Origin of the sequence: Sphingorhabdus sp., from assembly GCF_041737645.1 — a bacterium.
GTDB lineage: Bacteria > Pseudomonadota > Alphaproteobacteria > Sphingomonadales > Sphingomonadaceae > Sphingorhabdus_B.
In genome coordinates this window covers 1-50,984 of the sequence record NZ_JBGSRI010000045.1, presented here as the reverse complement: position 1 = coordinate 50,984, position 50,984 = coordinate 1, and the positions used below count along the sequence as shown (strand labels likewise).

The 50,984-nt window shown below is 55.9% G+C and carries 51 protein-coding genes, 2 tRNA genes and 1 riboswitch; of the genes, 25 read left to right on the top strand and 28 right to left on the bottom strand.

Annotated features, from left to right (window positions below; all coding sequences use genetic code 11):
- Nucleotides 1-57: 57 nt before the first annotated feature.
- From ACEW72_RS07355 to ACEW72_RS07330, 6 genes are all read right to left on the bottom strand, one after another.
- A tRNA-Lys gene (locus ACEW72_RS07355) sits at nucleotides 58-133 on the bottom strand.
- An 89-nt stretch (nucleotides 134-222) separates the two neighbouring features.
- Nucleotides 223-1,335 (bottom strand): rod shape-determining protein RodA, encoded by a 1,113-nt coding sequence (rodA, locus tag ACEW72_RS07350; RefSeq protein WP_373475732.1) that lies wholly within the window; start codon nucleotides 1,333-1,335, stop codon nucleotides 223-225.
- On the bottom strand, nucleotides 1,332-3,239 hold the full coding sequence (gene mrdA / locus ACEW72_RS07345; RefSeq protein WP_373475731.1) for a penicillin-binding protein 2: 1,908 nt from the start codon (nucleotides 3,237-3,239) through the stop codon (nucleotides 1,332-1,334). Before mrdA ends, rodA begins: the two co-directional genes overlap by 4 nt.
- Nucleotides 3,236-3,790, bottom strand: coding sequence for a rod shape-determining protein MreD (gene mreD, locus ACEW72_RS07340; protein WP_373475730.1), 555 nt, complete (start codon nucleotides 3,788-3,790; stop codon nucleotides 3,236-3,238). Before mreD ends, mrdA begins: the two co-directional genes overlap by 4 nt.
- Complete coding sequence (gene mreC / locus ACEW72_RS07335; RefSeq protein ID WP_373475729.1) at nucleotides 3,787-4,689, bottom strand: rod shape-determining protein MreC; 903 nt, start codon at nucleotides 4,687-4,689, stop codon at nucleotides 3,787-3,789. Before mreC ends, mreD begins: the two co-directional genes overlap by 4 nt.
- Before the next feature lie 13 nt (nucleotides 4,690-4,702).
- Nucleotides 4,703-5,743 (bottom strand): rod shape-determining protein, encoded by a 1,041-nt coding sequence (locus tag ACEW72_RS07330; RefSeq protein WP_373475728.1) that lies wholly within the window; start codon nucleotides 5,741-5,743, stop codon nucleotides 4,703-4,705.
- Between the two features lie 161 nt (nucleotides 5,744-5,904).
- On the opposite strand from ACEW72_RS07330, the gene mutL reads away from it, so the two are divergent.
- Nucleotides 5,905-7,719, top strand: a complete 1,815-nt coding sequence (mutL, locus tag ACEW72_RS07325; protein WP_373475727.1) for a DNA mismatch repair endonuclease MutL — start codon at nucleotides 5,905-5,907, stop codon at nucleotides 7,717-7,719.
- A gap of 17 nt (nucleotides 7,720-7,736) precedes the next feature.
- On the opposite strand, the gene ACEW72_RS07320 is transcribed toward mutL, so the two are convergent.
- The 3 genes from ACEW72_RS07320 to ychF form a co-directional block, all read right to left on the bottom strand.
- Complete coding sequence (locus ACEW72_RS07320) at nucleotides 7,737-9,068, bottom strand: hypothetical protein (protein ID WP_373475726.1); 1,332 nt, start codon at nucleotides 9,066-9,068, stop codon at nucleotides 7,737-7,739.
- A gap of 45 nt (nucleotides 9,069-9,113) precedes the next feature.
- Complete coding sequence (locus ACEW72_RS07315) at nucleotides 9,114-9,431, bottom strand: hypothetical protein (RefSeq protein WP_373475725.1); 318 nt, start codon at nucleotides 9,429-9,431, stop codon at nucleotides 9,114-9,116.
- 133 nt (nucleotides 9,432-9,564) lie between these two features.
- A complete protein-coding gene (ychF, locus tag ACEW72_RS07310; protein ID WP_373475724.1) occupies nucleotides 9,565-10,665 on the bottom strand; it encodes a redox-regulated ATPase YchF in 1,101 nt (366 codons plus the stop codon).
- A gap of 67 nt (nucleotides 10,666-10,732) precedes the next feature.
- On the opposite strand from ychF, the gene ACEW72_RS07305 reads away from it, so the two are divergent.
- The gene (locus tag ACEW72_RS07305) at nucleotides 10,733-10,996 is read left to right on the top strand and encodes a hypothetical protein (protein WP_373475723.1); all 264 of its coding nucleotides are present in this window, start codon (nucleotides 10,733-10,735) and stop codon (nucleotides 10,994-10,996) included.
- Between the two features lie 2 nt (nucleotides 10,997-10,998).
- Here ACEW72_RS07305 and ACEW72_RS07300 read toward each other — a convergent pair whose 3' ends face one another.
- The 8 genes from ACEW72_RS07300 to ACEW72_RS07265 all read right to left on the bottom strand — a co-directional run bounded on the left by ACEW72_RS07300 (nucleotide 10,999) and on the right by ACEW72_RS07265 (nucleotide 18,042).
- Nucleotides 10,999-11,994: an SDR family oxidoreductase gene (locus ACEW72_RS07300; RefSeq protein WP_373475722.1), complete on the bottom strand. Its 996-nt coding sequence runs from the start codon at nucleotides 11,992-11,994 to the stop codon at nucleotides 10,999-11,001.
- Nucleotides 11,995-12,045: 51 nt separating this feature from the next.
- Nucleotides 12,046-12,543 carry a topology modulation protein gene (locus tag ACEW72_RS07295; protein WP_373475721.1) on the bottom strand — a complete coding sequence of 166 codons (498 nt, stop codon included), beginning with the start codon at nucleotides 12,541-12,543 and terminating at the stop codon, nucleotides 12,046-12,048.
- A 4-nt stretch (nucleotides 12,544-12,547) separates the two neighbouring features.
- On the bottom strand, nucleotides 12,548-13,117 hold the full coding sequence (pth, locus tag ACEW72_RS07290) for an aminoacyl-tRNA hydrolase (RefSeq protein WP_373475720.1): 570 nt from the start codon (nucleotides 13,115-13,117) through the stop codon (nucleotides 12,548-12,550).
- A 109-nt stretch (nucleotides 13,118-13,226) separates the two neighbouring features.
- Complete coding sequence (locus ACEW72_RS07285) at nucleotides 13,227-13,844, bottom strand: 50S ribosomal protein L25/general stress protein Ctc (RefSeq protein WP_373475719.1); 618 nt, start codon at nucleotides 13,842-13,844, stop codon at nucleotides 13,227-13,229.
- Nucleotides 13,845-13,955: 111 nt separating this feature from the next.
- Complete coding sequence (locus tag ACEW72_RS07280) at nucleotides 13,956-14,732, bottom strand: sulfite exporter TauE/SafE family protein (RefSeq protein WP_373475718.1); 777 nt, start codon at nucleotides 14,730-14,732, stop codon at nucleotides 13,956-13,958.
- Nucleotides 14,733-14,765: 33 nt separating this feature from the next.
- Complete coding sequence (locus ACEW72_RS07275; protein ID WP_373475717.1) at nucleotides 14,766-17,207, bottom strand: TonB-dependent receptor; 2,442 nt, start codon at nucleotides 17,205-17,207, stop codon at nucleotides 14,766-14,768.
- Nucleotides 17,208-17,279: 72 nt separating this feature from the next.
- Entirely contained in the window at nucleotides 17,280-17,456 is a 177-nt protein-coding gene (locus ACEW72_RS07270; RefSeq protein WP_373475716.1) for a YezD family protein, read from the bottom strand.
- 148 nt (nucleotides 17,457-17,604) lie between these two features.
- Nucleotides 17,605-18,042: an Rrf2 family transcriptional regulator gene (locus ACEW72_RS07265; RefSeq protein ID WP_373475715.1), complete on the bottom strand. Its 438-nt coding sequence runs from the start codon at nucleotides 18,040-18,042 to the stop codon at nucleotides 17,605-17,607.
- Nucleotides 18,043-18,233: 191 nt separating this feature from the next.
- On the opposite strand from ACEW72_RS07265, the gene ACEW72_RS07260 reads away from it, so the two are divergent.
- On the top strand, nucleotides 18,234-21,191 hold the full coding sequence (locus tag ACEW72_RS07260) for a TonB-dependent receptor domain-containing protein (RefSeq protein ID WP_373475714.1): 2,958 nt from the start codon (nucleotides 18,234-18,236) through the stop codon (nucleotides 21,189-21,191).
- Nucleotides 21,192-21,214: 23 nt separating this feature from the next.
- Nucleotides 21,215-22,264, top strand: a complete 1,050-nt coding sequence (locus ACEW72_RS07255; protein ID WP_373475713.1) for an LD-carboxypeptidase — start codon at nucleotides 21,215-21,217, stop codon at nucleotides 22,262-22,264.
- Here the strand turns inward: ACEW72_RS07255 and ACEW72_RS07250 are convergent.
- The 4 genes from ACEW72_RS07250 to ACEW72_RS07235 are packed head-to-tail and all read right to left on the bottom strand — an operon-like array spanning nucleotide 22,261 to nucleotide 24,963.
- A complete protein-coding gene (locus tag ACEW72_RS07250; protein ID WP_373475712.1) occupies nucleotides 22,261-23,064 on the bottom strand; it encodes a lysostaphin resistance A-like protein in 804 nt (267 codons plus the stop codon). The genes ACEW72_RS07255 and ACEW72_RS07250 overlap by 4 nt on opposite strands.
- A gap of 33 nt (nucleotides 23,065-23,097) precedes the next feature.
- On the bottom strand, nucleotides 23,098-24,042 hold the full coding sequence (locus tag ACEW72_RS07245; protein WP_373475711.1) for a TraB/GumN family protein: 945 nt from the start codon (nucleotides 24,040-24,042) through the stop codon (nucleotides 23,098-23,100).
- A gap of 53 nt (nucleotides 24,043-24,095) precedes the next feature.
- On the bottom strand, nucleotides 24,096-24,782 hold the full coding sequence (locus tag ACEW72_RS07240; RefSeq protein WP_373475710.1) for a hypothetical protein: 687 nt from the start codon (nucleotides 24,780-24,782) through the stop codon (nucleotides 24,096-24,098).
- Nucleotides 24,745-24,963 carry a helix-turn-helix transcriptional regulator gene (locus ACEW72_RS07235; RefSeq protein WP_373475709.1) on the bottom strand — a complete coding sequence of 73 codons (219 nt, stop codon included), beginning with the start codon at nucleotides 24,961-24,963 and terminating at the stop codon, nucleotides 24,745-24,747. Before ACEW72_RS07235 ends, ACEW72_RS07240 begins: the two co-directional genes overlap by 38 nt.
- A gap of 156 nt (nucleotides 24,964-25,119) precedes the next feature.
- Here ACEW72_RS07235 and ACEW72_RS07230 point away from each other — a divergent pair, with 156 nt between their 5' ends.
- The 11 genes from ACEW72_RS07230 to ACEW72_RS07180 all read left to right on the top strand — a co-directional run bounded on the left by ACEW72_RS07230 (nucleotide 25,120) and on the right by ACEW72_RS07180 (nucleotide 36,213).
- The gene (locus tag ACEW72_RS07230) at nucleotides 25,120-25,992 is read left to right on the top strand and encodes a glycine--tRNA ligase subunit alpha (protein ID WP_373475708.1); all 873 of its coding nucleotides are present in this window, start codon (nucleotides 25,120-25,122) and stop codon (nucleotides 25,990-25,992) included.
- Between the two features lie 146 nt (nucleotides 25,993-26,138).
- Nucleotides 26,139-26,519, top strand: coding sequence for an endonuclease domain-containing protein (locus ACEW72_RS07225; RefSeq protein WP_373475707.1), 381 nt, complete (start codon nucleotides 26,139-26,141; stop codon nucleotides 26,517-26,519).
- Nucleotides 26,516-28,672 carry a glycine--tRNA ligase subunit beta gene (gene glyS, locus ACEW72_RS07220; protein WP_373475706.1) on the top strand — a complete coding sequence of 719 codons (2,157 nt, stop codon included), beginning with the start codon at nucleotides 26,516-26,518 and terminating at the stop codon, nucleotides 28,670-28,672. The genes ACEW72_RS07225 and glyS overlap by 4 nt, the downstream gene beginning before the upstream one ends.
- 95 nt (nucleotides 28,673-28,767) lie before the next feature.
- Nucleotides 28,768-29,295 (top strand): cytochrome b/b6 domain-containing protein, encoded by a 528-nt coding sequence (locus ACEW72_RS07215; RefSeq protein ID WP_373475705.1) that lies wholly within the window; start codon nucleotides 28,768-28,770, stop codon nucleotides 29,293-29,295.
- 92 nt (nucleotides 29,296-29,387) lie between these two features.
- Nucleotides 29,388-32,048 carry a pyruvate, phosphate dikinase gene (ppdK, locus tag ACEW72_RS07210; protein WP_373475704.1) on the top strand — a complete coding sequence of 887 codons (2,661 nt, stop codon included), beginning with the start codon at nucleotides 29,388-29,390 and terminating at the stop codon, nucleotides 32,046-32,048.
- A 49-nt stretch (nucleotides 32,049-32,097) separates the two neighbouring features.
- Nucleotides 32,098-32,174, top strand: a tRNA-Arg gene (locus ACEW72_RS07205).
- A 111-nt stretch (nucleotides 32,175-32,285) separates the two neighbouring features.
- The gene (gene queC / locus ACEW72_RS07200; protein WP_373475703.1) at nucleotides 32,286-32,969 is read left to right on the top strand and encodes a 7-cyano-7-deazaguanine synthase QueC; all 684 of its coding nucleotides are present in this window, start codon (nucleotides 32,286-32,288) and stop codon (nucleotides 32,967-32,969) included.
- Nucleotides 32,966-33,604 (top strand): 7-carboxy-7-deazaguanine synthase, encoded by a 639-nt coding sequence (queE, locus tag ACEW72_RS07195; RefSeq protein WP_373475702.1) that lies wholly within the window; start codon nucleotides 32,966-32,968, stop codon nucleotides 33,602-33,604. The genes queC and queE overlap by 4 nt, the downstream gene beginning before the upstream one ends.
- 77 nt (nucleotides 33,605-33,681) lie before the next feature.
- A complete protein-coding gene (locus tag ACEW72_RS07190) occupies nucleotides 33,682-34,041 on the top strand; it encodes a hypothetical protein (protein ID WP_373475701.1) in 360 nt (119 codons plus the stop codon).
- A 35-nt stretch (nucleotides 34,042-34,076) separates the two neighbouring features.
- Nucleotides 34,077-35,423, top strand: a complete 1,347-nt coding sequence (locus tag ACEW72_RS07185; RefSeq protein ID WP_373475700.1) for a TldD/PmbA family protein — start codon at nucleotides 34,077-34,079, stop codon at nucleotides 35,421-35,423.
- Between the two features lie 22 nt (nucleotides 35,424-35,445).
- Entirely contained in the window at nucleotides 35,446-36,213 is a 768-nt protein-coding gene (locus ACEW72_RS07180; protein ID WP_373475699.1) for a 3'(2'),5'-bisphosphate nucleotidase CysQ, read from the top strand.
- A 77-nt stretch (nucleotides 36,214-36,290) separates the two neighbouring features.
- Here ACEW72_RS07180 and ACEW72_RS07175 read toward each other — a convergent pair whose 3' ends face one another.
- The 4 genes from ACEW72_RS07175 to crtY form a co-directional block, all read right to left on the bottom strand.
- Nucleotides 36,291-37,238 carry a phytoene/squalene synthase family protein gene (locus ACEW72_RS07175; protein WP_373475698.1) on the bottom strand — a complete coding sequence of 316 codons (948 nt, stop codon included), beginning with the start codon at nucleotides 37,236-37,238 and terminating at the stop codon, nucleotides 36,291-36,293.
- Nucleotides 37,239-37,378: 140 nt separating this feature from the next.
- Nucleotides 37,379-37,960 (bottom strand): TIGR00730 family Rossman fold protein, encoded by a 582-nt coding sequence (locus tag ACEW72_RS07170; protein ID WP_373475697.1) that lies wholly within the window; start codon nucleotides 37,958-37,960, stop codon nucleotides 37,379-37,381.
- Complete coding sequence (locus tag ACEW72_RS07165) at nucleotides 37,957-39,441, bottom strand: phytoene desaturase (protein ID WP_373475696.1); 1,485 nt, start codon at nucleotides 39,439-39,441, stop codon at nucleotides 37,957-37,959. Before ACEW72_RS07165 ends, ACEW72_RS07170 begins: the two co-directional genes overlap by 4 nt.
- Nucleotides 39,438-40,604: a lycopene beta-cyclase CrtY gene (gene crtY / locus ACEW72_RS07160; RefSeq protein ID WP_373475695.1), complete on the bottom strand. Its 1,167-nt coding sequence runs from the start codon at nucleotides 40,602-40,604 to the stop codon at nucleotides 39,438-39,440. The genes ACEW72_RS07165 and crtY overlap by 4 nt, the downstream gene beginning before the upstream one ends.
- 106 nt (nucleotides 40,605-40,710) lie before the next feature.
- Here crtY and ACEW72_RS07155 point away from each other — a divergent pair, with 106 nt between their 5' ends.
- The 6 genes from ACEW72_RS07155 (at nucleotide 40,711) to ACEW72_RS07130 (ending at nucleotide 45,137) form a co-directional block, all read left to right on the top strand.
- Nucleotides 40,711-41,460 carry a ParA family protein gene (locus tag ACEW72_RS07155; protein ID WP_373475694.1) on the top strand — a complete coding sequence of 250 codons (750 nt, stop codon included), beginning with the start codon at nucleotides 40,711-40,713 and terminating at the stop codon, nucleotides 41,458-41,460.
- A 36-nt stretch (nucleotides 41,461-41,496) separates the two neighbouring features.
- Complete coding sequence (locus tag ACEW72_RS07150) at nucleotides 41,497-42,558, top strand: MBL fold metallo-hydrolase (RefSeq protein WP_373475693.1); 1,062 nt, start codon at nucleotides 41,497-41,499, stop codon at nucleotides 42,556-42,558.
- A gap of 20 nt (nucleotides 42,559-42,578) precedes the next feature.
- A complete protein-coding gene (locus tag ACEW72_RS07145) occupies nucleotides 42,579-43,328 on the top strand; it encodes a sterol desaturase family protein (protein ID WP_373475692.1) in 750 nt (249 codons plus the stop codon).
- Nucleotides 43,285-43,713 (top strand): DUF2141 domain-containing protein, encoded by a 429-nt coding sequence (locus tag ACEW72_RS07140; RefSeq protein ID WP_373475691.1) that lies wholly within the window; start codon nucleotides 43,285-43,287, stop codon nucleotides 43,711-43,713. The genes ACEW72_RS07145 and ACEW72_RS07140 overlap by 44 nt, the downstream gene beginning before the upstream one ends.
- 77 nt (nucleotides 43,714-43,790) lie before the next feature.
- A complete protein-coding gene (locus tag ACEW72_RS07135; RefSeq protein ID WP_373475690.1) occupies nucleotides 43,791-44,669 on the top strand; it encodes a MipA/OmpV family protein in 879 nt (292 codons plus the stop codon).
- Nucleotides 44,670-44,738: 69 nt separating this feature from the next.
- Complete coding sequence (locus ACEW72_RS07130; RefSeq protein ID WP_373475689.1) at nucleotides 44,739-45,137, top strand: hypothetical protein; 399 nt, start codon at nucleotides 44,739-44,741, stop codon at nucleotides 45,135-45,137.
- A 22-nt stretch (nucleotides 45,138-45,159) separates the two neighbouring features.
- Here ACEW72_RS07130 and ACEW72_RS07125 read toward each other — a convergent pair whose 3' ends face one another.
- From ACEW72_RS07125 to ACEW72_RS07115, 3 genes are all read right to left on the bottom strand, one after another.
- Nucleotides 45,160-46,911: a flotillin family protein gene (locus tag ACEW72_RS07125; protein ID WP_373475688.1), complete on the bottom strand. Its 1,752-nt coding sequence runs from the start codon at nucleotides 46,909-46,911 to the stop codon at nucleotides 45,160-45,162.
- 4 nt (nucleotides 46,912-46,915) lie between these two features.
- A complete protein-coding gene (locus ACEW72_RS07120) occupies nucleotides 46,916-47,551 on the bottom strand; it encodes a YqiJ family protein (protein WP_373475687.1) in 636 nt (211 codons plus the stop codon).
- Nucleotides 47,552-47,654: 103 nt separating this feature from the next.
- The gene (locus ACEW72_RS07115; protein ID WP_373475686.1) at nucleotides 47,655-48,515 is read right to left on the bottom strand and encodes an MBL fold metallo-hydrolase; all 861 of its coding nucleotides are present in this window, start codon (nucleotides 48,513-48,515) and stop codon (nucleotides 47,655-47,657) included.
- Nucleotides 48,516-48,580: 65 nt separating this feature from the next.
- On the opposite strand from ACEW72_RS07115, the gene ACEW72_RS07110 reads away from it, so the two are divergent.
- The 4 genes from ACEW72_RS07110 to ACEW72_RS07095 all read left to right on the top strand — a co-directional run.
- Nucleotides 48,581-48,913, top strand: coding sequence for an ArsR/SmtB family transcription factor (locus tag ACEW72_RS07110; RefSeq protein ID WP_373475685.1), 333 nt, complete (start codon nucleotides 48,581-48,583; stop codon nucleotides 48,911-48,913).
- On the top strand, nucleotides 48,910-49,443 hold the full coding sequence (locus ACEW72_RS07105) for a rhodanese family protein (protein WP_373475684.1): 534 nt from the start codon (nucleotides 48,910-48,912) through the stop codon (nucleotides 49,441-49,443). Before ACEW72_RS07110 ends, ACEW72_RS07105 begins: the two co-directional genes overlap by 4 nt.
- A 1-nt stretch (nucleotide 49,444) precedes the next feature.
- Complete coding sequence (locus tag ACEW72_RS07100; RefSeq protein ID WP_373475683.1) at nucleotides 49,445-50,206, top strand: sulfite exporter TauE/SafE family protein; 762 nt, start codon at nucleotides 49,445-49,447, stop codon at nucleotides 50,204-50,206.
- 22 nt (nucleotides 50,207-50,228) lie between these two features.
- Nucleotides 50,229-50,334: riboswitch (TPP riboswitch) on the top strand.
- A 36-nt stretch (nucleotides 50,335-50,370) separates the two neighbouring features.
- Nucleotides 50,371-50,984 (top strand): phosphomethylpyrimidine synthase ThiC (locus tag ACEW72_RS07095; protein ID WP_373475682.1); only part of this gene is annotated, 614 nt, incomplete at its 3' end.

Genomic DNA, 50,984 nt, shown 5'->3' with positions numbered 1-50,984 from the left:
TCAGATTTTTAGATGGGCCATTTATTCTTTTAAAAACAGCATCATAAATGACTTGAATGGTAGACGCTGAGGGGTTCGAACCCACGACCCGCTGATTAAGAGTCAGCTGCTCTACCAACTGAGCTAAGCGTCCCCATATCGATGCGGCCATATTGCCGGGCACCGTTTGGAGCGCCGCCTTTGATGGGATTCGGGGCAGATGTCAAGCTTTGGTAAGTTGTTTCAGGTAAATTGACCGCGCTTTGCACCCGGGTGGCGTTCAATGGACATGATGATGCCGACGCAGATCATCATGGTCAGCATCGACGATCCGCCATGGCTGACAAAGGGGAGGGGAATACCAGCAACCGGAGCAAGGCCGACGACCATCAGCAAGTTGATCATGATGTAAAAAAAGATTGTGCAGGTTAGCCCGGCGGCGACCAGTTGGCCGTAGCGGGTCTTGCTTTCCATTGCGACATTCAGGCCCCATCGCATCAGCAAAAAATAGAGCCCCAATATGAAAAAGCCGCCCAGAATGCCCCATTCCTCGGCCATTGTCGCAAAGACGAAATCGGTGTGGCCTTCGGGCAAATAGTCGAGATGGCTTTGCGTGCCATTGCCGAAACCTTTGCCAAAAATGCCACCTGAACCGATGGCGATTTTCGATTGTGTGATGTGATATCCGGCACCCAACGGGTCGTTTTCAGGATTCAGGAAAATAAGAACGCGGTCTTGCTGGTAAGGCTTCATCCCGAAAAAATAGACCAATGGCGCCATGACGGCCAGTGCACCGCCCGCGCTGATAAAGTAAATCAAGGGCAATCCGGCCAGAAACGCGACTACGCCCAACCCGAATGCGTAAGCAATGGCCGCGTCGAAATCGGGTTGAATAACGACCAGAGCGCTGGGCAGGACGAGCAATGCGACAACGGGCCAAATGGCATCGATGCCGCGGATACGGTTGGGAGGAAGCCGGTCAAAAAACCATGCTGCGGCAAGCACCATGACCGGTTTCATCAGTTCGGACGGCTGTAACGTGATAACGCCAAGGTTGATCCATCGCTGACTGCCACCGCCGACAAAGCCCATCAATTCGACTACAACCAGAAGGACGATTAAAACAAGATAGAGCGGAAATGTAATGGATTTCCAGAACTCCATCTTCAACCGCGACATGATGATTGCCATCGCCAGCAAGACGAGAAACCGGGCGACATGCTTTCCGGCCCACGGCTCCAGATGACCGCCTGCGGCTGAATATAGGACGGTTGCGCCAAAGCCGACCAATGCCATCAATATGAAAATGACGCGCCAGGGCAAGCTTGCAATGGGAGCAGGAACGATACCGTTCATGTCGTCGGGTCGATGGGCGGCGGGGCGGCGGGCTGACCCTGGAACGACGCGTATTTTGATGCCATTCGCTGTTCGATATTGCCGCCCCAGCCTGCTTCGAGCGCTTCCAGCGATTGCATGGCCTGCGCCGGATCATAAATGAACGTCAGGACATCCTTGGCGATCGGGGCTGCGGCCCTTGCCCCGCCCAGACCATGTTCGATGACCACGGCAGCGCCATAACGCGGATTATCAACGGGAGCGAAGCATACAAAAAGACCGTGGTCCCGATATTTCCATGCGCCCGATTGGCCGCGCTGCGATCCTTCGATCCGCCGGACTTGCGCCGTCCCGGTTTTGCCTGCCATCATGATATTGTCGAGAGGTAATCTGCTGCGGACTGCCGTGCCCGCACCATTGACCACCAGGTCCATTCCCTTGCGCACGATATCAAGATGTTCGGTCGGGAACGACAGTGGCACAGGCGCGGCCCGGTTGGCTTTGATGATTTCCGGATGGATATTGAGTCCGGATGCGATGCGGGCCGACATCAGGCCCAGTTGAAACGGGCTCGCGATAATGTACCCTTGGCCGATCACGGCATTCAGAGTGTCGGATTCGGTCCAATCCTGACCAAGTTTGCGCAACTTCCATTCGCTGTCCGGTACAGTTCCATAGCGTTGCGATGGGAAAGGAAGTTCGAATTCCTGACCCAATCCAAGCTCACGGGCAATCGGCGCGATCTTGTCATATCCGATGCGTCTGGCCATCGAATAGAAATAGGTGTTGCAGCTTTTCATAATCGCGCTGGTCATATTCATCGGGCCATGCCGCCCCAGACATTTGAAAACGCGATTACCCAGCCTGTATCCGCCGCCACAAAAAACCGTCTCATCGGGATCGACCCCATGTTTCAACAAGGCAAGCGCCGCCATCGGTTTCAGGGTGGAGCCCGGCGGATAAAGCCCCTGCAATGCCTTGTTGAGCGTCGGAATATGGTCGTCCGAATTCAGCATTTTCCATTCAATGCGGCCGATGCCGTCGGAAAAGCTGTTTGGATCGTAACAGGGCATCGATGCCATGGTCAGGATGTCGCCAGTGAGGCAATCGAACACAACGACTGACCCGGACTCCAACCCTAAACGCCGCGCCGCGTAATTGTGCAAATCTATGTCGATGGTGAGTTGGACCGGCTTGCCGGGAATATCGGGCCGTGTGGTAAGCTCCCGGACTATCTTGCCGCGTGCGGTTACCTCGGATCGTTTCGCACCGGGTTCGCCCTGCAGTTTTGCTTCAAGTGTCTTTTCCAGACCGTCCTTGCCGACCTTGAAACCGGGGGTGATGAGCAACGGGTTTTTATTCTTCTCATATTCTTCTGCCGACACGGTTCCGACATAGCCGACCAAATGGCCGACGGCGGCACCGCTCGGATAAAATCGCGAATAGCCCTGTCTTGGGCTCACGCCGGGGAGGTCAGGTAAGCGGACGCTGACTGCGGCAAAGCGTTCATAATCCAAACCGTCGGCAACTTGCACCGGTTGAAACCCTTGCGCTTGCTTTATCTCGCGATTGATGCGGTCGATATCGTCGCCGGAAAGCGAAAGAAGATTGGCTAGCGTAGCAATGGTCTCGTCTTTGCGAACCAGACGATCGGGTATGATGTCGACACGAAAATCGGCGCGATTGGTTGCAATCGGCTTTCCATAGCGGTCAATAAACCAGCCCCTGCGCGGTGGTATTATGGTCAGGTTTACGCGGTTGCTTTCGGCAAGGAGTTTGTATTTTTCATTATCGGCCACCGCAATGTAGGACATGCGTGCCGCTACCGTCGCGCCAATGGCGGCCTGAACGCCGCCCACAAAAATCGCCCTGCGCGAAAATGTGAAATCCAGCTGTCCTGATGTAATCTGTTTTTCGACTTTCATGTCGCCAACCGCCAGCTATCCAACCGTGCACATATTCGCACGACGAGCGGATATAGCAATATCGACAGGACGATTTGCGGCAATAAAACCACAGGATCCGCCGCAGCATGTGCCATCCCTGCTATCCAAAGGCCACCCAAAAGGATCGCGATTATCAGCAGCGATGCAATCAACCAGTCCTGAATATGATCGCGCCAGATTGCCCGTGAATCGATAATTTCGATGGTCAACATGGCGATTGACCATAACAATCCTGCACAGCCGAATGGCTGCCCGCTGAAAAAATCGTCGACCAGACCGAACGGAACCCCCGACCAGACGGGCAATAATCCCGGACGCATCAACCGCCATGCGAGCAACATCAAAAAGCCGAAAGGGGGAAGTAACGGTTGCTGGATCAAAAACGGCAAAGTCGTCACCATAGACGCGATGACCACCGAGGATATCGGAATCGCCAGCATTTTCAGGGTCGATTGCTCGCGGTCAAAGCGGCTTTCATATTCCCGGCCAGGCCGAAGCGGTAAACGGATCGCGGTAACGGGGTTTTTCACTCCGCTATCGCTTTGGTTTGACCATCGGGTGCGATGGCCTGCTGAGCGGCTTGCGCTTCACCCTGATAGGCTTTCATTACGATTGCATAAGGCGAATTTGCCGGATCTGCCAATGGCCGGGCCAATGCCCCGTCATTTGTTTTGCGAATGACCCGGGCGAAAGGAATGTTGGGTTGATAAAGCCCGCCATTGCCCGATGTAACGATAATATCGCCGACTTTGAACGGGCTTTCTCCCAGGTTCAGCGGCTTGATGACGACAAACCCGTTGCCCAATCCTGTCGAGAATGCGGGTAATCCGTCGCTGACACGCATGACCGGAACGAGGTTTTCCGCATCAGTAACAAGCAGGATGCGCGCCGTTGTCGGCCCCGTTTCAATGACGCGCCCAATCAATCCTGCGGGACCACGAACAGGTTGTGCCCGTTCCACACCATCACTGGAGCCAATCGACAAGGTTGCCACACGGCGCGCGCTGGATGCGGTTGAACTGATAAGCCGCCCAACGGCGACCTGCTCATTCGTTTCATCTTTCAGTTTCAGTAAGCCCCGCAACCGGGCATTTTCGACACGCAACGCTTTTGCTTCAATAAGCTTGGAGCGATTGGCTTTCACTTCTTTTGTGAGCGCGGCATTTTTCGACGCCGCATCGAAATAGGCTGACATATTTTCACCTGCATCCAAAGTTGTCCTGCGGATGCTGTTGAAAAAACGTGCGGCGGGTGCGGTGATTTCCGCTCCTAATGTGCGTAAAGCGGCAAAACCTGTCGGGTCTGCGACAGATATTACCAGAAGCAAGGCGGCCACCGCCGTTCCTGCAATCGCGATGACATAAGTCGCGAACAGGCCATATTGCGCTTTCCGGGAAAATCCGGGGCGCCGATGGGGTGGCGGCGCCATGCTGAAATCCTAATTAGGCTGTCAGCAAGACGCCACGGAAGATGGGGTCTTCCATCGCCCTGCCGGTGCCGATGGCAACGCACGTGAGCGGGTCTTCTGCTACAGTTACTGGCAAGCCGGTCTCGTCACGCAAATATTCGTCGAGACCGTGCATCAAGGCGCCACCACCTGTCAGGACGATGCCCTGATCGACAATGTCGGCAGCCAGCTCGGGGGCAGTGTTTTCGAGCGCAATGCGAACACCTTCAAGGATGGTGCCGATGGGTTCGGACAGTGCTTCGGCGATCTGGCCCTGATTGATCGAGATTTCCTTGGGCACGCCATTGACCAAATCCCGGCCCTTGATGTGCAGCGTCTGGCCAATGCCATCTGCAGGTGGGCGCGCCGTACCGAAATCTTTCTTGATCCGTTCAGCAGTCGCTTCACCGATCAGAAGATTATGGTGCCGGCGAACATAAGAGACAATTGATTCGTCCATCTTGTCACCCCCTGTGCGAACCGAGGTGGTGTAAGCAAGGCCGCGAAGCGAAAGAACAGCAACTTCGGTTGTACCACCGCCGATATCGACAACCATGGAGCCGATAGGTTCAGTCACTGGCATATCAGCACCAATTGCGGCCGCCATCGGTTCTTCAATCAGAAACACTTCCGATGCCCCAGCGTTCGAAGCCGCATCGCGAATGGCGCGTCGCTCGACCGATGTGGACCCCGACGGAACGCAGATAACGATTTCGGGGTAGCTGAACATCCGGCGCTTTCCATGCACCTTGTGGATGAAATGCTTTATCATTTGTTCTGCAACGTCAATGTCGGCAATAACGCCATCGCGCAACGGGCGAATGGCTTCGATACTGTCGGGGGTCTTGCCCATCATCAGCTTGGCATCGTCACCGACGGCTTTCACGCGCTTGATGCCGTTGATGGTTTCGATGGCCACCACAGAAGGTTCATTCAAAACAATGCCCTGACCACGCACATAAACAACGGTATTCGCTGTGCCTAGATCGATTGCCATGTCTTGTGATGCGAAACGGAAAAACTTGCCAAAAACCATTTAATATCCACCCAATCCAAATCTGGTGAGAATCCTTTGAGCGCGCCCAAAATGTTCGCGCGGTCCTAGCGGAATTTGCTGTTTGAAAAAACAGGTATTTGGCTGGAATGCGAACGATTAAGGAGTCGCCTGCACGGGTCGCTTGGGCTAGGAATGCGAACATGTCAATAAGAAGACTTCCCGAAAACCTGGTCAACCGTATCGCAGCCGGTGAAGTGGTCGAAAGACCAGCCAGTGCGTTAAAGGAACTGGTTGAAAATGCCATAGATTCCGGAGCGCGAAATATCGCAGTGCGCCTCGCTTCGGGTGGCATTGATCTGATCGAGGTTACCGACGATGGCTGCGGCATGTCGCCTGATGATATGGCATTGGCGCTGGAACGTCACGCGACGTCCAAATTGCCTGGTGAAGATATTGATCTGGTTGCCACACTTGGTTTTCGCGGCGAGGCATTGCCTTCGATTGCGAGCGTTTCGACTTTGGCTATGGAAAGCAGAGTAGGTGCCCGGGAAGGATGGCGACGCGTTGTCGATCACGGTGTATTAACCCACGAAGGTCCTGCCGCCCTGCCACCGGGAACCCGCGTGCGGGTCGAAAATCTGTTTGGCAAGGTACCCGCTCGCCGCAAATTCCTGCGTAGTCCGCGCGCGGAATATGCAGCTGCGCTTGATACGATAAAACGGCTGGCCATGGCCCGTCCCGATATCGGGTTTGCAGTCGAGCATGATGGCCGTCGCGTTCTTACCGTGCAACCCGATATGGAGCGCCCCGAACGGGTGGCAGCGTTGACCAACGCTGAGCTGATTGACAATAGCGTGGGCCTCGACTTTGAACGCGAAGGCGTGCGTTTGGGCGGAATTGCCAGCTTGCCGACGTACAACCGCGGCATTGCCGATCATCAATTTCTGTTCGTGAACGGGCGACCTGTAAAGGACAAGCTTCTGATCGGGGCAGTACGCGGCGCTTATGCTGAAATGCTGGCGAGGGACCGCCATGCCGTGGTGGCGCTGTTTCTCGACCTTCCGTTCACCGAGGTTGATGTCAACGTTCACCCTGCCAAAACCGAAGTTCGCTTTCGTGAGCCTGCGCTTATACGTGGCATGATTGTATCCGGCCTGCGCCACGCACTGGACCAGTCGGGCTTTCGCGCTGTGCAACGCCCATCCGCCGATGCGCTTTCTGCGTGGCAACAAGAACCGGTGCGGACGGCGCAGGGCGATATTTTCGCCGCACCACGCACATTTTATCAGGGCAATTACGCCCCCGCCTTTTCGTCTCTGGCCGAAAAGCGGACCAGTTTTGCGGATATGGGACGCATCGAGGGTGAGGACCTTGCGCCTCTCATGGGCCGCGCTGCCGAAGCGACCGAGCCAGTCCCGGAAAGCCGCAGCCATCCGCTCGGCGTTGCGCGCGGGCAGGTAGCCAACACCTATATTGTGGCCGAAGCAGAAGATGGTCTGGTCATTGTGGACCAACACGCCGCGCATGAAAGACTCGTGCTCGAACGGATGCGCTGGGCAATGGAGCAGGCAAGTGGTGCAATTCCATCGCAGGCGTTGCTGCTGCCGCAAGTGGTCGAATTGGACGAACCCGCCTGCGACCGGCTGGAGGCGCGATTGGAAGAGCTGTCTGCCTTTGGCCTTGAGCTGGAACGCTTCGGCCCCGCCGCGATGCTGGTCCGTGCCACGCCGGCGATGCTGGGCGGAGGGGACGTGAAAGCATTGGTGGAGGATCTCGCTGATGACCTTGCCGCCTATGACGAGGCGCTGTCGCTTAAAGAACGTATCGACCATGTCGCCGCGACCATGGCCTGCCACGGGTCAGTGCGGGCCGGAAGGGTGCTGTCGGTTCCTGAAATGAATGCGCTGCTCCGCGAAATGGAAGTGACGCCTCATTCGGGCCAGTGCAATCATGGACGGCCAACTTGGGTTAAGCTGGCGCTCGGCGATGTTGAAAAGCTGTTCGGCCGGAAGTGACCGAACAGCGTTTGTTTTCAATGTCCTAGTGAGAATTTCGCGAACAGCGTAAAGCCCATCGGGTTTTTGCCATAAGCCGCGTCCAGCGCATCGGGTTTGGCAAAGGCCGAAACCGTGCCCCCCAGCGCGAGGTTTAGTGGACCGGTCAAGGGCAGGCGATAGGCATAGCCTGCCTGAAACTTGCTCACACGGAACGGGACTTCGTGCAAGGGGCTGAGGTCGTCCGGAAACAGTTCGTCATTCTTCACATTTTCGAAACGGCCAAAGACGCTGTGATGGTCATCAATGTCCCAATTGGCCTCCACCAGATAGGCAGTCAGTGTGGGCCCTGGATCACGGTTCTTGGCCGAGAAAGCGGCAGTCGCAGTCAGGCCATTGCCATTAGCATAATGCGCGCTTGCGGTGGTGCGATGTTCGTTTTCGTCGGGGTGGATGGTGAATTCCGGCTGTTTCAGAAATCCGTGGCTGACTTGCATTGCCCATTGGGGTGACGGATTGAACGTCGCCCGCACTGACCAACTGTCGAAGCGGGGCTTTTCTATGTTCCAACGGTCTTCGTCCGGTTCGCGTCCAGTGAAAATTGACCCTTCCAGCTGGAAGCGCCGTGTGGAAATGCCCGCCGTTGCGACGCCATAAGTGATATGGGTGCTGTCGAACCAGTGGTGGGTGATCGGGGCTTCCGGGTTCAGCTTTGCCGAGCCGCGGTGCATGAACGCAGACGGTCCAAGCGCGGGTTCACCGACCGGACCGCCGTAAAGGAAGAGGCTGCTCCCATCCGCAATGTCGATATCGACCCGCGCGGCGAGTTCCATGAACAGGTCGTGGGGATGCTGACGGTCGACCAAAGGTTCGCCGCCTGCGGTCTCGCCGGTGGCAAAAAGGTTGGGATAGCCGCGATTGGACATCAAAGGTTCAAGGCTCAGCATGGATTTGAACTGGAATCGCCCGCCGTCGAACTGGCGCTCGGCTGTCAACATGGCCATCGACTGGACATAAGTTTTGTCATCGCCGCGCGGTCCAGATTGATTGGTGTATACGCCCCACGCATAACCGTGCGCCATCACCATCCAGTCGTCAGCGACCGGAAGGTGAAGACCGTGCATGCCGCCTTCGTTACCGGGAAGGCGGGCCGTGCCGGAGCCTTCTGCGGGTTTGTCGACAGTTTCGGCTGGCATCGAGGTCATGTCGTGCCCCTTTTGCGAATGGTCCATCTTAGAATGGTCAACCGGCTTGGGCGCAGGTTCTGCTTGATGCTGCGAATGATCCATCTGACTGTGATCTTGCGCAAGGGCAGGGGCGGAGAACATGGCAAGCGCGCTTACGCTCACCAATAAAATTGGCATTTTCATGAAATTATTCCTGTAGATTGAATGACGATATCGGTCGTTCAGATCTCAGTTTCGCGGGGGAGGTATCGTGGGTCCCGCGACTGTACCGGATAGCTCACGATAGAGCGCGCTTTGGATAACGAAAGGCAATGCCACGGTTTGGACGACATCAAAAATCGGCGAAACGGGCGCAATGCAGCCGATACAGCCATGAAGACGTATGCTTTTGCTATGCTCCTCAGCGTTATCTTTTTCATTTTCCACTGGCATGCCATGGCAATCTGACGCCACAGTCTCCGACGCTACCGCTGGTGCAACCGGCACCGCAAGCGCTGGCAAAGCAAGTGCAAACAGGAAAACGGCTAGTAAAAGGTTGCGGAGCATAAGCGTGGATTAGTCCATTTTACCCAATTCGTCATGCTGAACTTGTTTCAGCATCTTATTTTCTAGGCCGGTCGGAAATTAAGACCCTGAAACAAGTTCAGGGTGACGGTACCGGACCAAACTACCAGAGTGCTCAAACATTGAACCGGAACAGCATGATATCGCCGTCTTTGACCAGATATTCCTTGCCTTCCGAGCGCCACTTGCCCGCTTCCTTGGCTCCGGCTTCACCGTTGTACTGAACGTAATCCTCGTACGCCATGGTCTCGGCGCGGATGAAGCCTTTTTCGAAATCGCTGTGGATGGCGCCGGCTGCGTTCGGCGCGGTATCGCCTTTGTGGACGGTCCATGCGCGCGCTTCTTTCGGACCGACGGTGAAGAAGGTGATGAGGTGAAGCAGTTCATATCCAGCGCGGATAACACGGGCAAGGCCGGTTTCGGTTAGTCCCAAGTCTTCTAAAAACACTTCGCGGTCTTCCGCAGGCATGGTCGAGATTTCGGCCTCGATGGCGGCGGAGACGACAACGGCTTCGGCGCCCTCGGCTTTAGCTTTTTCAAACACCTTGGCCGACAGCGCATTGCCGTTGGCGGCGCTGGCTTCTTCGACGTTGCAGACATAAAGCACCGGCTTTGCGGTCAGCAATTGCGCCATTTGGAACAGCCGTTCCTCGTCGGCATCGTCGCGTTTTGTGAGTCTCGCTGGCTTGCCTTCTCGCAGCAGGTCGAGCGCACGGCTTAGAACGACGCCGCTGGCTTTGGCTTCTTTATCGCCTTGCGTGCCTTTTTTGATGAGGTTCGGAACCCGCTTTTCGAGCGATTCAAGGTCCGACAGCATCAATTCGGTCTCCACCGTTTCGGCGTCCGAAATCGGGTCGATCTTGTTGTCGACATGTTGGATGTCATCATCTTCGAAACAGCGCAGCACATGGACGATGGCATCGACTTCGCGGATGTTGCCTAGAAACTGGTTGCCTAGTCCTTCGCCCTTGGACGCACCGCGCACAAGGCCCGCAATGTCGACAAAGCCAAGTTGCGTTTCGATAATCTTTTGGCTGCCGCCAATTTTGGCAATGCTGTCCAAGCGCGGGTCGGGCACGGCGACATTGCCGATATTCGGTTCGATGGTGCAGAATGGATAATTCGCAGCCTGCGCGGCTGCCGTCTCGGTCAGCGCGTTGAACAGGGTGGACTTGCCCACATTGGGGAGCCCGACAATACCGCATTTGAAACCCATGATGACCTACTCTTGACTCGAACTGGAGGAGCGCCTTTAGCGCCAGAATTCAAAAAAGGGGAGCAAAATGGAACAGCTTTGGTCAGGCCTTGGTATCTTTCTCGATTTTGCGACGATTATCGCATCAGCTTTGGCAGCTTGGTTCTGGTATCTTGCGAGTATCCAGACGGTGCACAGAGTCCATGCATCAGAGACGTTCGACTATCATGACCTTAACCGCGTCATTGTTGCGATCAACCGGAATGCTATCCGCAACCGGCGCGCGGCCTTGGCAAGCGCGGTCGCAGCGGCGTTGTTGGCGATCGATGTTGGTTTCGCCAGTATTATGTAGCACTAGTCCTGCACGGCCTTGACCCATGGCCCGAACGGTGAATTACCCAGCATCGCGACCTGCGTTTCCGCTGAGACCTTGTTGATTGCCTCCTGAGGCTTGGGTCCTGGATGAACCGCCTTGCGCAACGGACGGGTTCCGGCTGGCATGGCGATGATTTCTCCGATGGCGCGGGGCACATCCATGGGGTCAGCGCTGCGTCCGGATCCATCCTCTACGCCCATGCGTGATACGAGCGCGGGATAGGCAGTCGCCTGATCTTCGGTCAGCCGGCCTTTCAGTTCTTTGGCCAGGACGTTGCGATTGACCCAAACCTTTGTCGGATAACCGCCCGGCTGGATCACGCAGACTTCGACATTGTGCGGCACCAGTTCGTAAGCCATCGCTTCGCTCATCGCTTCCAGCGCAAATTTGGTTGGTGAATAATGCCCGGCGGAAGGCACAATGACCCGTCCCAGTTGCGACGAGATATTGAAGATCAATCCCCGTTTGGCCTTGCGCATACCCGGTAGAACGGCGCGTGCCATGCGATGCGGACCATAGACATTGGTATCGAAGATGAGCTTCGTCGCTTCCATATCCTGAAGCTCGATCGGACCCGCATAGCCGACGCCCGCGTTGTTGATGAGCACATCAAGCGCACCGCCAGCAAGGCGTTCGGCCTCGGCAACTCCCTTTGCGACCTGTTCATCGGAAGTAACATCAATCTCGATTACGGTGATGTCGAGTTTCTCTTTTGCTGCCGCCGCTTTCAGCGTGTCAGCCTCGGCCCGCGGAAGATTGCGCATCGATGCAATCACTTTCGCACCGGCGCGCGCATAATGGAGCGCGCCGTCATAGCCAAAGCCGGACGAACTGCCCGTAATCAGAATGGATTTCCCTTTAAGGCTTAAAGTTGCGTTCTGTGCGCTTGATGATGCGCTGATGGTGGTTGCAGCAGTAACGGCCACGACGCCGCCAAGCAATGTTCTGCGATCAATATCGGACGGGATAGGCATTGGGGGGATCCTCTCAGTTAACGACTGCTTCCACCATAATATAATCGATGCTTAAAGCGAGTCCATCCAGCGTTCGAGTTCTTGCGGATTGTGCAGGCGGATAATTTTCGCCTCATGACCTTTTAGCTGCATTTCCGTCCGGATGCGGGGGCCGCTGTTCCAGCGCATCAGATAGAACAGAAATGCCAGATCGAACCGTTCGGGGCAACCTTCCGTCATGTCAGGGCGGCTTTGCCCGCGATATTTCCAGATTCGTCGCAACAGGCGCATGACACACAGGCTGATCGGGTAGTCGAGATATACAATATTATCGGCATGCTCGAGCCGTACCGCCAACGTACCACCGTAATTGCCGTCGATCAGCCATCGGTCGGTGGTCACAATGTCAGCGAGCTTAGCGCGGATTTCATCATTGCTGCTCTCGATCCAGCCCGGGCGCCAGTTAAGCTGGTCCATGTGGAAAACCGGTAAGGACAGCTTTTTGCCGAGCACCGCGGAGAGTGTAGATTTGCCCGCGCCGCATGGGCCGATGACAAGCACACGCTGCATGACGTTAATCCGCCAGCCGCATCGCCACATCATTCATGAAACGGACGTCATCGCCCTTTGCCAACCAATCGGCTTCTGCGGCGAGCGCACCCAGCAAATCTGCCAGATCGTCGATTTCGCTCTTGTGGAAATTGCCGAGCACATAGCCGGTCACGCGGTCTTTATGTCCCGGATGGCCAATGCCTAGCCGCACACGGCGGAAGTCTGCGCCGATATGGTCGATGGTGGACCTTATGCCATTATGGCCCGCGGCGCCGCCTCCCATCTTTACCTTCACTTTGAATGGTGCAAGGTCGAGCTCGTCGTATAAGACAGTGACGTCCTTCGGCTCAAGCTTGTAGAAATCCATCGCGGCGCGAACGCTGCGTCCGCTTTCGTTCATGAAGGTTGCCGGCTTCAGCAGAATGATTTTTTCTGATCCGAGCCGTAGTTCCTGAACCCAACCCTGAAATTTTTTCGCCGGAAGTGGAAGTTCATGGATTTCGGCCAGCGCATCAATCGCCATGAAGCCGATATTATGCCGGTGCATTGCATAGGTAGCACCAGGATTTCCGAGGCCTACCCATAACTGCATGCTATTTCCAACTCCTCTTGGAGGAGAAGGTCAGGGAGCGGGGAGTCCTAAAACTCACTCCGCTCCCCCTCTCCTTGATCCTCTCTCTTATAAAAGAGAGGGGCTATATTTAAGCTTCCGCTTCGCCTTCGACAGTGGTGTCACCTTCGGTCGACTTGAGCGCCGATGGTGCAACGATCGTCGCGATGGTGAAATCGCGGTCCGTAATCTTGCTTTCCGAACCGGCGGGCAATTTTACGTTGCTGATGTGAATAGAATCGCCAACGTCGAATCCGGTGACATCGATCTGGATGTCGTCGGGAATCTTGTCGTTGTCGCAAATCAGTTCGAGTTCGTGACGAACAACGTTCAGAACGCCGCCACGCTTCAGACCGGGCGAAGCATCTTCGTTCACGAAAATCACAGGAACTTCGACGTCGACCTTGGCACCCTTTACGATGCGCAGGAAATCGACATGGGTAGGGCGATCTGAAACCGGGTGAAAAGCAACATCCTTAGGGATGGTAATCTGCTTCTTACCGCCAAGTTCGATCTCGACAACGCTGTTCGAAAAGTGACCGGTCATCAACAGTTTGACGAGCGCCTTTTCCTCGACGTGAATGAGTTCGGGTTCTTGTTTGTTGCCGTATATAACGGCGGGTATCCGGTTTTGACGACGCAAATCGCGGGAGGCTCCCTTGCCAGCCCGTTCGCGCGTCTCGGCCGACAGTGTCAGCTGATCGCTCATGTTAATTCTCCAATAAAGTTACACTTACCGTCACGCCTCCAGGGATGACCACGAACGGCAAGCGCGCGCCTATATGCCGGCTTTACGCCAAATGCAAGCTTTGTCCTCGGTTCAGGTCAGGGCCTTATAAAGGCTGAACAGGCTGGTTGCGGTTAACACCGTCCCTACCATGAGCATAAGCGTTTTCGGCTGGATGCGCTTGGCGATCACGGCGCCAAATGGCGCAGCGATAAGGCCGCCGATCAGCAGGCCGCCTGTTACGAGCGTGAATGCCTCAAGGCCGATTGTCAGGATGAATGTAATCGAGATACTGGTGGTCAGGAAAAACTCGGCCGTGTTGACAGTACCAACGGTTTTGCGTGGATCCGTTCCCTGTATCAGAAGGTTCGAGGTGACGACCGGTCCCCATCCACCGCCGCCTGAAGCGTCGAGGAAACCGCCAATCAAGCCTAAAGGCGTTGCAACCTTGGCTTCCTTTGGCTTTGGTGCCGTCGGATAAGTCAGCGCCTTATAGAGCAGGTAAAAGCCGATACATGTAAGGTAAAGCATAACAATCGGCCGCGTTACCGACGCGTCAATATTGGAAAGAAGGTAGGCACCGGCACATCCACCTATCACGCCGGGAATTGCAAGCCGTGCAAAGAGCGACCAGTCGACGTTCTTGTGAAGAACGTGGCTAATTCCGGAGGCGCCCGTCGTGAACACCTCCACAAGGTGCACGCCGGCCGACGCGCGCGCCGGAGGAACGCCCATAACACTGACCAGAAGAGTGCTACAGATCACGCCGAAAGCCATGCCTAAAGCACCATCGACCAACTGTGCTGCAAAGCCGATGGCAATATAAGGCGTCACAGCCGACCAGTCGACGTTGGCGAGAAATTCTAACATTTAGGCGTCCTTTCGCTCGGTTTTGTGCGATTATCAGAAGGTTATTGCAAAAGTAATTCCATAAGTGCGGGGATCGCCGGGCTGTCCCACTATCAAACCTGTATTACCAGATGGAATTGCGAGTTGCTCGAAATAGTCGACATCAAAGACATTTCGGACATAGCCAAAGAGATTAATTCCACCTTCGGTGCGAAAGCCGACACGGTAGTTGGTCAACGCATAGCCGTCGATATTCGTGTAAATTGACGGGCTTGGGTTAGACGAAAAGCCGGTACGATAGTTGCCATCAATGCCGACATAGAGCTGACCCTCGCGTCCAAAAATCGACGTTTGGGTATTGACCTCTCCTCCGAAAGAGAGCGCCCATTTTGAAACCCCTGGCAACCGTTTGCCCGAAATATCACAATTTGCCGGGCTGTTTCCGGGAACGCCAGGTGCTGAAATGGGGGTACCAGAACCTCCACCCGACAATTCGGGTGGGCAGGGGGCATCTGTAAAGCTGCGATATTTTGCGTCTACATAAGTGCCATTTAGATAAACATTGAAACGATCGCTGGGACGAAGCGAAAAATCAGCTTCGAGACCTTGGGTGCGAACCTTATCGGCATTTGCAAGGTACCCGCGCAGGACACCGAGCTGCCCGTTGGTTACCAGTGCCTGATAATTGGAAATATCGGTTCGGAACGCTGAAAGGTTCAACGTCGCGGTTCGATTAAAAAACTGCGCTTTGATGCCCGCTTCGATATGATTGACGGACTCAGGCTTTACCGTTCCAGCGGCCAAAATCGGATTTCCGGCAGCGTCATTTGGCACTCCGTTCAGATTAACGCCACCAGACTTGAAAGTCTTTGAATAGGTCGCGAAAGCGAGAATGTCGGCGGTGACTTCGTAACTTAGTGTCAGGTCATAGCTAAAGTTCCAGTCGCTGAACTTCGGTTCAAACCGCTGAGGAGCAAGAACGCCACGCTGGGCCGCGATCCTTGGATCGGTGCTGGCGAAGGTCACGAGCTGTCCTGCGCCGTTGGTTACAATAGAATCGTACAAGCCTTCTTTCTTGTCATAGTTGATACGAAAGCCCGGTTGCACTGTCAGCCCGTCGAGTGGTTTCCAGCTAAACTGCCCGAACAGAGCTGCGCTGGTATTGTAGAGCCGAATGTCATTTCGTGCCGTTAGTCCGTTCAAAACAGTTGGATCGTTAGCAAGGGTCCCGGTAAGCAACCAACGGCTCGCCGCCGGTCCCTGCTCCTGTATCCCTTGCGTGCGTACTTTCTGATGGTAGGCAAATGCACCGATCAGAAAGTCAAAACGGTCGCCTGTCTGGGCATAGCGTATCTCTTGGGTGTATTGCTCCTGCTGAGAAGGATTATTAGACTTCGTCGTGATGGGAAGGCCGGTGAAGTCACGATCATTTGCAGGAACCCAATCCCAATAACGCCATGCGGTAATTGAAGTCAGCGTTCCGGGGCCGGTATCCCATTTGATCTTGAGCGCTGCGCCGCCAATTTCGTTGCGCGCATTCAAATCAGCATCAACATCAGTCACCCTGTCAAAGGGGTTTGTGCTAACGACCTGATAATTTTGCGCTGCAGCCAAAGCAACATATTGACGCGAAAGTGCACGCTGGGTTGTGCCTGTTCCAACATAAATCTGGGCGCAGCATTCGGGGTTCTGGACACTGAAATCGCCGGAAAACGTTACGTCGATGTTGTCATTGGGCCGCCATAATAGCTGTCCGCGGATGCCGATATTATCCTGTTCGTTGATCCAGTTGCCAGTTGCGACATTGAATATAGTGCCACGACGTCCGGTTCCCGATACCGCCAAGCGTGCGGCAATTGTGTCAGACAATGGACCGGAAATTGCGGCCTTGGCCTGCTTGAAATTGAGGCTGCCGATGCTGACTTCGGCCCTGCCTTCGAGCTCGAATGTTGGCTGGCGAGTGGAAATGTTGATTGCGCCTGCCGTCGTGTTCTTGCCGTACAAAGTCCCTTGCGGGCCGCGCAATACTTCAATCTGGGCAACATCGAGGAAGTCGAACGTGGCGGAAGCGACGCGTGAATAATAGACGTCATCGACATAGATGCCGACGCCTTGCTCGATGCCGTCATTTGTTAATCCGAATGGAACCCCTATTCCCCGGATGTTGACGGATGTGTTGCGCGGGTTGGAGGAGTAGAATTGCAGCGTTGGAGTAAGTTGCTGCAAACGCCCCACGTTAAAGCTCCCCGTATTGTCGATCTGGTCACCGCCGACGACCGATACGGCAATGGGAATGTCCTGCGCGGTTTCATTGCGGCGACGAGCGCTCACAATGATTTCTTCGGGCGCATCAGTGTCACCGGTTCCAGCCGATGACCGTGTTTCCTGCTCCAGAGCGGCATTCACCGTATCGACAGTCGTGTCGGCGAATGCGGGACTTGTGAGCGATAAAATTGTTATGAGGGCCAATGATGGGCCAGCAGGTCGAAATTGCATATGTTTCACTTTCGAAAAAACAGATGCATCCGGTGGGCCGGTCTGCCTCTAAAATTTGGGAGGAGGAATGGTTTAATTGCCGAAGCGCGTGCGCTCCGTCACATCAACCTGCACAAGCTTACCTTCATGCACGGTCAACTGGATTGCGCCGAAGCGCAGCTTTGCGAGTGCATCGAGCACAGCGCGAACGGGTTCGGAAAATGCCGAGCTATTCGACTCTCCCGACCGATTGTTAACATCATCTGTCATAAGCACCCCTTGCAGGATGGGCGGTTGCTTTGCCCGTATCCTGAGTGCGCCTTTAATCTCAACTAAATTGATTGACAATATGATTCGGTAAAAGATTTCGCTTTTAGCGGCGAACGGTTCTGTCTGTGCGTTATTGGGACAGTGGTTGTTATTCAGCCGCCTGCAAATAAGCGTCCGCCTCAACATTGTCCGAAAGGTTAATTGAATCGAGAAGATTGGCGGTCTTGTCACGCACTTGCAGCATTAACGCCCGCGTTCTGCAATTTTCTTCTTCAACGCAGTTCTGGCATCTTTCGTGGGCATAGCGGCTGGCGCAAGGCACAAGCGCGAGCGAACCACGCATGATCCGTATCAAATCGCCATAGCTGATATCAATCGGCGGCACACCCAACCAGTAACCGCCGTCTTTGCCACGCTGGGAAGCCACCAGACCTGATCGGGCCAATTCGGATAAAATGACCGTCAGAAATTTGGGAGGTATCTTTTGCGCTTCGGCAATATCGGCCAACTGGACGGGTCCTTTGCCGTAATGATCGGCAAGGTGTTGCATGGCGCGTATGGCATAACGTGTTTTTTGCGACAGCATGTTGTACCTTTGCCCGCACTTCATCCATTTTTCAACCCCGCAAGTAGACAAATGGCAAAGTCTGGTAACGACCGCATATAATTGAATCATTTAATCGTAACATAGTTGCAATGCGAAGTTTGCCGGAATAGCCTGTTCGAGAACAAGACTCAGGGGCATAAGTCTGGGTTGCTTTCTAAAAGGGGGAAATCATGAAGTTCACGAAAACAGCTACGCTATTGGTTGCGACCTGTCTGACAGTACCTGCAATCGCGCAAGAAACACCGGCACCTGCAGCCGCGGAAACGACAGTCGATGAAGGTACGGCGATTATTGTAACCGGTTCGCGCATCAAGCGTGATCCGAACGACAGCGCGTTGCCGCTGCAGGTCATCAGTACCGAAGAGTTATCGCGTGAAGGCATAAACAGCCCAGAGCAGCTCATTTCCTATTTGTCTTCAAACGGGAATGGTGCCGACAATCTTGCTTCCAACGCTGACGTCACCAGTGGCGCACAGCGCGGTACCAATGGCCTGTCCGCCGCAAATCTGCGCGGGCAGGGGTCTGCTTCTACGCTCGTGCTTCTTAACGGACGGCGTGTCGCTGCCCACGGCTTGACAGGTTCAGCCGTTGACGTGAACCAGATACCCATCGCTGCGCTTGAGCGTGTCGAAGTTTTGAAGGATGGTGCCTCGGCTATATATGGTACCGACGCCATCGGTGGTGTTATCAACTTCATCACCAAGACAAACTTCCAGGGCCTTACGCTCAATGCCTTCACCGATGTGACCGAAGCGGGAGGGGGGAACATTTACCGTCTGTCGGCAACAGGTGGCTATGGTGACCTTGACGAGCAGGGTTTCAACATCATGGGTGCGATCAGCCGTAGCGTGAACAATGTGCTCAACGGATCGGACCGGTCTTTCGTAAATGGCAACCAGCCTAATCGCGGCCTTTCGATCGATACGCGCGGGACGCCGATTGCGACGGCTTTTCCAACAGGTGCGAATGCCCTGTTCGCGCCGACGGGTTCGTTATTGAGTGGGGTCACCCTGCTGGAAACGGGAGCAACGGTGCCTGCGACAGGTGGTATCAACATTCTTGACCTGCCCGGTGGCGCTGGCTGTTCTTCTGTCGATGGCGGGCTGGCGTATGACGAACAGTTGTGGGCCATTGCTTCGGCACGCTTCGCCTGTGCCTGGGATACGGGCCGTGCAGCGGTGATCCAGCAGCCTTTGAATACGCTAACTTATTATGGCCGTGCGACAGTAAAAGCGGGCGACCACCAGTTCTTTGCCGAAGTTACCGGCTCGGACGCCGACTCCGCAAAGCGGTTTTCGAACAATCAGTATTCGGGGAACGCCACGACATTACCGCTTTATTATCCTCTGAATCCAACAACGGCTACTACCTATAATGATGTCTACAACCGCCTTGTCGCCGTATTTCCGCAGATAGCGGTCAATTACGGCAAACCCATCTCCTATCGCTGGCGCTGCATTGCGTGCGGAACGCGCGAATATGAAACCAACACCAAAACACTGCGTGCCGCGCTCGGTGCCGAAGGTCCATTGTTCGAAGGATGGGACTATCGCGCTGGCGCATCCTACGCCCGCAGTGAATCTTCATCGGTTCTGGGTGACGGCTATCATTATCGCGGAACATTCTCATCTGCGGCCGCAGCAACCGCATCGGGCGTACCAGGTGCGGTGTCTGGTGCCATCGACCCCCGCGCACCCACAGCTCCAGGTGCGACACGCCCTGGCATTGTCGGGTTATTGAACAGCGGCATTCTCAATCCGTTTTCCGTCACCCAATCCGCTGCTGCGCTTGCAGGTCTCAACGCGATCTCAGCAAAAGGTGTGACGCTTTACGGAGGCAAATATGAGGTGAAGCAGTTGGACGGCTCCATCTCCGGTTCCCTTTTCGATCTTCCGGGTGGCGCGGTCCAGGTTGCGCTGGGCGTCGATTATCGACGGGAAACCTACAGCTTCAATGGCTCGCCTGCTGCGGTTACCGGGACACCTGATATCTTCAACGTTGCATTCGATAACATCAACGCGCTGACGCCGAAAAATCGCGATGTGAAAGCGGCGTATGCCGAAGTCCTGATCCCGATTTTTGACATGCTGGAAGTCACGGGTGCCGTTCGTCTCGACGATTATACCGGGTTTGGATCCACCATTAACCCGAAGGTTTCGGCAAAATTCCGTCCCTTCGACTGGATGATGTTCCGGGGATCATATAACACGGGTTTCCGCGTTCCTGCGTTCAACCAGATTTTCAACGGCGTGACGCAGTCGCCAAACCCAGGGAATACTCTGGTTGACCCGACAACTTGCGCAACTGGAACAGTCAGCCTTTTGCCGGGATGTACGGCAATCACGCCTGACACGCTTTCCGGAGGAAATCTGAATCTCGGACCGGAAACGTCGGAGCAGTATAGCGTCGGTCTGGTTCTGCAGCCGTCCAGCCGTTTCAGTGCGTCGGTCGATTTTTGGTCAATTGCCGTCGATGATACAATCGGAGCGCTGACGTTGCGCCAGCTGCTCGATAACATCGCGTTCTTCCCTGACCGGGTTCAGCGCACCAACGGGATCATTACCCTGATCGACTTGCGCGCAGACAATATCGGATCACGCCGTACTGAAGGACTTGAAGTGTCCTTGCGTGGCGGTGCGGATCTGGCGGGCGGGATAATCACCGCCGGGATGGACGGAACCTATCTGCTGAAAAAGAGAGAGAAGTTCCTGCCATCCGCACCATTTGGGCCTAGCCTACTTGGCGTATTCACATTCGCAGGCGACCTTGGCCTGAAATGGAAGCATAATGCGTTCATCACCTACACAAAGGATGATCTCACATTCAGCTTCTCGCAGATTTATCGTGACGGCTATAAAAATCAGGCTTTGCCCGGTATTGCGAACGGGACGGTAACACGCCCCGATTTCAACCCGCGCGTGAAGCCGTACATTACCTATAACACCGCGATAAGCCTTGATATTCAGGAGCAGTTCCGACTGACCTTCGGCATCAAGAATGTGTTCGACAAGGATCCACCCTTTGCGATCACCTATGATAGTAATACAGGCGCTGGGAGTAGCTGGGAACCGCGGGTCGCAGATCCACGTGGACGTTCGTACACACTGGCTGTTGAAACCAAGTTCTGAACCGAACGCCGCCGGAGAATAAGATGAAAGCATCACGGCGACAGATTATGGCGGGGCTGGCAGCGATGCTGTCGGCTCCTCCGGTTCTGGCAACACAGGCAGGATCGCGTTCGCCACAGCCTCACAGGAAACCGGCACGGCTGAAGGCAGGGGATACCGTAGGGCTTATCGAACCTGCTTCGGCCAGCGATGAGCCTTTTCAGATACAGTTGGTCGAAGAGGCAATTGTCGCGATGGGGCTCAAGCCAAAACGCGCACCGCATATCCTTGACAGGTACGGTTATCTGGCCGGTCGGGACAAGGATCGTGCGGCGGACATCAATGCGATGTTTGCCGACAAGGAAGTAAAGGCGATCTTCGCGGTCCGTGGCGGATGGGGCAGCGCCCGTCTTCTGCCCTTTCTCGACTGGGAAGTAATCCGTGCCAATCCCAAACTGCTAACCGGATTTAGCGACATCACCGCCTTGCACATGGCGATTGCAGCAAAGGCCGGCTTTACGACCTTGCACGGTCCTAACGCCGGTAGCGCCTGGGGCAAGTCATCGTGGGAGGCTTTCTATCCCATTGCCTTTGAAGGCGCGACGCCGACTATGGTCAATCCCGAAGGCGGGGAGGACCGGCTGGCGCAACGGCGCTGGCGGACGCAGACCATCATGCCTGGTAAGGCAAAAGGGAAGTTGCTTGGCGGGAATCTGACAGTTCTGTCCGCGCTTGCTGGCAGCAGCTATTTGCCGGATTTCAACGGCGCGATCCTGTTCCTCGAAGATGTAGACGAGGCCGAATATCGTATCGACCGGATGCTGACACAGCTTGGACTCGCGGGTGTCTTGAAAAATCTCGCGGGTGTGGTGTTTGGACAATGCACCAGTTGCACCGGCAGCAGCAGCGGGGTCTATGGCGGATTTACCTTGAACGATGTGCTGCGCCAGCATTTGGGCGGGTTAGGTGTTCCGGTCTATTCAGGTGCATGGTTCGGTCATATCACTGACCAGTTTACGCTGGCGCAAGGTGTGATGACCGAAATCGATGCCGATGCAGGGACTTTGCGGATGCTGGAACCTGCGGTTTCTTAAACTACGGCCTGCGTAAGAAGAAGCGCGGCTGTGTTATTGAGAATGTGCAAAAGAATATTGGCACGCAGCGACCCTGTGCGGTGGTAAAGATATCCAAAAGCTATGCTAAGCGACATCAAGCCCGGGATGGCATAAGGTTGTAAATGCACCAGCGCGAAAGCGAATGAAGACAGCAGGATAGCCGCCCAGATCGGCACAAAGCGGGCGAACGCATTTTGTAGAAAACCCCGAAACAGCAATTCTTCGACCAACGGCGCTGCAATGGCAAAGGCGAAAAATCCTGCAATGATGTTGACCGGCGTGCGCGGAATGCTGGCCAACATCTTGGCCATTTCTTCCTGCATACCGATGCCGGGAATGACATAATGGGCGTACAAAAAGTTGAACAGCATTGCGCCGACAACCAGAAAGAACGCGAGGCCGAACGTCCGTGCCAGCGGCATCGTGCCAAACGTGTCGAGGCCAATTTTTTTGAAGCGGCTGTCTTTGCGAAGGTACAGGAACATGAGCAAAAGCTGTATGATTGCCGATGAAACTATGCCCCACAGTACCGCTAGACCCCTGTTCGCCCCTGAATCGGCGATCTGTGTTCCTTCAGTGACTGCGCCAAGGGCAATAAAGACGGTGGTGCATACGAGTTGCAGAACGAAATACAGGATAATCCAGCCAATGGTTGGCAAAATACCGGGAAAAATGCTTGGCTTTTGGGCAAGTGAAGGATCGGAAATATCCTGCTTGTCGTCGTGCGATTTGTGTTCGGAAACTTCCATCATTCCCCCAAAATAGATAAAGGCCCGCATCAAGCGAGCCTTTATCCCGTGGCAGATCAGCGTTTAATATGCCACTCTTTCTGCGGTCAATCCATAAGCGGGGAGCAGGGATTGAACGCTGGTCGGGCCGGCCAGATGCCCGGTTCCCACCGCCATGAAGGTAACGCCCGGCTTGTCCATTTCGGCCTTGATCCATTTGGCCCAATTGGCGTTTCTTCGGGTCAACAATGCGTCATATATGACGCGGCTGGTGAGCCCTTCATTCATCAATACCGCCAGGCCATCGGGGTCCGGTGCACCCCATAGTTCGATCATGCGGCCCATCATCTGGTCGGTATTTTCAATGGTTTTGGCTGAGTTAATCAGAAAGCGAATCTGTTCTTCCTCGGGCATATTGTCGAATACACCTAACTGGAACTCCATTGTCTCAACGCCGCCCACGGGCTTTTTGGCGTTATTCGCAGCGGCGGTGAGTTGTTTTTCAACGCCGCTATTCACGTCGTAACCAAGTTTCTGGATTGCCAAGACCGACATTGTCACTGCAGCTGCCCAAGGATCGAGCGGGTCGAGTGCCTGGGCGGGTAAGCCGATTTTTGTGATAGCCGCTTCATAGATGGCGCGGTCTGTTTCGGTCATTTTAGACCGCAGCGTCTTTCCGCTCTGGTCGATGGCAAGCTTGCCAAAAAGCGCCTGTGCTTCAGCCGCCGGTGGCTCCACCATTTCGAGCACTAGCCTGTCCGACTTGTCGAACGCGGCCTTAACCCCTTCGTCAAACCAGTTGAGGCCCGGTTTCAGAATGTGAACGGTGCCAAACAGATATATTGTAGTGTCCTCGTCTTTTACGACCCACAATGCCGGGTCGACATCTTTTGACGCCGGTGGTGCGGCTTTAACGGGGTCCAATGCCTCTACGGCGGCTGGTGCCTCGGTTGGTGCATCTTGCGCCATGGCTGCTGGAGCGAACAAAATCGCCGTGGATATTAAAAGGGTTTTCATAATCGATGACATGACTTTCTCCTCTGAAACGTACTTTGTGGGAATGAACAATAATTTTCGGAATGTCAGTGATATTTCTTCCAGAACCAAATGGCTGACCATAACATGGCAAACAGCAGGAAGATAACCGGCCCATCAGGTTCCGGCGCAAAGCCGCCACGCCATAATATCCACCAAGTCGGTGCCCCGATGAGGTAGGCATAAGCGGAATAATAACCGCCGTCGCGATAAGCGCTGGCTTCCTGTTCGTCGATCACCCGCTTGTGCCAGAACCAGGCGACTATAGGAATGATGACCGCCCAGAAGAACGCCAGCAAGATCGCGATCGCAGGCGCAATCGGACTGTCCGATAACACCGCCAGCGCGGAAGGTTCGGAACCGACGATCATGACATCGTAAAACGCCAGAAACATACCGATGACGCCACCGCTAATGCCGCAGCCCAACATGATGTTTCGATTGAGCTTTTCCCGGTTTGTAAGCGTGCCACCGCTTTGCCTGAACTTCTTGCCGTTGATCCAGACAAGATAAGCAAGGCCGGCGATCATCGCACAGAACACGGTTAATGCAACTACACCGGACACACCCAAAGGTCCGCCGCCTTGGGCGCTATGTTCAGCCAGATACCCTGCAATCGCGCCTGCAGTCATGACGATACCGAGTGCGGACAGGACTATCCACATCAGGGACCGGCCGCTGGATTGGGCCATGTCATCACTGTCCGTCATTTTTGCCTCCGATAGATCCATCATCGAAAATCTCCTCAATCGGCTGACCGAACAGCCGTGCTATTTTAAAAGCCAGCGGCAATGATGGGTCATATTTCCCCGTCTCGATTGCGTTCACTGCCTGTCGCGACACATCCAGATGTTCTCCCAGCTCGGCCTGGCTCCAGTTGCGCATCGCCCGCAAGACTTTAAGCTGATTCTTCATGTCAGGTGATGCTGTCGTTCTGTCATGCTTACCTTACTAAACCGATTCGCGACCAATGTCAATAACACCTTACATTATGCGATGTAGAGCTGACAAAATATCGATGCTGTGGCTAGAATCTTGATTTCGCGCCTTATCTCCGCCAATGGGCTGCCCATGTCAGACGCGACGCCATTAAGTTTTCAGGACCTGATCCTCACCCTCCATGATTATTGGGGGAAGCAGGGCTGCATTATATTGCAGCCTTACGATATGCGCGTCGGCGCCGGGACTTTCCATCCCGCAACGACGTTACGCGCACTCGGGCCCGACAGCTGGAACGCCGCTTATGTCCAGCCCAGCCGGCGCCCGACTGATGGTCGCTATGGCGAAAACCCGAACAGGCTTCAGCATTATTACCAGTATCAGGTGATCATGAAGCCAAGCCCGGCGAATCTGCAGGACCTGTATCTCGGTTCGCTGGATGCGATTGGTATTGACCCGCTGAAGCATGACATCCGCTTTGTCGAAGATGACTGGGAAAGCCCTACGCTCGGTGCATGGGGCCTTGGCTGGGAAGTCTGGTGCGACGGCATGGAGGTCACGCAGTTTACTTATTTCCAGCAGATGGGCGGCTTCGACTGCAAGCCGGTCGCTGGCGAATTGACCTATGGGCTGGAGCGGCTGGCCATGTATATTCAGGGCGTCGACAGTGTCTACGACCTGAAGTTCAACAATCATGGCGTAACCTACGGCGATGTTTTCCATAAAAACGAGGTCGAGTTTTCTACCTATAATTTCGAAGTGGCGGACACTGCGGCGCTGTTCGACGGCTTCGCCAAAGCCGAGGCGGAATGCCAGCGCTGCATCGCTGCGAATATCCCGCTCGCGGCATATGATCAGGCCATCGAGGCCAGCCATTTGTTCAACCTGCTGCAGGCGCGCGGCGTGATTTCCGTGCAGGAACGCGCATCCTATATGGGCCGCGTCCGCGACCTTGCAAAAGGCAGTTGTCAGGCGTGGATGGAAAAGAACGGGTGGGCGGCATGATGACCGATTCACTAAATCCTCCCCGGAACGGGGAGGGGGAGTTTGCAAAACTGTGCTCCCAGCACAGTTTCGTTTTGCCGGGGGCAAAACGACGCAAACTCGCGAAGCGTGGTGGAGGGGGCTCACAGTCTCTAAAACGCCCTGTCGTGTACAGCGCCCGTAAACTTCGTCGTGAAATGAGCCTGCCTGAGGTTTTGCTTTGGGAGCAATTGCGTGCTGGCAAACAGGGCATCAAATACCGCAGGCAGCATCCTATTGGTCCCTATATCGCTGATTTTTACTGTAGCGCAGCTAGGCTGGTAATCGAGATTGATGGAGAGGCGCGTGACCGCGGCAATCGTCCGGAACGCGACGTTGCTCGAGATGCTGCCATGCGGACTGCAGGATATGAAATTCTTCGGTTCGCTGCTGCAGATGTCCTGAAGAATATGGAAGCTGTTATACTGACAATTCGCGCTGCGGCTGAGAGCCCCCTCCACCGTGCAAGCACGGTCCCCCTCCCCGCAAGCGGGGAGGATTTGGTATGACTGACTTTCTGCTCGAACTGCTCTCCGAAGAAATTCCGGCGCGGATGCAGGTCAAGGCCAAGGAAGATCTGGCGCGGCTGTTCAACGATGCGCTGGCCAAGGCGGGTCTGAAGGCGGAATCGGTTGAGGCGTTCGCTACGCCGCGCCGTCTCGCGCTGATTGCCAAGGGTCTGCCGCTGGCGACCGAAGCTGTATCTGAAGAAACAAAGGGTCCCAAAGTCGGTGCGCCGCCGCAGGCGATGGAAGGTTTCCTCCGCAAGACTGGCCTGACACAGGATCAGCTGGTCGAGCGCGACGGCATTTATTTCGCGGTGGTTGAAAAGCCGGGACGCAAAACCGCTGATGTTTTGGGCGAAGCCATCCCTGCGATCATTCGCGCTTTTCCTTGGCCGAAGTCGCAGCGCTGGGGCGCCGCGTCGGCAAGCACCGAGAGCCTGCGCTGGGTCCGACCTTTGCAGGGCATCGTCGCTTTGCTGGGCGACGAGGTAGTACCGTGTGAAATCGACGGTATCGTAAGCGGCGCGGCAACAATGGGTCACCGTTTCCATCACAAAGGCCCAATCACTATCGGCAATGCCGGTGATTACATCGAGAAACTGCGCGCGTGCCATGTGATCGTCCACTTCTCAGAACGCTGCGCGATCATCCGCGATGGTGCGAAGGCGGCGGCCGAGGCGGCGGGCCTGACGCTGGTCGAGGATGAAGGGTTGGTCACCGAAAATGCCGGGCTGACCGAATGGCCGGTACCGATGCTGGGGCGTTTTGATCCGTCCTTTCTGGAAGTGCCGCAAGAAGTCATCCAGCTTACCGCGCGGGTGAACCAGAAATATTTCGTCTGCCATGATGCAAATGGCAAGCTCGCCAACGCTTTTGTCTGCACCGCGAACATCGTCGCGAATGACGGCGGCGCGGCGATTGTTGCGGGCAACGAAAAGGTGCTTGCGGCGCGCCTGTCCGATGCGAAATTCTTTTGGGAACAGGATCTGAAGGTCGCGCTGGACGATCAAGCTAAGAAACTTTCGAAGATTGTTTTCCATGAAAAACTGGGCACACTGCTTGATCGGTGTGCTCGCATGGGTGAATTGGCGGGAACGATTGAATATGATCGCGCGCCGCTCGCCAACGAAGATGGCTACTCTAATGACCCTGATAGGTTGAGTCATGCCGCCAAATTGAGCAAAGCAGATTTAGTTACTTCGCTTGTTGGTGAGTTCCCTGAACTGCAGGGAGTGGTGGGAAGATATATCGCTCAAGCGCAGAATCTTCCTAAACAACTGGCCGTCGCCATAGAACAGCATTATCAGCCGCTCGGAGCTAACGACGTTGTGCCAGTACAATCAACCTCTGTCTATTTGGCACTAGCCGAAAAAATTGACACGCTGATCGGCTTCTTTGGAATCAATGAAAAGCCCACTGGATCGAAGGATCCGTTCGCACTTCGGCGCGCGGCGCTCGGTGTGTTGCGTATTGTTATTGAACATCAAATCAGGGTTCCTTTGCTCCAGATTTTCTCGAATGCGAGGGATATTTATGCGGAACACGGCGTGGAACTACCAAATGAGAATGTGTCGCCGGAACTTCTTACCTTCTTCGCTGACCGCCTCAAAGTTCAACAACGCGAGGCTGGCGTCCGGCATGACCTGATCGACGCGGTGTTTGCGCTTGGTGGGGAGGATGACCTTGTCCGCCTGCTTGCGCGGGTGAAGGCTTTGCAGGCTTTTGTTGCGACGGACGAAGGTGTGAACCTTTTGGCCGGTTATAAACGCGCGGCGAATATTTTGAAGCAATCCTCCCCGGACCGGGGAGGTGGCGGCGCAGCCGACGGAGGGGGCTCTCCGCTTGCCACGTCACCTGATGCTGAGGCCCCCCTCCAATACCCTTCGGGCGGTCCCCCTCCCCATGCCGGGGAGGAGCTTGCCCTCCTCGCCGCCCTCGACACCGCCGAGCTCAAAGCAGCCACCGCCATCGATGCCGAGGATTTCGAAGGCGCCATGGCGGCTTTGGCCAGCTTGCGTGCCCCAATCGATGCGTTTTTCGAAGGCGTGATGGTCAACGATCCCGATCCGGCCGTTCGTGCCTTCCGGCTTGGCCTACTCGCGCGATTCAGGGATGCGGTGCACCGCGTCGCCGATTTCTCCAAAATCGAAGGCTGAACCCGCCCCTAACTATTTGCCGGCATTGATCTCGATCAATGTCCTTATAACCGAATGCGCGTTTGGTGGGTTACGTCTCCAAAGGAACCCCCATCATGTCCGTCATGCACCGCATCCGCATTTTTCATGCATTCCTCGCGCTCCTCGTTCTTACCTCCTATTTTTCGGCAGAAATGGGGTTAATCCACGCATGGCTTGGATATGGAGTCGCAGTGCTCATACTCGTTCGTCTTATCTGGGCCTTGAGCGGCGCACCGCAATTGGGACTGGAGCGTTTCTACCCTTCGTTCAAAGACATGCGCCTGAAAGGGTTCATGACCCATCCCGCGATCAGCCGGACTTTGCTGGCAGGCATCGCCATTACCGTCATCGGAGCAACCGGTACCGGTGTGATGATGGACAATGGCCGCGCGCTGCAGCCGACATCGCTGAGTTCCTTCACATTTTCAGGCGAAAGTGAAGAACGGGAAGAGGCTGGAGGAGAAAGCGAAACCGAAGACGTCTATGAAGAGTTGCATGAATTATTGGCCAATCTCGCGATCGCTTTTGTGATATCTCATGTCGTATATCTGGTCTCTTTCAAACGTCCGCTGGCGCGTTTCATGCTTTTTGCGAACAAATAGCCGAAATAACCACCTTCTGCACTTGACTCTAACGTGCTGCACTGCACTACGACGCGCATGTAATTTGGCCAACAAAAGAGGGCGGCTGCGACATGACCCAATATGTGTTTCGTTTCGGTGGTGGCGTTTCGGATGGTGATGAAACTGTTCGCGGCAACAAGAATCTACTCGGCGGCAAGGGCGCGAACCTCGACGGCATGGCCTCGATCGGCCTGCCTGTCCCTCCGGGTTTCACGATCACGACCGAAATGTGCACGGCCTATTATGTCAATGGCCAGACCTTCCCCGACAGCGTCCGTGCCGAAGTCGCCAATGGTATCGCGCATATCGAGGCGGTGACTGGCAAAGTTTTTGGCGATCCAGCCAATCCGCTCCTGGTCTCTGTCCGATCAGGCGCGCGGGTGTCGATGCCGGGCATGATGGACACCGTTCTCAACCTCGGCCTGAACGACATCACCGTCGAAGGGCTTGCCGCCTCGTCGGGTGACGCTCGATTTGCGTGGGATAGCTATCGCCGGTTCATCCAGATGTACGCCGATGTCGTGCTCGAACTTGATCATGGCGCGTTCGAGGAAGCCCTCGAAGTCGCGAAAGAAGATCAGGGCTATTATCTCGACACCGAACTATCCGCAGACGATCTCAGGGCTTTGGTTGCCGAATATAAACGGCTGGTGGAAGCCGAATGGGGCAAGCCATTCCCGCAGGATGTGCATGACCAGTTATGGGGCGCGGTCGGTGCCGTATTCGGTTCATGGGAATCGGATCGGGCCAAGGTTTATCGCCGACTGAACAATATCCCCGGCGATTGGGGCACTGCCGTCAATGTGCAGGCAATGGTCTTCGGCAATATGGGCGATACGTCGGCGACCGGAGTGGCTTTTACCCGCGACCCAGCAACCGGCGAGAACGCTTATTATGGCGAGTTCCTGATCAACGCGCAGGGCGAAGATGTGGTTGCCGGCATCCGGACGCCACAATATCTGACCAAGACCGCGCGCGAACGGGCAGGGGCCAAGCCGCTGTCGATGGAAGAAGCGATGCCCGAAGTTTACGGAGAACTCGCAAACGTTTTCAACATCCTCGAAACCCATTATCGCGACATGCAGGACATCGAGTTCACGGTGGAGCGCGAGAAGCTGTGGATGCTGCAAACCCGTTCGGGCAAGCGCACCGCAAAGGCTGCGCTGAAGATTGCGGTCGATATGGCCGAGGCAGGAATGATTACCAAGCAAGAAGCGGTGCTTCGCGTTGACCCGATGGCGCTCGACCAGCTGCTGCACCCGACGCTCGATCCCAATGCCACCCGCGATGTGCTGACGTCCGGCCTGCCAGCATCGCCTGGTGCGGCGTCGGGCAAGATCGTGTTCGATGCCGATACGGCAGAACAGCATGACGCCATGGGCGAAGCAGTCATTCTGGTGCGCATCGAAACCTCGCCTGAAGATATTCACGGCATGCATGCGGCCAAGGGCATCCTGACCGCACGCGGCGGCATGACCAGCCACGCAGCGGTCGTCGCGCGCGGCATGGGGCGTCCTTGCGTTTCTGGCGCAGGCACACTCATCATCGATGCCAAGGCCAAGACCTTACGCATCGGCAGCCGGCATTTGGGCGAAGGCGATATCATCACCATCGACGGCACCAGTGGCGAAGTGATGGCAGGGGCGGTGCCCACGTTGCAGCCCGAACTGGTTGGCGATTTCGGCACGCTCATGGTGTGGGCCGACGCAGGCCGCCGGATGAAAGTCCGTGCCAATGCGGAAACCCCGTTAGATGCACAGACTGCGCGTGATTTCGGCGCGGAAGGCATTGGCCTATGCCGCACCGAGCATATGTTCTTTGATGCTGCGCGCATTACCGCAGTGCGCCAGATGATTCTGGCCGATGACGAAAAGGGCCGCCGTGCCGCGCTCGACAAATTGCTGCCCGAACAGCGCAAGGACTTTGCGGCAATCTTTGAAGTGATGGCCGGATTACCCGTCACGATCCGCCTGCTCGATCCGCCGCTGCATGAATTCCTGCCGCACGAGGAATCGGAATTTGCCGATGTTGCGGAGGCTGCCGGTGTCGGTATCGAAGTGCTGAAGCAACGCGCCGCCGAACTGCATGAAGTCAACCCGATGCTGGGCCATCGCGGTTGCCGCTTGGGCGTCACTTATCCTGAAATCTACGAAATGCAGGCGCGTGCGATATTCGAGGCGGCTTGCAGCCTTGCGGTAGCGCCTGTGCCCGAAATCATGATTCCGCTGGTCGGCACCCGCCGCGAACTGGAGCTGATGAAGGACGTCGTCGACAAGGCGGCTGAGGCTGTCTTCACCGAACAGGGCAAGCGTATCGAGTATCTGGTCGGAACAATGATCGAACTACCCCGCGCCGCTTTGATGGCTGACGAAATCGCCGAGGTAGGCGCGTTCTTTAGTTTCGGCACCAACGACCTCACGCAAACCACGCTGGGCGTATCGCGCGATGACGCCGCGCGCTTCCTGACGCATTATGTCGACAAGGGCATCTACGCCCGCGACCCGTTCGTCAGTCTTGATATCGAAGGCGTTGGCCAGCTGATCGAAATCGCGGCGACCAAGGGCCGTGCTACACGACCCGACATCAAACTCGGCATCTGCGGCGAACATGGCGGTGACCCCGCATCGATTGCCTTTTGCGAAAGCATCGGCCTCGATTATGTATCTGCCTCGCCATATCGCGTTCCCATCGCCCGATTGGCAGCGGCGCAGGCGGCCTTGGCAAAAGGTTAGAAAAGGGGTTGCGCCCGCTGTAATCCCCTTCTAATAGCGGCGCTCCAGTGCACCCGTAGCTCAGCTGGATAGAGCATCAGACTACGAATCTGAGGGCCGGGCGTTCGAATCGCTCCGGGTGCACCATTTTCCTCTCTCTGCCTAGTTCCGTTCTTATCGAGCGCAGTCGAGAGGCCGTTACGGCATGCGCTAATACGGGGTCTCGACTTCGCTCGATACGAACGGCTATGGGAAAGCATGACCGCAAACGCCAAATCCGCCATCGTCCTTCTGTCCGGAGGCCTAGATTCCATGGTCGTTGCCGGGCAGGCAAAGGAAGCTGGCTATGACCTGATTGCTCTGACGATTGATTATAATCAACGCCATCGCATCGAGCTTGAATCCGCCGCGAAGATTGCGAACCACTTAAGCGCTATCGAACATATTATCCTGCCGCTGGACCTTACGCGCTTCGGCGGCTCTGCGCTTACCGCTGATATTGATGTACCCAAGGATGGCGTCGAAGAAAATGCGATACCGGTGACCTATGTCCCGGCGCGAAACACCATTTTTCTGTCGCTATGCCTTGGACTTGCCGAAGCGCGCGGTGCCCGCGATCTTTGGATTGGCGTGAATGCGCTGGATTATTCCGGTTATCCCGACTGTCGCCCCGACTTCATCCGCGCGTTCGAGGCGATGGCAAATCTCGCGACCAAGGCTGGTGTTGAAGGCGACCATTTCACCGTTCACACGCCATTGCTGCATATGAGCAAGGCGGACATCGCGACCGAAGCGGCGCGGCTGGGTCTGGATGCGGGGATGAGCTGGTCCTGCTATGATCCGACACCTGACAACAAAGCATGCGGACAGTGCGACAGCTGCCGTCTGCGTGCCAAGGGTTTTGCCGACGCAGGGCTGGTCGATCCGACCGTTTACGCATGAGCTACGCGGTCAAAGAGATTTTCCTGACGTTGCAGGGTGAGGGCGTTCACGCGGGACGCCGCGCGGTGTTCCTGCGCTTCACCGGATGCAATTTGTGGACAGGTCGCGAAGAAGACCGTGCCAGCGCGGTTTGCCAGTTCTGCGACACCGATTTCGTCGGCATGGATGGTGAAAATGGCGGTCGATATTCCGCCGATGATCTGGCGGCGAAGGTAGAATCACTGTGGGGCGAGTGGCGGTCGGACCGTTACGTTGTGCTGACCGGAGGGGAGCCGATGTTGCAAGTCGATGATGCCCTTGTCGATGCCTTGCACGCGCATGGGTTTACTGTTGCAATTGAAAGCAACGGCACAATCGCCACCCATCCCAGAATTGACTGGGTCTGCATCAGCCCCAAAGCCGGTTCCGATGTGGTGCAGCGCCGGGGAGATGAATTGAAACTTGTCTGGCCACAAAAGGGCAGTGAACCTGATTCGATGGAAAGCTGGAATTTCGGTAGTTTTCTGCTGCAACCGATGGATTCCGGAAATGCTGCCGCGAACCAGGCCAACGTTATCGCGGCGACCGAATTTGTCATGGCGCACCCGAAATGGCGCTTATCCTTGCAAAATCACAAGATTTTGGGCCTGCCATGAAAGTTGGTAAATAAGCTTGAAAATATGTCAGCAAGGTGACAGTCTCCTCCCCGGAGAGTAAAAAGGGGAGAGCGGTTATGGCAAAAGCCGAGCACGCGAAAATGGTATCGCACAAGAGCTATTCCAAACGCATGTCCGACAATGTCGCGTTTGCGCTGGTTATTTATACATTGATGTTGATTTTTGTGGTCACGCCTTCGATGGAATCAGAGGGTACGTCGATATTTCCTTATTTCATGCTGGTCGTTTTTGTCGGCTTGGTCATTTCGCCATGTCATGGTCTGGAACGCCGTTGGCAGTCCTTGCAAAACAATGCCTCAGGCGATGGGATGCTCGATTCCCGTTTTAACTTTGACCGTGCCATTTTATGGTGCGGTGCGATTGGCATTCCGGTGATTATTGCGGCCATTTGCTATGCCATTAAGTCGGTCGCCTGATTGACGCTTTTCGCCCCCGCGCCTAAGCGGGGTCTATGTTAAATCCGAACGAAGCGCTCGACCGGGCGAAAAATCTTGTTTCCCAAGCTATCAAGGCCGGCGCAGATTGCGCCGATGCTGTCTATGTGTGCGATGCCTCCACTGAAGTTCAAGTCAGGTTAGGCGCGCTGGAAGATGTGGCGCGTTCCGAAGGGGAAGATATCGGCCTTCGTGTTTTTGTCGGGCAACGATCTGCGACAATTTCGTCGTCCAACATGAACTCTGCGATTTTGGCAAATCTGGTCACCCGCGCCATCGATATGGCGAAAGAAGCGCCTGAAGACCAATATGCAGGGCTGGCCCCCCAGGACCGTTTGATGAACGGTGATGTGCCTGACCTTGATGTTGATGACGGACAAGATCCCGATCCGGCATTTTTACGCGCCGCCGCATTGGAATGCGAAGATGCCGCACGCTCAGTTGCCGGTGTCACCAACAGTGAAGGCGCAGGAGCCAGCGCGGCCCGATCAATTTTTGCGCTTGCGACCAGCCACGGTTTTTCCGGTGTTAAATCCTCCACCGGCTATGGCTTGTCCGCCAGCGTGCTGGCCGGCGAAGGCGATGCCAAAGAGCGCGATTATGACTGGCGCTCGGCACGACATCTGGCCGATCTCGATAGCGCTGTCGCTATCGGCACACGGGCGGGTGAACGGGCCGTTCGCCGTGTCAATCCCGGTACGATCAAAAGCGGGACGATGCCCGTCATTTTCGACCCGAGGGTGGGAACCTCGCTCGTGGGTCATTTGCTCGGCGCAATCTCGGGATCGTCTATTGCGCGAAAAACCAGCTTTTTGCTTGAGGCCAATGGAACGCAATTATTCGACAGCAGTATATCGGTCATCGATGATCCCTTGCGTCACAGAGGTCTGTCCAGCCGTGCTTTTGATGGCGAAGGGTTGCCCACCGCAAGGCGGGCGATCATCGAAAACGGTGCGTTGACGGGCTGGCTGATGGAAAGCGCATCAGCGCGTCAGCTTGGCTTGCAACCTACCGGCCATGCCAGCCGCGGGGTCAGCGGTGCGCCGGGGGTCAGCACATCCAATGTGCATCTGGATGGAGGCACAGTTCCTGTTGCCGAACTTGTCGCTGATATAAAGTATGGCGTTTATGTGCATGAACTGGCCGGGCAGGGCGTAAATCTGGTGACCGGCGATTACAGCCGTGGTGCCGCCGGATTCCTGATTGTCGACGGTGAAATCACTGGGCCAGTGAGCGAATTTACAATCGCGGGTAATCTGAAAGAAATGTTTGCGGCAATGGTTGCCGCAGATGATCTGGAATTCATCCGCAGCAGCAACGTACCGACCTTGCGTATCGACGGGATGATGATCGCGAGTGCCTGAACGGCGGTTAGATCGTTCTGCCGTGGTCGCAGCCGTGGAAGAAGCGGGCGTTCTGGCGATGACACGCTGGCGCGCAGGTGCAACGCCCGACACCCGCATTTGGGCAAAGAGTAACGATACACCGGTCAGCGAAATCGACATGGAAGTCGATGTCCTATTGAAAGAGCGGCTGACCAAGATTTTGCCCGACGCAGCATGGCTTTCTGAGGAAACCGTCGACAATGCCGCGCGGCTGGATGCGCGCTTGCTGTGGCTTGTCGACCCCATAGATGGAACGCGGGATTACATTCGCGGGCGTGACGGCTGGTGCGTGTCTGTCGCGCTGGTGGCGGATGGCCAGCCGATTTTTGCGATTATGGCCGCGCCCGCGCAACAGAAATTATGGGTTGCGGCACGCGGCGAAGGCGTGACTTGCAATGGTGATCGGCTGACCTCAAGCGCGCGGCAGGATTTCGCCGGCGCGCGCGTTCCTGCCGACGAATTGCCGAAAATCGACCATGATCTTGTCAGAGTTACCAAACCGAATAGCATCGCGATGCGAATGACTATGGTGGCATGCGACCGCGCCGATTTGGTGGCCACGTTGCACTGGGGCCATGAATGGGACGTTGCGGCGGCACATCTTGTTGCGCAAGAGGCGGGTGCCGTCGTGACTGACGCTTTTGGGCATCCTTTAATCTATAACAAGCGTGACCCGAGGGACTTCGGCCTTATTTGCTGCGCGCCGGGGATTCATACGGCCGCTGTCGGGCGGCTGGAGGACAGGGCGCGCAAATTCAGAATCGCGTGACGCCAGGAGTATCGGGAAAAACTAGGCGAACTCTGCGCCTTCGTGCGAATTATATTTCGACGGGGGCAGGTCGAAGGCTAGTTTTTTGCCCGTGTCCACAAACCGCGTCTGTCCATAGGGCGCGGATTATTCGCCACGGCATCGGCGAAGGCCGTTTTCACCCAACGAAACTTCTCCGGTCTGCTGGTGTATATCCGATGGTCCCATGCCTTTGAACCCGCGCGTCGCACCTGTCGTGCGATATCTCCATATATTCCTGCGGCCGACAATACTGCCCAACGTGCGCGAAAGGGAAGGGCAATCGCCCCCACGCGCGCAGACGCCTCATATTGCTCCGCCTCGTCAGCAAGCCAGCGTCCGATCAGCGCGAGTTTCTTGCGGTTATGCGGCCGCATATGTTCACCCGGGCTAATGTCGAGTGTCGCCAGCCAGTCGTCCGGAAGATAACAGCGTCCTGCGGCATCATCTTCGGCAATATCGCGGGCAATATTGGCGAGTTGAAACGCCAGGCCAAGGTCGCAGGCGCGGTCCAGCGTCGCTTCCTCGTCGGGTGAAACACCCATCACCACCGCCATCATAACGCCCACGGCACCGGCGACATGGTAACAATAACGATATAAATCTGTCTCCCGACGCGGATGCCAGTCCGCGGCGTCGAGCGCGAATCCTTCAATAACGTCATTCGCCATTTTAGAGGTCAAGCCACATTCCCGCGCCACCACGCCAAGGCAATCAAAAGCAGGTTCTCCCGTTGGTTCTCCGGCCATCGCCTTTGCCGTCAAATCACGAATGACCGTGAGCCGTTCCATCGGATCGTCCACCACCGCCATCGCGCCGCCATGATCCTGCCCATCGGCCATATCATCGCATTTGCGGCACCAGGCATAAAGCAGCCACACCCGCTCCCGTGTAGTCCGGTCAAACAGGCGGCTGGCAAAACGAAAGGATTTGGAACCGCGCGATATGGAATCGCGGGCAAAGTCGACAAGGGTGGGGCGGTCTAGCCTCGAAGCCTCCACGTCCACCACCCTTTGTCATTCCCGCGAACGCGGGAATCCATGGTCCACCGTCGCTAATCCACCCATCCGTGCGATGGGCGGAAAGTTCAGACCATGGATTCCCGCGTTCGCGGGAATGACTATGTCAGTGGAAACAAGGGTGGCCTTCACAAATCTTCAGCCTTCATCGCAAAGATATTTTTGTGCGGCACGTAATTCGCCATTTTGGCGAGCAGCCCGTCCAATGTATCATCGACAAGCATAATTCCGGCGTGTTGCGGACGGATGAAACCGACGTCGATCATATTCCGGTTAAAGGCGATGAGATGATCGAAAAAACCCGCCACATTCAAGACACCTACCGGCTTGCTGTGGTAACCCAGTTGCGACCAGCTGATCGCTTCCCACAGTTCATCCATCGTGCCGACACCGCCCGGGATGGTGATGAAGCCATCAGAAAGGTCGGTAAAACGAGCCTTGCGTTCATGCATGCCGGACACGACGTGCAATTCCGTACAGCCCTTATGCGCGACTTCGGCGCCGACCAAAGCTTCGGGTATGATACCAATGACTTCGCCGCCGGCTTCTAGCGCGGCATCGGCAACCGCGCCCATCAGCCCCAGTCGCCCACCGCCATAAACAACGCCAATGCCGCGTTCGGCGAGTGCTTTGCCGACAGCCGCGGCTGCCATTATGTAAATGGAGTTGTCGGGCGTGGCTGAACCGCAATAGACGGCGATACGCTTCACTTATTGATATCCTCCAATATCAGCGCAGCCGTTGCCTTTGCACTGCCGACGACACCGGGAACTCCTGCACCTGGATGGGTACCAGCGCCGACGAAATAAAGATTGGGTATCACGTCATCACGGTTATGCGCACGCATATAGGCCGATTGCCATAGGACAGGTTCAAGGCTGAACGCGCTGCCAAGATGCGCGGACAGGTCGCGCCCGAAATCTGCAGGTGTGTAATGGAACTGCGTCATGATCCGTGACCGGATATCAGGGATAAGCCTCCGTTCAAGCTCGTCCAATATGCGCTCCGTCATCGCCTCACCCACATCGCCATCCCAGTCGAGCGGAGCCTTGCCCATATGCGCGACTGGCGCGAGGACGTAGAATGTCGAGCAACCTTCGGGTGCGAGACTGGGGTCCGTAACCGTTGGGTGATGCAGATAGAGCGAGAAATCCTTGGGCAAGACGCCATTTTTGTAAATGTCGTCCAGCAACCCTTTATAACGTGGACCAAAAAGGATCATGTGGTGCGGAATACCCGGCCACGTTCCTTTGATGCCCAGATGAAGCACGAACAGTGATGGTGACCAGCTTTTGCGGTTAAGCGATTTTGCGCCACGCTCGCCCCGCTTGTTGCCGGTAAGCAAATCCTTGTAGGTGTGCATCAGGTCGCCATTGGATGCAGCGACATCGCAGTCCATCCGCCAGCCGGATTTGGTCCGCACGCCAACGACCTTGTCGCCGCGCGTTTCGATTTCCTCAACTGGATCGCCCAAACGCAATGTTCCGCCCAGTCGTTCAAAATGCGTCACCATCGCGGCTACGAGGCGGTTGGTGCCGCCCTTGGCAAACCAGACGCCGCCCTCTTTTTCGATTGTATGGATCAGCGCGTAGATCGCGCTGGTCGACATCGGGTTTCCGCCGACCAAAAGCGTATGAAAGGACAGGGCTTCGCGCAGCTTTTCGTCTTTGACGTAAGATGAAACAATCGAATAGACCGAGCGCCACGCCTGATATTTCATAAGCGCAGGCGCCGCTTTGATCATCGACGCGAAATCGAGAAATGCTACAGAGCCGAGTTTCTGATAGCCTTCCTTGAACACACCCTTCGAATATTCAAGGAACTTGCGATAGCCTTCGACATCGTCGGGGTTCAGCTTTTCAATCTCTGCCTTCAGGCCCGGCGCGTCGTTGGAATAATCAAAATTGGTGCCATCGGCCCAATTGAGGCGGTAAAACGGGAAAACCGGCATAAGCTCGATGTCGTCGGCCATCTTGTGACCCGATACACTCCATAATTCTTCAAGGCAGGGCGGGTCGGTGATGACCGTCGGCCCGCCGTCAAAGATGAAGCCGTCCTTTTCCCAATAATAGCCGCGCCCGCCGGGCTTGTCCCGTGCTTCGATAATGGTCGTGGCGACGCCTGCGGATTGCAGGCGCATGGCAAGTGCCAGTCCGCCAAATCCGGCACCTATGATTGCTGCGGTTTTCATTTCTTTTTGCTCCGGATCGCGGTGATGGCTTTTCCGATTGGAATGGGCGGCTTGCCAGACAGTATGCGCGCCTTGTCACTAATCGTCGTCTTTCCCGCATAGAAGCGTTCGATCAATCCGGGCTTTAACCTGTAGAAGCGTTCGAGAATTTTGTAGCGATCCGTAACATCCGCGCCGCGGAACAGCATCCGGTTGAGCATGCGGTAGAATTTACCGCTCTGCCAATGTTCCTGTGCGCGTTGCCGCATGACCATGTTTAGCTTGTCGCCATCGAGATCGGGCTGTTCGGCAATGAAAATCGCATTGCGGACCGCATCGGGCAGGGAGTAACTGGTCACAGCCTGGAAAAAGGCACCGCGCGCGCCCGCTTTTGCTGTCCGTCCGCTACCGCTTGCCCAGTAATTTTCCAGATCGCCGCCCATGACAACGGGCAACACTCCATTTTCTTCGCGCAGGACGCGTTCGACTTTCCAGCCTTTGCTATCGGCGTATTCGGCAAGGCGTTGACGCAAACGACGCGGGTCGTGATTCGGTGTGTCGCTGTAATATGTGTCTTCGACAAATATCTTGTCCATGCCAAAGGGCAGGACATAGACAAAGCGATAGCCGTCATGCTGGTCGACCGTAGCGTCCATGACGATGGGCTTGGTCAGATTATGGGGTTCGGACAATTGCATCAGCTGGCCGGTGAATTTTTGCCAACCGCAATCAAGGTGGTGCAAGTCCCCAGCGCCGCGCACATCAATGACACCGCCTGCGTTAATTCGCTGCGCCCCGTCGAGCACGACGAGCCGGGGGGACACAGCCTTAACTTCACGGCCCAACATCATCGCCGAAGCAGGCAGGCTGTGCCGCAAAACCCAATCAAGCCGTTCGGATTCAATGGTGTAATAGATATTTTCGAGCGACCGGCTATGTGCAGGAAAGCGCACTTCGTATCCGGACCAGCCATAGGTAACGAGCGGCGCGGTGAGCCAGCGATGCTCGGGCAGTATGTCGCTCGCAAAATAGCTCCATAGATGGTTGCCGCCAAAGCTTTCGCCTTGTTCGATCAGCACGATTTTAAGTTCCGGCCGCATTTTGGCGAGCGCAAGCGCTATCAGCCCACCGGCAAGCCCGCCGCCGACGATCGCAAAATCAACTTTTATATTTTCCCGGTTCACTCTCCGGTTCTAGCGCAGGCATTTTACAAGGGAAAGCCTTGTACCAACGAAATACACAGCTTTCTGGGTGGTTGACATTTGGGGAAGGATTGGGAACCACGGCAAAATGGAAAATAACGCAAAAGTCATTGCTGTTTACAGCCTGAAAGGCGGAGTTGGCAAAACTACGCTAACAGTTAATTTGGCGGCGGAGGCGGCGTTGCGGCGGGGTAGGAAGGCCTTGCTTTGGGACCTTGATCCGCAATCAGCGGCCAGTTTCATTCTTGGCTATGACCCTGAAAAAAAATCGAAAGCGCGGTCGGTATTCGAACGGGATATTGAACCTGGAAAACTGATTGTGCCAACTGCCGTGGCAGGGCTCGACTTGCTTCCGGCGGATATTTCACTGCGCGGGCTGGACGGATTTTTCAATTCGCTGGGCAAGAAAAAGCGGCTGGCGAAGCTGGTTGAGGCGATCAGCGGAAAATATGACCGGATTTTTCTGGATTGTCCGCCGGGCCTGACCGAAACCAGCGAACAAATGATGCGCGCCGCCGATATCATCATTGTGCCGGTTATACCGTCGCCTCTGTCCCAGCGTGCGCTGGAGGATGTCGTGTCGCATCTTAAAGAACATCACAAGGGACACGCCCCCTTGCTGCCGGTTTTCTCGATGGTTGATCGCAGACGCAATCTGCACGTTGCCGCGCTGTCGGCCAATCCGGATTGGCCCCGAATTCCGATGGCGAGTGCGGTAGAAATGATGGCTGTGCATCGTTCTCCGGTGGGCGTTTTTGCCCATCGGTCCCCGGCGGGTGAAGCTTTCCAAATGCTTTCGGGGGCCATCGAGCGTAAGCTTGCCAAGTCGAAGGACTGAATTGGTCGTTTAGGTCTTGACCGTAAGGAACGGGATATGCGGAAAAAATGGCTTTGGGCACTGCTCGGTGGTGCAGCGTTGGCGGGTACGATCGGCTATGTGAAGCGCGACGCCATCGCCATGAATCTGCTCCATCGCGGCGCTGACGCCGCCATGGTCCGTAATGCGCTTGCGGATTTGCCGAAGGATCAACTGCATGTAGCCTTTTGCGGGACAGGCTCTCCGCTTCCCAGCCGAGACCGCGCGGCGGCGTGCACGGCGGTTATTGCGAACGGACGGATTTTCGTGTTCGATATGGGCGAAGGGTCAGGCGAGACCTTGTCGTTGATGGGCTTCCCGCTCGATAAGATCGAGGGCGTTTGGCTGACCCATTTGCACAGCGACCATTTTGAAGGGCTTGGCCCCTTCACCCTGCAACGATGGGCGGGAAGCAGTGCCGCTATTCCGCTCGCCGTCTACGGGCCGGAAGGCGTTTTGGAAATTACCGGGGGCTATAACGCGGTCTATCGCATCGATTCCACATATCGCATCGCCCATCATGGTGCAGATGTGGTGAAGCCTGCGGGCTTTGGCATGGTCGGAAAGGCAATCAACGCAGGGCCCGTTTATGATGACGGCGGGGTCCGGATTACCGCCTTTGCCGTAGACCACGATCCCATCAAGCCCGCCTTCGGTTACCGTATTGACTGGAAAGGCCGCAGCGTCGCCATCAGCGGCGATACCGCTTTCTCCCCGGCACTCGCGGCGGCAGCCAAAGGTACGGACCTATATGTCAGCGAACTTCTTTCGCCGCGCATGGTCAAGATTTTGGAGAACAGCGCCCGCAAGGCAGGCAACACCAATCGGGCTAAGATCTTCAGCGATATCCAGAATTACCATATCAGCCCCGAACAGGCCGCCGATGTCGCAAAAAGTGCTGGCGTTGGAATGCTCGCCTTCACGCATATCGTGCCGTCGGTGCCAAAGCCTTTGGAATTTGCGCTGACGGGCGAGGCATCGAAACATTTTTCCGGACCGATAAACATAATGCATGATGGCGATGTCATCAGCATTTCGGACAAGAATAAATTTGAAACTCAAAATTTGCTAAGTCGCTAAGTGCCGGAGTAAGGGGGGCTATGGAATATGCTCTCCCTGTGCTGCTGTCTGCGTTGGCAATGACTCTGATCGTCGGCGTCCGCTATCTGGTGGTCAGCGGAGCGTTCGCCTGGGCGACGCGGGTCAGGCACCCGAATCTGTATGCCGGGCTCGAACCGCAAATGCGTCGTGAAATTGGCTGGAGCCTTGCGAGTGCCGCCATTTACGGAATTCCGGCCGGAATCGTCGCCTGGGGCTGGGACAGTCAGGGATGGACTTTGATCTACCGGAATTGGGCGGACTATCCGCTGTGGTATGTGCCGTTGTCGATATTCCTCTATCTGTTCGCGCACGATAGCTGGTTTTACTGGACCCACCGGCTGATGCACCGCCCATGGTGGTTCAAAAAAGCGCATGCCGTCCATCATGAAAGCCGCCCGCCGACGGCATGGGCCGCGATGTCGTTCCACCCGTGGGAGGCTCTGACTGGCGCGCTTATTATCCCTATTCTTGTGTTCATCATTCCCATTCATGTTGGCGCAATTGGCGTTGTGCTCACTGTGATGACGGTTATGGGTGTAACCAACCACATGGGGTGGGAATTGTTCCCCAAGTTCATGGTTAACGGCAAATTAGGAAATTGGCTGATAACTGCAACGCATCACCAGAAACATCATGATGCATATCGGGGGAATTATGGGCTTTATTTCAGGTTTTGGGACAGGATTTGCGGCACAGACCTTGGTCTTGGCGATTGGGGTAGCGGCGCTGGTGCCCGGAACGGCACTTGACGCCACGTCGACAGCATCGACCTTGGATTTGAGTATTTATGGTTTGCGTAGCATGAAGGGCAATGTCCTTGTCTGTGTTACCGCGAATCCCAAATTCTTCCCAGATTGTAGCAAAGACCCCAAAAGCCATCGCGCCAAGGTCGCTGCACCCGATGCGGGTAATATTAGTTTTAAAGGTCTGGAGCAGGGCACTTACGCCGTTGCGCTGATTCATGATGAAAATGCGAATAGCAAAATGGATATGGCTATTTTCCTGCCCAAAGAAGGCTTCGGTTTCTCACGCAACCCAGTCATCGTGGCGGGACCACCCCGGTTCAAAGCTGCTGCATTCGCAATTGGAGCCGATGAAGTTAACCAGCGAGTGAAAATGAAATATATGCTTTGATAGTCGTCAATTCGCGTTGCATGGAACGAATTGTCAATTTGGCTTGTTTGTGGGTAAACCGCAAACAGGAGTATGTTATGAGTTTCGCCTTCACCCTTGCCAAGCTATCAGCATTGACGCTCGTCTGCTCGTCAGTGCCACTATATGCTCAGGCACCAGAGGCAGAAAGTTCGAAGGCCGATGCCCCCGATCGTGGTGTATTCGCCGGAGACTGGCTCACAATCGGGATCGGTGGTGGCTATGGGCCCAGCTACGAAGGGTCCGATGATTATATCCTTTTCCCTGCACCATTGGCGCAAGGAAGCATTGGCGGATTTGACTTCGGTGCGCGGGGCCCCGGTCTTTACGTCGATCTGGTTCGCGACACGAACGCTGAAGGAAATGTGAAATTCCTCGCCGGCCCCTTGGTTCGCGTTCGTACCGACCGCAATAACAATATTAAAGACTCAGTCGTCCGGTCGCTTGGCAAAAAGGATGTTGCCATCGAAATCGGCGCCACGGCGGGCGTGTCCTTTTCCAAAGTGCTTAATCCTTTTGACAGCTTGATGCTATCGACCGACATCCAGTGGGACGTGGCCAAAGCGCATCGCGGACGCCTCATTAGCCCTAACATCAGCTATTCCACGCCGCTATCCACCTCAATTTTCACGAGCCTCAGCCTGTCGGCAACCCATGTCGACGGCAATTATGCCGATACCTATTTCAGTATTGATGCTGCGGGCAGCGCCGCCAGTGGCCTGCCGACATTCGATGCCAAGGGTGGCTGGAAAAGCTATGGCGCATCCTTGCTTGGCGGTGTCGATCTGTCGGGTGATGCACGCGATGGGGGATGGTCTGTGTTCGGTCTGGCCAGCTATTCCCGTTTGACCGGTGATGCGAAACGGTCGCCCGTGACCTCGATCCGCGGCGATGCCGACCAATATTTTCTGGCGGCTGGCATCAGTTACACTTTTTAGGAAATACCGGCTTTAACCAGTTGGAAACGTTGATTGGGGTATGCGGCTTTCATAAAAAAGGGCGCGCATATGAACCATATTTCAAGTGAAAAATCTTCGGACGTCAACCCGTCGGTTGGATATAGCCGTGAAAGCAGGGCAAGTTGGATCGGTTCCAAACTTGCACAATCAACTGGTATCGGGGTCGATCAACTTGATGCGGTGCATAATTATATGTGGCTGCGTATTTTGCAAAACAATGCGGCAACGCCGACGACGGAAAATGAGGCCGACCACCTTGCGATGCACATCGTGAAACTGTCCCTGCTGGCAGAAAACGCCGCCGCTCAAGGCGGCCCAAAAGCCGCAATGGCCGCCGTAATGCAAGCGCGAGGGAGCGAAGTCGACCCGTTGCTGGCCCAAAACTTCCTGCGCCTCGCAAGCTCCTCCATATTCTGGATGGCTATGGATTCAGTGGGCGAAGCATAAGCTAACCAGACGCGCAGGCGAATTATACTTCCTGCTGGTCCTCGTCAGGCTCCTGAATTTTAGGTTTAACCGTTTTGCGGCTTTTGGGTTGAGGAAGAACGTCGCCTTCGTCCTCGTCATCGGCTTCAACGTCATTGCGGGACGCCTGATAGCCAGTGCCACCTGCAACCAGCTTATCAAGTGAAGAACCATCAAGCCCCAGTTCTTTCATCAAGCCATCAATCACGGGTGCTTGAGCGCGATAGGATAATGCCGCAGCAACCGCATCGGTCGCAAGATTGCCGCTGCTTCCGGTGCCGGATCCCCCACCACGGTTTCCGCTATTCTGGGTTATTCCATCGACCTGAACGATCTTGATCGAATCGATTGCTTCCAAAGGCTTGGCGGATTCGCGTATGACCTCGGGTAGGACCTTGAGCAGAGCCATTTTGGTCTGCAAAGAAATCTGGTTCGACGACAATATATTCGCAGCTTCGTTAATTGCGCGCTGACCCGCCGCTTCCACTTCAAACCGTATCCGCGATGCTTCTGCGCGAAGTTTTTCTGCATCTGCCTCACCTTCGGCAGCTACGCGCACAGCTTGCGCGCGGTTGGAAGCGGCTTCTTTCTCGGCCTCGGCCTCAACCCTTATGCCGATAGCCTGACGTTCAGCTTCTTTGGAGGCTTCGATCAATTCGATACGCTTGCCACGTTCAGCGATTTCTGTTTCGCGTGCGGTTATGACTTGTTCTTCGGCGGCGACCGCTTTGGCGCGGGCATCATCTGCGTCTGCCCGAGCCTGACTTTCTTCGCGCGACTTGTTCTGAACGGCGATCTGCTGTTCCTGCCGGGCTATCTCGAGCGACTGTTCCTGTGCGATCTGCGCTTCCTGCACCGCACGGTCGGCCTCGATTTGGGCAGAGTCTATCTGCTGCTTCGACTTGATTTGGGCATCCTGCGCCTCCTGATCCCGAAGCGCTTTTTCACGGGCAACTTCGGACGCCTGAGTGGCGCGGCGCATCTCGACTTCACGTTCCTGTTCCAGCCGAGCAAATTCGTTGTCCCGGCTGATTTCGAAAGACCTTTTGTCCGCCTCGAGGTTCTTGGTTTCAATCTGAACGCGGGTGTCCTGTTCAATGTCGTTGCGCGCTTTCTTGCGCAATTCGATCTGCTCGGTCAGCTTTGTCAGACCTTCTGCGTCGAAGGCATTGTTTGCATTGAAATGTTCGATCGACGTCTGATCGAGGCCAGTCAGCGAAACCGACTCCAATTCCAGTCCGTTCATGGCTAGATCGCTCGACGATGCTTGCTGCACCTTTTGAACAAAGTCAGCGCGCTGTTCATGCAGCTCGTTCATCGTCATCCCGGCAGCAACGGAGCGCAGCGCGTCAACGAATTTGCCTTCGACAAGGTCTTTCAGCAGCTCGGGCTGCATTGTGCGCAAACCCAAAGTCTGCGCGGCCATCGCCAGTGACTCGGCGTCAGGGCGCACACGGACATAGAATTCTGCCTTTACGTCAATCCGCAAGCGGTCGAGCGTAATGAGCGCATCGACATTGTTGCGCTCGACCGCGAGCCGGACGGTGTTCATGTTGACCGGCATGGTTTCGTGCAGCACGGGTAAAACGAGCGCGCCACCGTTCATCACTACTTTTTCGCCGCCAAGCCCGGTGCGGATAAAAGCGATTTCCTTTGTGGCCCGCTTGTACAGCCGGGTGATGACAAGACCAAAAACGATCAGCGTGACCAGCACCATGCCGACGTAAATCAGGGTCGAAATCAGATTCTCGGTCATTATTTTATCCTTCTAATCGAGGCAGATGCTGCCCGCCCTGTGATATTGCCTTAAACAGATCGCCGTCGCGCCGCACGAGCAACAGCTTCTCTCCGGAGTTAAACTGTTGTCCGTCATTGTCGGGTTCGACCATGACGAAATGCGGGTGACCATGGACATCGAGCACCTTGGCGCGGGCAGGGGAGCCGGGCTTTGCCGTCCCTGCGCCGAGTACGGCAAAGCGGCCGACGAGGCTGTCGATCGACACCGCCGTGGTTTCATCCTTGGGCATAATACGGCCCAGCGGTCGCGCCAGAATGGCTGTGGCGGGAACGCCGGCAAGCGCCGCCAGCGGACCCGACAGCCACGGTGCAAGCAGGGCGCCAGTTGCCCCTTGAATGATTTGCTGGCCGACAAAGCCGATCAGCATGAACAGTAACAGGAAGAGGGCGAGCCAGATCATCAACGGTAACCTTCCCAGACCCAGAAAACTGAGCAGACCGTTCGCGACGCCTGCTGCGTCAACACCACCATCCATGTCGCTGTCCAGATCGGGTGCAAAATCGGTTAGACCACTGAACTGTAGGATCATCAGGCCGATCAGCAGCACCCCTGCGCCCGCAAAAGGCAGGTTTCCATTAGCCAACCAAAATTCAAACAATTCAGATCCCTGTCGCGACGAAATGTAGCGAGAGGATATTGATGGACGGTCGAGATTCGGTCAATCGGAATCGGAAAGCCGGTGTCCGATTTTCGGACGACTGCTAAATCGCATTAACCGGTATACGGAAATAAACATGGCCACCCGGCGATGCAGGGGGCATCGCTCCGGCGCGGATGTTGACTTGCAACGATGGCAGGATGAGGAGAGGCGCTTCAAGCGTCTTGTCGCGGGCGTTACGCATTGCGACGAATTCGGATTCCGAAATACCGTCATTGACATGGATATTGGCCGCACGTTGTTCGGCAACGTTGGTTTCCCAGCGATAGTCGCTGCGTCCGGCAGGCAGATAGTCATGCCCGACAAATATCCGCGTCTCTGCCGGTAGGGACAGGATCTTGCGGATGGAACGGTAAAGGGTTTCGGCGCTGCCGCCTGGAAAATCGGCGCGGGCGGTGCCATAGTCCGGCATGAATAACGTATCTCCGACAAAGGCAGCATCGCCGATCATATAAGTCAGGCAGGCAGGCGTGTGCCCCGGGGTGTGCAGAACACGGATCGTGAGCGAACCCAATGGCAGGCTGTCTCCTTCAGCGACCAGCCGGTCAAACTGGCTGCCATCGGGGGTGACGTCGTCTGCCTCGAACAGGGTGGCAAATACGGTCTGGACCTGCGTGATATGGCTGCCGATCACAACCGGAGCGCCGGTGACATCGCGCAAATGATGCGCCGCCGACAGGTGGTCGGCATGGGCGTGCGTTTCCAGAAGATAGACGATGTCCAGCCCTTGCGCTTTTGCCGCAGACAGCAACGCGTCGGATGATGCCGTCGTCACCCGGCCATTACGCGGGGTGAAATCCAGCACGGGATCAATAATCGCCGCCTTTTTTGTCGCGGGGTCGTGGACAATATAGCTCACCGTATTTGTGGCGTTGTCGAAAAAGGCCTGAACAGCAGGTTGCATGAGTCGTCTCCTTATCCCTTTATATTAGCACTTGCTAAATTAGAATCAATGAATATAAATAAGCTATGTTTGACACTTCCCGTTTCGATCTCTCGCTGTTCGAGGAAAGCGCTGGCCGCGCTGCAGCCCTGCTCCGTTTGTTGAGCAACGAACGACGGCTCATGATCCTGTGCCAGTTGGCGGAAGGTGAATTGTCGGTCGGCGCGATCCAGTCGCGTGTAGGGCTATCGCAATCGGCGCTTTCGCAGCACCTTGCTTTGTTGCGCGAGGATGGCGTGGTGGCCACCCGCCGCGAACGCCAGACCATTTACTACAAAATCGTCGATCACGCAGCTTTGCGCGTCATCGAAACTCTTGCAGAGCTTTTCTGCCCTCCGGAATTAAGGACCAAATCATGACCACTGCCCTCCATAAACTTTCTCCGCGTAACGTGCAGGAACGGCTGAATGCCGGTAACGCGATCCTTGTCGACATACGTGAGAGCGATGAATTCGCGCGCAGCCATGTCAAAGGCGCGCAATCCTCGCCACTTTCGATTTGGGAGAAGGCGCATCTGAATGTTGATCCAGACACGGATGTTATTTTCACCTGCCGGTCGGGCATGCGGACGGCTGGAGCCTGCGACCGGTTAGCAGCGCGGGTGAAGGGTGAGGCCTATGTGCTTGATGGCGGGTTGGATGGATGGGCCAAGGCCGGTTTTCCAGTTGAAACCGACGCCGATGCGCCGATGGAAATCATGCGTCAGGTGCAAATTGCGGCCGGCTCGCTTGTGCTTTTTGGAGTCATACTTGGCTTTGTCCTCACGCCTGCTTGGTTTGTGCTGTCGGGCTTTGTCGGCGCAGGGCTTGTCTTTGCAGGGGTCAGCGGATTTTGCGGCATGGCACGGTTGCTCATGCTCGCCCCATGGAACCGCGTGAAAACCGTCTGACATGGCTGTTGAAACACTCCTTCTGGCAGGGTTGGGCGGGGCGCTTATCGGGCTTTTGCTTACTTTGTTTGGCGGGGGTGGCTCGGTGCTGGCTACACCTTGGTTGATCTATGTTGTCGGTTTGACCGATACCCATGCCGCCATCGGTACATCCGCCGCCGCCGTCGCCGTCAATGCCGCGACAGGTTTGGCGGCGCAGGCGCGGGCGGGGCGGGTCAAATGGCCTTGCGCCATAACCTTCGGGATTGCAGGTCTCGCCGGTACGCTGGTCGGGGCGCATTTTGCCAAACAGGTGGATGGCCAGGCGCTGCTCACATGGTTCGCCTTTGCGATGATCGCGATTGCCGTGTCGATGCTCGTGCCCAGAAAAAATGCAGGGGACCCGTCGGTCCGCCTTACTCCACTTATGGTTCTGAAACTGGCGCCCATTGGTTTGCTTGCAGGGCTGGCTGCGGGGTTTTTCGGGATTGGCGGCGGGTTTCTGATTGCGCCGGGTCTTATGGCCTCAACCGGCATGACACTCGCCAATGCCAGCGCGTCCTCGCTGGTGTCGGTCAGCCTGTTTGGGGGCGCGACCAGCCTGTCTTATGCCGCGTCGGGGCAACTGGTCTGGCCGTTGTTCGGCGCGTTGGTTGTTGGCGGGGCGGGGGGAACCCTGATTGCCCTGCCACTGGCAAAGGCGCTCGAAAGCCGCGTCGTGATGGCGCGGACGCTGTTTGCGCTGATGGTCATCGGCGTTGCGCTCTTCATCCTGCTGGACTGAATAGCATCTCTGCTCTATCACCCTCCCATCCCCGGGGAGTCGTGTGACTGAGAGGCAGGTGTTACGCCCTGCGACCCGCTGAACCTGATCCCGTTGACGCGGGCGTAGGGAGGGAGCGGCACCCGAAACCCGCGCTCTCCTTTTCGACATAATGGAGAGTAGACATGGCAGACATCCCCGCACGCACCGAAATAGGCGTTACCACCGGACCCATCCGTGGCAGCAAGAAAATCTATGTCGGCGAACGCCGCGTGGCCATGCGCGAAATCTACCTCGACCCAAGCTGCGACGACGCCCCTGTGCGCGTCTATGACCCGAGCGGGCCTTACACTGACTCCAACGCGCATATCGACATCAGCGCAGGCCTGCCTGAAATCCGCAGCCAGTGGATCCGCGAGCGCGGCGATGTCGAGGAAGTGTTGCAACGCGAAGTCCGCCCCGAGGACAATGGCCAGCTCGGCCCAGACCGCAGCGGCGGCGTGGCGCCATTCCCCAATGTCCGCAAGACCGTCCTGCGCGCCAAACCTGGGGCCAATGTCAGCCAGATGCATTATGCACGCCAAGGCATCATTACGCCCGAGATGGAATATGTCGCCGAACGCGAGAATCTAGGCCGCGCGCGCCTCGCCGAATATAAGCGCGACGGCGAAAGCTTTGGCGCGGAAATCCCCGATTACGTCACCCCCGAATTCGTCCGCGACGAAATCGCAAGGGGCCGCGCGATCATCCCCAATAACATCAACCACCCCGAGAGCGAACCGATGGCCATCGGCCGCAA

Excerpts from the sequence above, each read along its gene's own strand:
- ACEW72_RS07235 (WP_373475709.1), bottom strand. The coding sequence starts at position 24,963 with ATGAAGAATCAGCTTAAAGTCTTGCGGGCGATGCGCAACTGGAGCCAG.
- ACEW72_RS07155 (WP_373475694.1), top strand. The coding sequence starts at position 40,711 with ATGGAAAATAACGCAAAAGTCATTGCTGTTTACAGCCTGAAAGGCGGA.
- mrdA (WP_373475731.1), bottom strand. The coding sequence starts at position 3,239 with ATGAAAGTCGAAAAACAGATTACATCAGGACAGCTGGATTTCACATTT.
- ACEW72_RS07230 (WP_373475708.1), top strand. The coding sequence starts at position 25,120 with ATGTCAGACGCGACGCCATTAAGTTTTCAGGACCTGATCCTCACCCTC.
- ACEW72_RS07185 (WP_373475700.1), top strand. The coding sequence starts at position 34,077 with ATGTTAAATCCGAACGAAGCGCTCGACCGGGCGAAAAATCTTGTTTCC.
- ACEW72_RS07275 (WP_373475717.1), bottom strand. The coding sequence starts at position 17,207 with ATGCAATTTCGACCTGCTGGCCCATCATTGGCCCTCATAACAATTTTA.
- ACEW72_RS07245 (WP_373475711.1), bottom strand. The coding sequence starts at position 24,042 with ATGTCATCGATTATGAAAACCCTTTTAATATCCACGGCGATTTTGTTC.
- ACEW72_RS07125 (WP_373475688.1), bottom strand. The coding sequence starts at position 46,911 with ATGACCGAGAATCTGATTTCGACCCTGATTTACGTCGGCATGGTGCTG.
- ACEW72_RS07270 (WP_373475716.1), bottom strand. The coding sequence starts at position 17,456 with ATGACAGATGATGTTAACAATCGGTCGGGAGAGTCGAATAGCTCGGCA.
- ACEW72_RS07330 (WP_373475728.1), bottom strand. The coding sequence starts at position 5,743 with ATGGTTTTTGGCAAGTTTTTCCGTTTCGCATCACAAGACATGGCAATC.
- ACEW72_RS07300 (WP_373475722.1), bottom strand. The coding sequence starts at position 11,994 with ATGCCTATCCCGTCCGATATTGATCGCAGAACATTGCTTGGCGGCGTC.
- ACEW72_RS07250 (WP_373475712.1), bottom strand. The coding sequence starts at position 23,064 with ATGCGGGCCTTTATCTATTTTGGGGGAATGATGGAAGTTTCCGAACAC.
- queC (WP_373475703.1), top strand. The coding sequence starts at position 32,286 with ATGACCGCAAACGCCAAATCCGCCATCGTCCTTCTGTCCGGAGGCCTA.
- ACEW72_RS07100 (WP_373475683.1), top strand. The coding sequence starts at position 49,445 with ATGGCTGTTGAAACACTCCTTCTGGCAGGGTTGGGCGGGGCGCTTATC.
- ACEW72_RS07130 (WP_373475689.1), top strand. The coding sequence starts at position 44,739 with ATGAACCATATTTCAAGTGAAAAATCTTCGGACGTCAACCCGTCGGTT.
- ACEW72_RS07150 (WP_373475693.1), top strand. The coding sequence starts at position 41,497 with ATGCGGAAAAAATGGCTTTGGGCACTGCTCGGTGGTGCAGCGTTGGCG.
- ACEW72_RS07215 (WP_373475705.1), top strand. The coding sequence starts at position 28,768 with ATGTCCGTCATGCACCGCATCCGCATTTTTCATGCATTCCTCGCGCTC.
- ACEW72_RS07295 (WP_373475721.1), bottom strand. The coding sequence starts at position 12,543 with ATGCAGCGTGTGCTTGTCATCGGCCCATGCGGCGCGGGCAAATCTACA.
- ACEW72_RS07240 (WP_373475710.1), bottom strand. The coding sequence starts at position 24,782 with ATGATGGATCTATCGGAGGCAAAAATGACGGACAGTGATGACATGGCC.
- ACEW72_RS07320 (WP_373475726.1), bottom strand. The coding sequence starts at position 9,068 with ATGAAAATGCCAATTTTATTGGTGAGCGTAAGCGCGCTTGCCATGTTC.
- ACEW72_RS07305 (WP_373475723.1), top strand. The coding sequence starts at position 10,733 with ATGGAACAGCTTTGGTCAGGCCTTGGTATCTTTCTCGATTTTGCGACG.
- ACEW72_RS07285 (WP_373475719.1), bottom strand. The coding sequence starts at position 13,844 with ATGAGCGATCAGCTGACACTGTCGGCCGAGACGCGCGAACGGGCTGGC.
- ACEW72_RS07190 (WP_373475701.1), top strand. The coding sequence starts at position 33,682 with ATGGCAAAAGCCGAGCACGCGAAAATGGTATCGCACAAGAGCTATTCC.
- ychF (WP_373475724.1), bottom strand. The coding sequence starts at position 10,665 with ATGGGTTTCAAATGCGGTATTGTCGGGCTCCCCAATGTGGGCAAGTCC.
- ACEW72_RS07260 (WP_373475714.1), top strand. The coding sequence starts at position 18,234 with ATGAAGTTCACGAAAACAGCTACGCTATTGGTTGCGACCTGTCTGACA.
- rodA (WP_373475732.1), bottom strand. The coding sequence starts at position 1,335 with ATGAACGGTATCGTTCCTGCTCCCATTGCAAGCTTGCCCTGGCGCGTC.
- pth (WP_373475720.1), bottom strand. The coding sequence starts at position 13,117 with ATGCAGTTATGGGTAGGCCTCGGAAATCCTGGTGCTACCTATGCAATG.
- ACEW72_RS07105 (WP_373475684.1), top strand. The coding sequence starts at position 48,910 with ATGACCACTGCCCTCCATAAACTTTCTCCGCGTAACGTGCAGGAACGG.
- queE (WP_373475702.1), top strand. The coding sequence starts at position 32,966 with ATGAGCTACGCGGTCAAAGAGATTTTCCTGACGTTGCAGGGTGAGGGC.
- mutL (WP_373475727.1), top strand. The coding sequence starts at position 5,905 with ATGTCAATAAGAAGACTTCCCGAAAACCTGGTCAACCGTATCGCAGCC.
- ACEW72_RS07255 (WP_373475713.1), top strand. The coding sequence starts at position 21,215 with ATGAAAGCATCACGGCGACAGATTATGGCGGGGCTGGCAGCGATGCTG.
- ACEW72_RS07265 (WP_373475715.1), bottom strand. The coding sequence starts at position 18,042 with ATGCTGTCGCAAAAAACACGTTATGCCATACGCGCCATGCAACACCTT.
- ppdK (WP_373475704.1), top strand. The coding sequence starts at position 29,388 with ATGACCCAATATGTGTTTCGTTTCGGTGGTGGCGTTTCGGATGGTGAT.
- mreC (WP_373475729.1), bottom strand. The coding sequence starts at position 4,689 with ATGGCGCCGCCACCCCATCGGCGCCCCGGATTTTCCCGGAAAGCGCAA.
- ACEW72_RS07135 (WP_373475690.1), top strand. The coding sequence starts at position 43,791 with ATGAGTTTCGCCTTCACCCTTGCCAAGCTATCAGCATTGACGCTCGTC.
- ACEW72_RS07280 (WP_373475718.1), bottom strand. The coding sequence starts at position 14,732 with ATGTTAGAATTTCTCGCCAACGTCGACTGGTCGGCTGTGACGCCTTAT.
- ACEW72_RS07110 (WP_373475685.1), top strand. The coding sequence starts at position 48,581 with ATGTTTGACACTTCCCGTTTCGATCTCTCGCTGTTCGAGGAAAGCGCT.
- ACEW72_RS07115 (WP_373475686.1), bottom strand. The coding sequence starts at position 48,515 with ATGCAACCTGCTGTTCAGGCCTTTTTCGACAACGCCACAAATACGGTG.
- ACEW72_RS07165 (WP_373475696.1), bottom strand. The coding sequence starts at position 39,441 with ATGAAAACCGCAGCAATCATAGGTGCCGGATTTGGCGGACTGGCACTT.
- glyS (WP_373475706.1), top strand. The coding sequence starts at position 26,516 with ATGACTGACTTTCTGCTCGAACTGCTCTCCGAAGAAATTCCGGCGCGG.
- ACEW72_RS07145 (WP_373475692.1), top strand. The coding sequence starts at position 42,579 with ATGGAATATGCTCTCCCTGTGCTGCTGTCTGCGTTGGCAATGACTCTG.
- ACEW72_RS07315 (WP_373475725.1), bottom strand. The coding sequence starts at position 9,431 with ATGCTCCGCAACCTTTTACTAGCCGTTTTCCTGTTTGCACTTGCTTTG.